The following is a 50,784-nucleotide window of genomic DNA, read 5'->3' on the forward strand; positions in this document are numbered from 1 at the left end:
TGTTGATGCTGTCATAAGCCCAGTGACCAGCAGGAACGTCAGAGAACGGGTTAGCAGCGTAAGCGGAAGCAGTTACGCCCAGAGCCATAGCCATAGCTAATACTAAAGATTTTTTCATTTTAATTTCCTCCTTTAGGAAAATACATTTGAAAAACTCTGCTATGCTTCTTCGCCTTGGCTTTGATACTCGGCTCGCCGCAGCTTTCAGTAAGAGTTGCCTTGTTTCCTCTACCATACTCTTTGCAGTCTGCGTTTTTCGCTGCCCTCAGCAGTTAGCATAAGCATTTTTTCATATGCTTATTGTACCACGTTTATAACTATACTACAAGGGTTTCACAAATTTTTCTTAAATTCGGCAAATAAAGAAGCTCTTCTTTTCTAATAATCATTTGTATGATATTTTTCCTTTGAAGCTATTTACTCGCAATACAAAAACCGCCTCTGCAAAATTTACAGAAGCGGCTTGGTGTTTAAACTAAAATTAAGCTATGAATTATTTAACACGCAGAGCACGGTCTACTTCGATGCGTACTGCACGGCCAAATTCTTCATGAGTCCAATCCCAACGGCTGGTCAGAGCTTCAGGAATGGTTTTATCGCTGTAAATGCGATGCTCATAAGCTTTACCGGTGAGCTTGTTGTAAGCAACTGCATAGCCTTGCAGGTCGATTTGCAGTTTACGCTCTTCGCTGGAATCGATAGCTTTGTCATCCAGCTTGTCCAATTGAACAGCGATAACGATGTCAACATCGCCATCTTTAGCAATTTTTTCCAGAGTTGCAGCACTGGGAACCTTGTTGCCAATCTTAGCATCATTAATAACAGCGGTCAGCTTGTCGTTTTCTACTACTACAAAGCCTTTTTTGCTGTTCAGTACAGCAAGAGCGTTTTTGTAGAAAACCTGATTTGCCAGTTCGTCTCCGCCTTCAACGTTGTTAATCAAAGGCAGCAGGGCAACGCTTGCAGCTTCAGCTGCACCAAAGCAGGGGATGCTGAAGCAGATAGCCATAACAGTCATCAATAAATAACGTAAAACCTTTTTCATTTTTATTCCTCCAGACGCATTAAAGTAATGCAGAATATAGGTATATTTTAACATAAATCTATAGAAAAATACAGTGTTTGCTAAAAATTTTCTGACTGGGGAGTCATTAGAGTAAATTCTTTTCTATATCCCAACATACCTCTTGAAAATTGCATTCCAACTGCTGGTTGGTATAACGCAATACCTTTAAGCCATATCCCTGTAAAACCTGCGTACGTTCCGTATCATAGGCTATTCCCTGTTCCGTATAATGCTGCTTGCCATCTATTTCTATAACAAGTTTGGCTGCGTGGCAGTAGAAGTCAACGATGAACCCACTTATGACTCGTTGTCTTTGCCAATGTAATCTATGCTTAGACAAATAGCAGTACCACAATTGTCTTTCTTGAGGTGTCATATTCTTCCTATTATTTTTAGCTACCGGCACAAGTTTAATATTACGTTCTCTATAATATGAATCCAATGTAACATCCCCCTTCCGTCTGCTTGCTTCGCTCGCAGACACCTTCCCCAAGGGGCAGGCAAGTCTTAAGCGCTTGCTTCATATTCTTTCGAGCTTTATTTGATTATAGCACACTTTCCTTTCGATAGCTTGGCTTATTAACCTAAGTCAGAACACTGCCATTCACGTTAATTCTTGGTTCTCCCTTGGGGGAACTGTCGCCGTAGGCGACTAAAGGGGGACACAGCCTTGTTTCCCCCCCTCCCCCCCCCCTCGCCCCTCTCCTCCCCCCCCCCCCTTATAGCACACTTTCCTTTCGATAGCTTGACTTATTAGCCTAAGTCAGAGCACTGCCATTCGCTTTAATTCTTGGTTCCCCCTTGGGGGAACTGTCGCCGTAGGCGACTAAAGGGGGTGACTGTTGCGCTTTGCGAACCTAAAAAGGAGGGCACTCACACATCAAAAAACGACCGCCCTTCCGGGCGGCCGTCTTCTTATACGCGCGTGTTAAATGTTAAGTTGTTGTGTATTACTTAAATTAGAAAGTGAATACAACTTGAGACCACAGAGTCTTGTCGTCAGCATTGGAATCGTCTTTAGCGTCCAGGTCAACATACTCAACGGTACCAACGATGTTCTTAGCGAAGGTGTAGTTTACGCCAGCTTTCCAGCCTTCGAAACCATCATGTTTTTTACGCAGGTCGTTAGCAAAACCGGTGTTCCAGCCGTTGGAGATCATGGTGGAAGCAGCCAGGTCATAGTAGCCTACATATGCGCCGAAGGAACCAACCTTAGCAGCTTTAGCGCCTTTGTAGTTCAGAGCTGCATACCAGCCGTCATCTTCACCTTTAGCGTTTTCAACATCACCCTTCAGGTAGCCAGCTTTCAGGCCAACATTCTTATCGAATGCATAGTTAGCGCCAACAGCCCAAATCTTGTTGTCAAGTTTATTGCCAGCAACGTCTTTCAGGTTTTCATCTTTATCAACGTCTACATAAACAGCTTCTAAGCCCAAAGCACCAACTTTACCGCTCAGAGAAATTGCATAGTAGTCATCAGCCAAGCAACCTTTATCAGTGCTGGACAGTTTACCAAATTCAGCAGCCAGTTTTACGTCTTTGCCATAAGTAGCTTTAACGCGGTCAGCACGGTGGGAAAGGATTTCACCGCCGAAAATAGCAGCATTGTTACGACCAGCTTCAACAGCCAGGCCACCCAGACGGCCGTTTACAAATGCACGTTGGAATTTAGTATCCTCATCGCCTTTGTTATCGCTGTTACCATCTTTTACAAATGTTTGCTCGTTTTGCAGCATTGCAGTGTAAGACCAATCATCGTTTACTTGGCCTTTAATCCAAATACGAGAACGCAGTTTGGAGTTATCTTTGTCAGCGGTATCTTTGTAGTCTTCGTAATGAGCACGGATTTCACCGGTAATCTTTACATTGTCAGCTTTTTTCTCCAGGTTAGCAACACGAACGCCCAGGTTATCCAGCTCGTCAGCGAATTCAGCAGCCAGCTTGTCAACGTTAGCGCCTTTTGCCATTGCTTTAGCAACGATTTGAGCCATTTCATAACGAGTCATCAGCTTGTCGCCACCGAAGGTGGAGTCGCCGTAGCCTTCGATTACGCCAGCAGCAGCCAGTTTGTTGATGCTGTCATAAGCCCAGTGACCAGCAGGAACGTCAGAGAACGGGTTAGCAGCGTAAGCAGATGCGGTTACACCAAGAGCCATTGCCATTGCGAGTACTAAGGATTTTTTCATTGTAATTTCCTCCTCTTATCTTAAGAGATTTTTATTTATTACAAAATCCTTCGCAAGTTCCCGCCTGCAAGTCCGGTAAGAGTTGCCTTGTTTCCTCTACCACGCACGAGCTTCGCCTGTTTCAAGGATTTCATAATCAAGGGGTGAAATCATAGATTGGAGTATTTCGTTTTTTGACTTACTCTAATCTAAATCATACTTATATTATAATGGCGGGTGACTACCTAGTCAAGAGTCTTTTTCAGAAAATTTTTAATAGAATAAGAATTATTCCTAGTAAGAATGTTTACAAAGACCAGACAGCGCCTTGCACAGGCCTGCCAGCGTTGTAGTAAAACACTTGCCAAAGTCATTTTTAACGCGTTTTAAAGTATACTTCCGAAAATTCTCGAAAAATTTAAAGTATACTTTCAGAAATTCGTCAAAAATCGTAAGTATACTTTCAATTTTGCTTGTGCTGTGTTTTTGAGTGGGTTATAATAGAATTGTAAGGCGGTGATATTATGGCTATTATTAAGCAAGAAAATATTTTAAAAGTCCTTGCAGGCTTCAACCCTTGGTGGAAAACTGGTGCAGTAGCCCCTGCATTTCTTAAAAGCTATAAACGAATTTCCTATTATGAAACACTGGAAAAAATTTCTCATACTACTATACGTCGCAACGTCATTCTTTCCGGTGCCAGACGTGTCGGTAAAACAACCATTATATATCAGGTTATCGATAATTTACTGAAGCAGGGTGTTGCGCCTGAGCAAATCGTTTTTATCTCCCTAGATCATCCTATTTTGAAATTAAGCAGCATGGATGCCATATTAGAATGCTATCACGAAAATATTCATCCTGACAAAGATGTTTATTACTTTTTTGATGAAATCCAATATGCTGCTGATTGGCCCGGTTGGTTAAAAATCATCTACGACACACAGCCTGAAAGCAAGGTTATCGCAACCGGTTCTGCAAGCCCGGCTCTGGTAAAGGGCAGCACAGAAAGCGGTGCTGGCCGCTGGTCTGTAATTCAGGTGCCAACGCTTTCTTTTTATGAGTATTGTTCACTCATCGGCATCAGTATCACAAATCTTCCCGAAAATCTGCTGCTTTCGCAGCTGCTGTCGATGACTCAAGCCGAGCGTACCAATATTATGCTCAAATTAGAAAGCCTCCGACTGCACTTTAACCGCTATCTTCTTGTTGGTGGCTTTCCTGAGCTTGCTTTAGCTGAGGACGATTTTTTTGCGCAGCAGATTATGCGTGAAGACATTGTAGACAAGGTTTTAAAGCGAGATTTACCAGCCCTGTATAATATCCGTAATCCCCTGGAATTGGAGCGCATCTTTCTCTACCTGTGCAACGTTTCCTCTGAAATCGTTTCCTATGACAGTATTGCCAAAGAGCTGAATGGTGTATCGCGCCCTACTGTGGAAAATTATGTCCGCTACCTGGAAAGTGCTAATTTAATCTACATCAGTAATCCTGTCCATATCGAAGGCAAAAAAATTCTTAAAAGCAAGCCAAAAATCTATATTGCTGATGCAGCTATACGTAATGCCGTGCTGATGAATGATGACCTGCTCACAAATGCTGCAGAAATGGGTAAAATTGTAGAAACAACTATTTATAAGCATGTTAAAACCTTCTGTTATCGCAAGGCTACTAGCGTAGGCTATTATCGTGCTGCCGGTTCGGAAAAAGAAATAGATGTCGTTGCTGAATATCCTGCTAATAAAGATATTTTGATTGAAGTAAAATATCGTGAGCAAGCACCCATCAGCAACAATGACGCTATCTGTACCCTTGCAGGCAAAGCCGAGCTTGGCATAATTATTACTAAGCGCCAGGACGATTATGGTGTACATGACACACCTGATGGCAAGCAGCTTTTGCGCATCCCTGCCTACGCCTTCTGCTACCTTTTAAGCTTGGCAGAAAAGAATAACATTGCCTCTTTTTAAAGTATACTTCCGAAAATTCCCGAAAAATTGAAAGTATACTTTCAGAAATTCGCCAAAAATCGTAAGTATACTTTCAATTTTGCTTGCGCTATGTTTTTCTCCGCATAAATAAAAAAAACAGCAGTGCCATGCGTTCGGCACTGCTGCTTTCAGAGGGTTGATGTTGTGAAAGGATGTATAAAAGAAAAGGGGTATTATGTATCAGTCAGTGGGATTGCTAACTGATGAGCTTATTATAAGGCGAACTGACTGATTAGTCAATGGATAATCTGTGAACTTTGCATCGTTTTGATGAACTCTAAAAAATCATCTTACTGCTGCCATCAGTGCGTAAAAAATCGGCGGCACGACAAGCGCCGGCAGCATATTAAGCGTTTTGCAATCACGCAGCTGCAAAATCCCCAGGCCACTGCTCATCAGAAAAATGCCTCCCAAAACGGAGATTTCGCCCATCAGCGCCGACGTCATATAGGGCGCAATTACTCCGGCGAAAAGATAAATGCTACCCTGCCACAACAGCAGCACCAAGGCCGCCGCCGTAATGCCAATGCCATAGGCCGAGCCAAGAATAATCGACGAAACAAAATCAAGCGTCGCGTTGGTATACAGATAGGTATTGTTGCCGTTGAGCCTGCTTTCAATCGGCCCCAAAATAGAAAGCGTGCCGATGCAGAACAGCAAAATAGCGGTTGAAAGTCCTTCCGCCAGCTTGCTGCCACTCTTAGCGCTTGCCAAAAGCTTGTGAAAACGGCCGTCTATATCCAGCCAGGTTCCTATCACCGTACCAATGGCGATGCTGGCGATAAATAATACCGGGTAGGTTGTTTTCGGCATATTGCTGACAAAGGCATTCGCTCCCAAGCCTACGGTTGCCAGACCAAGGCCGTCGAAAAGCGCTGTTTTATAGCGTTCGTTAACACCTCTGCTGAGAAAGCTGCCGATTACAGAGCCGGTTAAAATTGCACTTACATTAACGATTGTTCCTAACATTTTCAATATCCCCTCAAGTTTACAAATACTTCCTGCGCAGGCTACAAAGATTTTACACTTCCCCCGCTCAGGCATCTTTACAGATACCCTTTTATTTTATACTATATTAGTACCAAATACAATTCCTACAAAGGGGGAAATACGAATGAAAAAAACTCTTCTCACGTTATTCTTGGCGATGGCGGTAGCAGCAGGTGCGTCGGCTGCGCAGCAAACCGAAGTCGACAAGGGCGACCGCTTTGACTATAAATATCCTGTTTTCACGCAGGAAAATCCGCAGGCAGCACAGCGCATGAATCGCGATATCCAAAAAATGGTCAACAAATCGCGTAAAGATTTGCGCCATCCGGATATGCGTGCTGTCGGCAGCAATTATGAGGTGATTTACGAAAATGACCAGTTTGTCTGCCTCACCTTCAACACCTGGTACTATTATGATAAGGCTGCACATGGTATGTACTATACGCACGGCATCGTTTACGACAAGGCTACCGGCAAGCGTGTTCCCTACACACGCTTCATAGAAAAGCTGAACGCCGAGCAGCTGAAGCAGGATATCAAGGCTAAAAAGCTGCCCATTTACTGTGCAGATTTGAAGACCGTCAGCGAAGCGCCGTTTATTGATGACATCGACAACTTCAAAGTAAGCAAGGATTATATCATCACTGAGGACGGTCATCTTTATTTGATGTACCAGCCCTACGAGCTTGACTGCTACGCCGCAGGCGTTACCTATGTCAAAGTAAAATAAGCAACAAAAGCAAAGCACTGCTCTGCATTTCCCGTAAGGAAATGTGAGCAGTGCTTTTTTACAGCATATTTACTTCTTATCCAGTACGCAGATTTCAATTCCCGATGCAGCCATCATATCCTCCGCCAGCTTATCCGGATAAGGATTAGCATAAACAATGCGCTTAATGCCTGCGTTAATCAAAATCTTGGTGCAGACCACACAGGGCTGATGCGTACAATAAATCGTACCACCGTTGACAGACACACCATGATAGGCAGCCTGCACAACAGCATTCTGCTCTGCGTGAATACCGCGGCACAGCTCGTGCATCTGCCCGGAAGGCACATGCAGCTGCTCGCGCAGGCAGCCCGTAACCTCGCAGTGAGGCAAATCCTTAGGCGTACCGTTATAGCCTGTCGCTACAATCTGTTTATTTTTGACGATTACCGCGCCGACACTGCGGCGCATACAGGTTGAACGGCTGCTGACTACTCTGGCAATCTCCATAAAGTAATCATCCCAGCCGGGTCTTGTTTTGCGTTCCATAATTTTTTATACCGTACCAAAAATTCTGTCGCCTGCATCGCCTAAGCCCGGAACGATGTAGCCATGCTCATTGAGATGGTCATCAAGCACAACAGTGTAGATAGGCACATCAGGATGTGCTGCATTCAGCTTTTCTACACCTTCGGGAGCAGCAACGAGGCACATGAAGCGCAGGTTCTTCATGCCGCGCTTTTTGAGCTGGTCAATAGCAGCAATAGCACTGCCGCCGGTTGCCAGCATCGGGTCAACAACAATAGTATAAGCGTCCATATCCGCAGGCAGCTTGCAGTAATACTCCATCGGCAACAGAGTTTTTTCGTTACGGCTCATGCCGATATGACCAACATTAGCTTCGGGAATAACACTGAGTACGCCCTCCATAAAGCCCAGGCCTGCACGCAGGATAGGCACAACAGTGACACTGCCTTTAATACGGCAACCGGTGGTTTCGCACAGCGGAGTGGTAACCTTTACTTCTTCCACAGGTAAATCTCTGGTAGTTTCAAAGGTCAGCAGCGCTGCAACCTCACTGATGATGTGGCGGAAGGTTACGCTCTTGGTATCCTTGTCACGCAGGATAGTCATTTTTGCTTGCAGCAAAGGATGGTTTACTACATTGATTTGCATTGGATATATCGCTCCTTTTCTTATTAAGACGAAGCGGATAAAGCTTTATCGGTCGTCTTAATTATAAATTAGTATATAACGGATACTTAGCGCACAGTGCTGCAACGCGTTTGGCAGCCTCTGCATGCTTATCAGTATCTTCAGGGTTATTGAGCACCAGGCCCATGATAGCCGCAACCTCTTTGAAGTCCTCTTCTTTGAAGCCGCGGGTAGTAGCAGCCGGAGTACCCAGACGGATGCCGCTGGTTACAAACGGGCTGGCAGGATCAAACGGAATAGTATTTTTATTGCAGGTAATGCCAATATTATCCAGCAGCTTTTCTGCTTCCTTACCGGTCAGGTTTTTGTTGCGCACATCAACCAGAATCAGATGGTTGTCGGTACCGCCGGAAACAAGACGGAAGCCTTCAGCCTTCAAGCCTTCGGCAAAGGCCTTGGCATTCTTAACAATGTTTTCTGCGTACTCTCTGAATTCAGGCTTCAGAGCTTCGCCAAAAGCAACAGCCTTAGCAGCAATAACGTGCATCAGCGGGCCACCCTGGATGCCGGGGAAAATAGCCTTGTTGATTTTCTTGGCATATTCCTCATTGTTGGTCAGAATCAGACCGCCGCGAGGACCACGCAGAGTTTTGTGGGTGGTAGTAGTTACGATGTCCGCATACGGAACCGGAGACGGATGCAGGCCTGCTGCAACCAGACCGGCGATGTGTGCCATATCAACCAGCAGCAAAGCACCGTTAGCATGAGCAATATCAGCGATGCGTTTGAAATCGATAATACGCGGATAAGCGCTGGCACCGGCAACAATCAGCTTCGGATGATGCTCTTTAGCCAGCTTGTCCATTGCATCGTAATCAAGCAGCTCGGTTTCCGGATTAACGCCATAATGCACAACATTGAAATAAGTACCGGAAATATTTACCGGGGATCCATGGCTCAGGTGACCGCCTTGGGACAGGTCCATACCCATAATGGTATCGCCGGGTTTCAAGAAAGCAAAGTACACGGTCAGATTGGTGCTGGCACCGCAGTGAGCCTGTACGTTAGCATATTCAGCATGGAATAATTTTTTGGCACGTTCAATAGCCAAAGTTTCAACCTTATCAACATATTCACAGCCGCCATAATAACGGTGACCGGGATAGCCTTCAGCATACTTATTGGTCAGTACGCTGCCCATAGCCTCCATTACTGCGGGAGTAACGATGTTTTCGGATGCAATCAGTTCGATTTTGTCACGTTGGCGGTTAAGCTCCGCATCAATGTAACCTTTCAGCTCAGGATCAACTACGCTAAGTTTTTCCAGATTCATTTTAAGTCCCTCCTAAAAATAAAACATTAAATATCAACCAGTTTTATCCACAGGTTGTGGATAAGCGCTCAGAAATTCTGCTCTACTAAAAGACGCAGATGGTGCCTTATGGGCGATTTTCCAGATATTGGGCACGCGGTCCCCCAATTAACGGCGGACGGGTTTTAGCGGCAGTCAGCACTGCTTCGCCAATTTTTTTATATTGCAGGCGTACAGGTACAGCAACTCGTTTGAGATGCATGCCGATGAGCGTCTGGCCAATATCAATACCAAGATGGGCAGAAATTTTTTCTACCACTACAGGTTCAGCAAAATTTTCGTAGGCAGCAGTTGCCATAGCGCCGCCGGCATGAGCCACCGGACGCACGGTAACCTCCTCAAGATTGTAGCGTTCGGCTGTTTCTGCCTCCACTACTAAGGAACGGTTGAGATGCTCACAGCATTGTACGGCAAGATAAAGCTCGTGTGCATCGCACACTGCCTTCAGCGCCTTGAACATAGCAACAGCTGTTTCACTGCTGCCGCCGGTGCCGATTTTGTTGCCGAGCACTTCGCTGGTGCTGCAGCCAAGCACGAAAATCTGTCCCTTTTTAGGCTTTGCTATACTAATGAGCTCTTCAGCAGCTGCTGCCAGCTCCTTAGCTATTTGCATATTTGTTTCCATTGTTGCTTTACTTCTTTTCTGTTTATTTTCAGAAACGCAAAAATCGTTTAGGCTGCGACGCAAAGACGATTATTTTGCTTCCAAATCCATGATTTTATTTACACGGCGTTCATGACGACCACCGGCAAATTCGGTTTCCAGCCAAGCATCGGTAATCATTTCTGCCAGACCTACGCCCAGAACACGCTCGCCCATGCAGAGCACGTTGGCATTGTTATGCTCACGGCACATTTTAGCGGAGAAAACATCACCGCACAGAGCAGCGCGAATACCCTTGCATTTATTGGCAGCGATAGAAATGCCGATACCGGTACCGCAAATCAGGATGCCCTTTTGCGCACCGCTGGCACCGCTGGTAATATCCTCACACAGCTTAGCAGCATAATCGGGATAATCTACGGAATCTTCGCTGTAGGTGCCATGGTCAACAACCTCGATGCCTTTATCCTCTAAATATTTTTTGATATGCTCCTTTAAATGGAAGCCACCATGATCACAAGCCATTGCAATTTTCATAAATAATCTTCTCCTCTCCTGCTTTTTAATGCCGGGATTATCTTTAACCTTTATTGTAACATAAATGACGGTAAATTTATATTATTTTTTAAATGCAGGCTACCGTTTTCCAACGTTATGATCTGATAGCCCGCAGCCTTACGCAGGCGGTTCATGATTGCCAGTCCCAGGCCGTCCTCCTCTACGCCTTCGGCGAGGATGACATCCGGACAGGTACGGTCAAAATCGCGCAGCAGGTAGAATAAATCCGCCGCCAGCTGCTCGCGGCTGTCGCCCCAGCAGGAAAGCTGCAGCTGCTGCTTTTCGACAAGCTCTGCCAGCTCGCTTTCCAGCTCACGTCCGCACAGCACGCCGACGGTTTTGCCTTCAGCCAGAGCCTTGGCAATAACCTGCGGCAGACGCTCGCAGGCTGCACCCTCAAACAGGTAAACAGGTGCTTTCGGAGCATAATGACGGTACTTCATCCCCGGTGCCTTGGGCTTAAAGTTTTTATCTCCCTGCAGCGCCGGGTCGATTTCTACCGCACCCATAACCTCCGTCAGCATTTCATAGGTAATGCCGCCCGGTCGCAGGATAGTGGGAACAGCGCTCGTTGTATCCACCACGGTGGATTCCAGACCAATGCCGCAGTTGCCGCCATCAAGCATACCGGCAATTTTGCCCTGCATATCCTCCAGCACATCCTGCGCGTTCGTCGGGCTCGGGCGACCGGAAATATTAGCCGACGGCGCCGCGATTGGACAACCGCAGGCACGGATAAAATCCTGAGCGAATTTATTAGATGGGAAGCGTACAGCGACAGTTTCCAGTCCTGCGCTTACAGCGTCAGGCACAATAGCAGATTTATTGACAATCAGTGTCAGCGGTCCCGGCCAAAAATGCTCCATAAGCTTTTTGGCATTAGCATTCAAACCGGTAGTCAGCTGCGCAATATCTTCCTTTTTAGCGATATGCAGAATCAACGGATTATCGTTAGGTCTGCCCTTAGCAGCAAAAATCTTGGCTACAGCCTCAGGATTCAGACCATCCGCACCCAGGCCGTAAACTGTTTCCGTCGGAAACGATACAACCTCACCCGCACGGATCAGTGCCGCTGCCTCCTGCATAATCTCTTGATTATCAGAGTTCTTTTGTAATTTCCAGTAGGAGGTTTTCATATTTATCCTCACCCTCTTTTTCTTTTAAAGCAAAAACCATGCGCGGTATGCCTGCATAGTCCATACGCACGGCAGTTTTGGCAAAGCCATGCTCCAAGCACAGCTTTTGCACCGCTTCGCTTTGGTCAATGCCAATTTCAAACGCCAGCAAGCCATCTTCTGCCAGATGCTCCGCAGCTTCGGCACAGATGCGGCGGTAAAAATCAAGTCCGTCCGCACCGCCGTCAAGTGCAGTGCGTGGCTCCTGCTGTACATCCTGCGCCAGCGTCGCAATGTCGGCAGCAGGAATATACGGCGGATTCGAAACGATGATATCAAACTTTTTCTCCACAGGTACGTTGCTGAACAAATCGCTTTGGCGGAAGGCCACACGCTTATCCACGCCGATAGCGGCAGCGTTTTCTTTCGCTACTGCCAAAGCCTCGTTGCTGATATCCACGCCCACGCCAACGGCAGCAGGCAGATAATCAAGCAGCGAAACGATAATTGCACCGCTGCCGGTACCAATATCCAATGCCTTTACGGCACCGTCTGCGCGCAGCATCGGCGCAGCCTTCACCAGGCTTTCCACCAGCAGCTCCGTTTCCGGGCGCGGCACCAGGGTAGCAGGCGTAACCTTAAAGCTGTTGCGCATAAAAGCGCGCTCACCGATAATGTAGGCCAGCGGCTCATGCTTAGCGCGGCGCTCTACATAAGAGCGCATCTTGTCACGTTCCTCCTCGCTTAAAGGCTTATCAAACTCGGTATACAGCTTAATACGTTCACATTTCAAGACAGCACAAAGCAGCACTTCGGCGTCAAGGCGTGGATTTTCCACGCCTTTTGCTTCAAAGTGCTGCTTAGTCCAGTTTAAGATTTTCATAATCGTCCAAACCGGCTTATCCATTTTATTTCACCTGCCGTAATTGTTCGCTTTGCTTAGCAGTAATCAGCGCACCCAGCAGCTCGTCCAGATCACCGTTGACAATGCTGTCCAGCTTATGCAGTGTCAGACCGATGCGGTGGTCGGTAACGCGTCCCTGCGGATAATTGTAGGTGCGGATACGCTCGCTGCGGTCGCCGGTGCCTACCTGGCTTTTGCGGTCCTCGGCAGTAGCGGCACGCTGCTCCTCCTGCGCCTGCTCCAAAATACGCGCACGCAATACGCGCATACATTTTTCACGGTTCTTCAGCTGAGATTTTTCATCCTGGCACTGTGCTACAATGCCTGTCGGAATATGGGTAATACGAACTGCAGATTCGGTTTTGTTTACGTACTGGCCACCGGCACCGCCTGCACGATAGGTATCGACACGCAGGTCTGCAGGATTAATCTCTACGTCAACCTCTTCAGCCTCCGGCAGTACAGCCACGGTAACGGTAGAGGTGTGTACGCGTCCCTGAGATTCGGTTTCCGGCACGCGTTGTACACGGTGTACGCCGCTTTCGAATTTCATACGACTGTAAACGCTGTCGCCGCTGATCTGGAAAACGACCTCCTTAAAGCCGCCCAGCTCAGTCGGGTTGGAATCCATAACTTCAACACGCCAGCCGCGGGTTTCTGCATAACGCAGATACATACGGAAGAGAACACCGGCAAAAAGCGCAGCCTCATCACCGCCGGCACCGCCGCGGATTTCCACGATAACGTTTTTGTCATCGTTCGGGTCGGAAGGCAGCAAAAGAATCGTGAGCTTTTCCTCATATTCTTCAATCTGCGGTTTGAGCTCCTTCAGTTCCTCTTTAGCCATTTCCACCAGCTCTTCATCATCGCCTGCTGCCAGCAGCTCCTCTGCCTCATCGCGAGCCTTAATCATATCGCGGTATTCACGATAAGCGGTAACAATCGGCTCCAGTTTGGCATGCGCTTTGGTAGCCTTCAGCCAGTTGGTCTGGTCGGCAATAACCTCGGGGTCACTGATTTTTGCCTCTAAGTCTAAATATCTGTCTTCTAGTGCCTGCAATTTGTCGAGCATTAGAAATTCTCCTCTCAAGTGTTATGTTAGTCTTATAAATTTAATTCAAAGTGATTCGTTAAGAAAACATTCTCTCCTACAAGCGAAGTGTTCAATATAACGTTATTTTAAAAACAGAATAGTGCAGTCCCCTCTCAGTCGCCCTACGGGCGCCAGCTCTCCCCAAGGAGAGCCTCATAGATCAGCCTGCAAACCTATAAAATCACTTTTACTCTATAATTTCTTCAGGCGGCAGCACTGCCTTCAGCGAAGCAATTGCCACCTCAATCTGGCTGTCGTCAGGCTGACGTGTAGTCAGCTTCTGCAGCAAAAGTCCCGGCATAATTGCCATATGCACCAGCTTATTATCGTTATGCGCACCGGCAAAACGAATAATCTCATAGCTGACGCCCGCAATTACCGGCATCAGCACTACACGGGAAGCAATACGCTCCAGCAGGCTGGGCCAGCCCAGGAAGGTAAAAATAAACATGCTTATCAGCATGACAATCATCAGAAAGTTGGTACCGCAGCGCGGGTGCAGCGTACTGAACGGACGCACATTTTCTACACGCAGCGGTAAGCCTGCCTCATAGGTATAAATAGTTTTGTGCTCCGCACCGTGATACTGGAATACGCGCTGAATATCCTCCATCGAGGAAATAGCCGCAATATAGGCCAGAAAAATAGCCATACGCAACACGCCCTCAGCCAGGTTGAGCATCATCGGATCCTCAGTCAGCTCATGCAGAAAACGCATAGACCAGGTCGGGATAACGATAAACAGACCGACAGCCAGCAATACGGAGGTAGCAATAGTCATCGCCATCTCCTTGCCCGTCAGCTGCTCGTCCTCTTCGCCTGAAACCTGTGCCGAATAGGCCAAGGCCTTGATGCCGTCATATAATGATTCAAATAAAGCAATAACGCCGCGAAGCAACGGTTTTTTCAAAATAGGATATTTATCACGGATACTGTTGACAGGATTTACATCCACGGCAATTTCTCCGTCAGGTTGGCGCACGGCAACGGCCACCTTATGCGGTCCGCGCATCATAACGCCCTCAATTACGGCTTGTCCGCCTACAGATAATTTTTTCGTGCTCATAGATATACTCCGTAAAACTAAATAAAGCAGAACCCGCATGTGCAAGCTCTGCCTTATTGTATAGATTATTGTTCTTTGTTGTAACGTTTGTTGAACTTCTCGATACGACCACGAGCAGCTACGTTACGTTGTTGACCAGTGAAGAATGGATGGCATTTAGAGCAAACATCCACGCGTAATTCTTTTTTAGTGCTACCAGTTACGAAGCTTGCACCACATGCGCAGGTAGCAGTAACTTCACCGTAATTCGGATGAATCTTTTCTTTCATTCTTTACACCTCTCTTTGCTAAGAACATTATATTCATAATTTAGAAGCTGCCTTGCTTGGCAAAGCGGCTTGCATTAACACTAGATTAGTGTAACATATCCTACAAGTAAACGCAAGCTATTTTTTACTAAAATCGGCAACACCCTGCAGATAATTAATAAACTGCTGCGCCGTACGTCCGGAAATGCCACCGTGATGCAGCTCCCATTTCCGCGCTTCGGCACAAAGGAAGTCGTCAGCAAGCTCCAGTCCCTGCTTTTTCGCCAGCTCGCAGACAATTTTGTAGTATTCCTTCTGCGTAGGCTGTCCATAATAAATCGTGCAGCCGAAGCGGTTGAACAGAGAAAGCTTTTCCTGCATCGTATCCGACTTATAGATTCCGTCCTCCTGCGTTACATCGTTGCGGTCCTTCCACGTTTCATTAATCAGATGTCTGCGGTTAGAGGTAGCGTAAATCAAAATATTATCCGGACGCACCTCCAGACCGCCTTCGATGATAGCCTTCAGATATTTGTATTCGATTTCAAATTCCTCGAATGACAAATCATCCATATAAATAACAAAGCGGTAGTTGCGGTTTTTAATTTGGGCAATTACCTGCGATAAATCGCGGAACTGATGCTTGTAGATTTCTATCATCCGCAGGCCCTGATTATAATATTTGTTGATAAGCGCCTTAATACTGCTGGATTTGCCTGTACCACTGTCACCGAAAAGCAGCACGTTATTTGCCGGGTGACCTGCTACAAAAGCCTCCGTATTTTCCAACAAGCGCTTTTTCTGGTCCTCATAACCGATAAGGTCAGCAAAGGTAATCTGCTCCGTATTAGATATCGGCACCAGCTCCGGCTCGCCCTGCTGCGCCTGCGCTATGCGAAAGGCCTTGTTCAGACCAAGCTTGCCCACGCCGTAATCATGATAGAATTTGGTAACGCAGACGAAAAACTCATCAGCATCGGCAGCACCTTCCAAAGCAGTGCTGAGCGCCTGAACTTTCTCACTGATATTTTTGTTGTAACGACGCTCCTGCTTCACCACAGCCTGATAATTGCTGATTAGCGAAAAGCAGTTAATCCCCAGTGCACGCTCCAGCTTACTGAAATCATAGGCAAACAGCTGCCGAAAAATTTTAAAGTCATGCTTGGCAAACCGGTTGACACTGCCCTCGCAGGCACCAACCTTTTCACAGGTAATAGCAAAGGGATTTTCACAGCTTACCAGTAAAAAAGCCAGATAGTTATGCCAAAGATTTTTGTCAAAGCCATAAACAGTGCCGATATCAAGCAGTTTATGTATCTGCTCATAAATTTCCGCTGTCAGCTCCTCGCGGTTATAATCACCTGCTGCAAATTCAGCGCAGATTTCTGCCAACGGCTCCAGCAAATTGTCCGTCGGCAGATTGCGGTAAATAACTAATTGTGATACAAGCTTATGCATATCTTTCCCCTCAAATATCTCTATTTTATAAATTCAAATTTCTCTGTATCGAACATGCCCATATCTGTAATACGCAGCTTGGGAATAACAGGCAGCGCCATAAAGCTCAAGCTGATAAACGGATCGATGCCGTCTAAAACTCCCTGCACATGTGCTTTGGCCGCAATCTCATCAAGACTGCCGATAAGCTCTTCGGCAGGTGCGCTGCTCATCAGGCCGCAAATATTCAGCGGTAGTGTATCGACAACCTCGGTGCCCCTGACTAAGGTATAACCGCCCTGTACACGAACCAGCTCCTTAGCGGCAGCATTCATTGCTTCCGGACTTGTGCCGATAACAATCAGGTTGTGTGAATCGTGTGCCACCGTCGTCGCTACTGCGCCGTCCTTCAGCCCGTAACCACACAAGAGGCCTAAGCCTACATTACCGGTGCCGTGGTGTCTTTCCAGTACGGCAATCAGGTGCACATCTCCTTTTTCCAAAGCAGAGGCAATATCCTTGCCCATAATAGTACTCTTCTCTGTAAAGATTTCACCGGGAAGCATAGTGATAACAGGATATTCCCTGTCATCGGCAAAATGCGATAAAGCAAAGGTATCGGCACTAAAGGCTGCAGGCTTCACGCTGCCCTGCAGGCTGACATTGGGCGTAACAGGCGTAATCTTTTCGCAGGCCTTGAGTGCATCCATGCCCTTATGGAAAACAGCCTGCGGCGTAAGGCTTTGCAGGTTATCAAAAACTACCAAATCCGCCTGCCAGCCGGGAGCAACGGCACCCACGCGACGCAGGCCGTAAATACGCGCAGCATTGATGGTTGCCAGACGCAAAGCACGCACCGGCTCCATGCCCAATTCTATCGCCATTTGTACGCAGTGACGGATAGTGCCCTCGCGGCGGATATCGGCAAGATGCTTATCATCGGTGCAGAAAGCCAGACTGCTGACATCAATGCCCTCATCAATAACGCCGCGCAAAATTGCCGTCAGATTACGCGAAGCACTGCCCTCGCGCACCAGCACTGCCAGACCGTTACGCAGCTTTTCCTTCGCTTCTTCCCAGCTGATGCTCTCATGGTCGGTATCAATGCCGCTGGCAACGTAGGCAGCCAGCTCCTTGTCACGCACGCAGGGTGCGTGGCCGTCGATTACACGGCCCAAACTTTGGAACAGGTCCAGCTTTTTCTGTACCTCGGCGGAATTATAAATAACTCCCGGCACGTTCATCATCTCGCCCATGCCCAGTACACCCGGCTCATTGACTAGCTTAATCATATCGCGTGCGTCCATCACGCAGCCGCTGTGCTCAAAGCGTGTCGCAGGCACGCAGCTCGGCAGGTTCACATAATAGTTCAGCGGCATCTGTCCGCCGGCCTCCAGCATATAGTGAATGCCTGCCGCACCTGCTACGTTAGCAATTTCATGCGGGTCGGTAATCAGCGTGGTTACGCCCCAGCGCAGCTCCTCAGCGCAGTAATGCTCAGGCACAGCCATAGAGCTTTCAACATGGCAATGCGTATTAATCAGACCGGGGGCAACATAGGCGCCTTTCAGGTCAATGATTTTTCCTGCCTTGTCATAGCCGCCGACGCCGGCAATCACGCCCTCGGCAATAGCAACATCAGCTTCGTAAATTGTTTCGGTCAGCACGTCAACAACCCTGCCGTTCTTCAAGAGAATATCAGCAGGGCTGTTACCGAGTGCGACCGCTCTTACACGGTCCATCATATTTATTACCTCAATCCTTTTACACGTAAATATATTTCAGGATAAAGATTACTGCCAGCACATATACAATCCAGCTGGTTTTTTTGTTTTTGTATTCACCGCTGAGCAGGTTAATTGCCACATAGGAGATAACGCCCATGGAAATACCTTCGGAAATGGAATACATGAAAGGCATTGCTACTGCTGCGATAAAAGCAGGAATAGCTTCAGTCATATCGTCAAAGTCTACATTCAGCAGGCTGCTTACCATCAAAAAGCCTACAATTACCAGTGCCGGAGCGGTAGCGAAGGCAGGAATTGCCAGGAAGATAGGTGCGAAGAACAAGCTGAGGAAGAAGAGAACAGCTGCAGTAACAGAAGTAAGACCTGTACGGCCGCCGACAGCAACGCCGGCGCTGCTTTCTACGAAGGTAGTAACGGTGGAAGTACCCAGCAACGCACCACCGGTAGTAGCGATGGAGTCAGCCAGCAGAGCGCCTTCAATCTTCGGCAGCTTGCCGTCCTTGTCCAGCATTTTAGCTTTGGAAGCAACACCGATCAGAGTGCCGAGAGTATCAAACAAATCTACAAACATGAAGGAAAGCATGATTGTAATGAAATTAAAGGTGAAGATAGCACTAAAGTCCAGCTGCATGAATGTCGGTGCCAGGCTGGGAACGGAAATGCCGTTAGCAAAGCTGGGCATAACGGAGAACATGCCGAGCTTCGGATTCGGTACATAAATACCGGTCAGCTCGCAAATCATGCCTAAGCCCCAGGTAACCAGAATACCTACGAGGATACCGCCGGGAACCTTTTTCGTCATCATTACCGCAGTCAGCAGAATACCGATAAGTGCCAGCAAAGCACCGATACCGGTGGACCAGAAGGTGCCGTCTGCCAAAGCAGCCTTAAACGGATACAGGCCAACAAGAGTCGGTCCGGCAACAACGAGCTTGGAATTCTGCAGGCCGATAAAGGTGATGAACAGACCGATGCCGCTGGTAACACCAAACTTCAACGCAGGCGGAATGGAGTTGAACAATGCCTCGCGCACCTTAGTCAACGACAGGACGATGAACAGAACACCTTCAACAAAAACAGCAGCCAGCGCAACCTGCCAGCTGTAACCCATCTGTCCTACAACAGTATAAGCAAAGAAAGCGTTCAGGCCCATACCGGGAGCCAGGGCAAAGGGATAGTTAGAGAACAGCGCCATCAGCAGAGTACCAAGGCAGGCACCCAAAGCAGTAGCGGTAAATACAGCACCGGCATCCATCCCGGCAGCACTTAAAATGCCGGGGTTAACGGCTAAGATATAAGCCATCGTCATAAAGGTGGTGATACCGGCAAGAATTTCCGTGCGGACATCCGTCTGATGTTCCTTCAGGCGAAATGTTTTTTCCAAAAAGTCTGTCATTCGTTATAGCCTCCTATGCTATCTATTTGCCCAAGCTGCAGGACTCAGGCGCAATTTAAAGATTAAGGCTGCCTGCACAGCCGCCAAGCCATTAATAACTCAAAATCTCCGGACCGTTTTCGGTAATCAGAATCTGATGCTCCCATTGAGCGGAAAGACTGCCGTCACAGGTATAAACAGTCCAGTTGTTGGCTTCGTCAACAAAGATATCTCTGTGTCCCATGTTAATCATCGGCTCAATAGTAAAAATCATTCCCGGTACAAGCACCATACCGGTTTTGCGTTTGCCTACATGGCAGACGAACGGATCCTCATGGAACTCTACGCCAACGCCGTGGCCGCCGAATTCTTCGACAACGGAATAGCCGTGCTTATGTGCCAGCTTGGAAACAGCAGCGCCGATATCTCCCAGAAACCCCCAAGGCTGAGCTGCTTCAATACCGCGCAGCAGACATTGCTTGGTAATTGCAACAAGATCTGCAGCCGGTTTTGCTACCTTACCAATCATAAACATGCGGGATGCGTCAGAATAATAGCCCTTGTAGATAGTAGAAACGTCTACATTCACAATGTCACCGCTGCGCAGTACGTCATGCTCGCTGGGAATGCCATGGCAAACCTGGTCATTGATAGAGGTACACACGCTCTTCGGGAAGCCCTCATAACCCAACGGTGCAGGGATAGCGTTATGCGCTACTGTATATTCGTAAACGATTCTGTCGATATCAGCAGTAGTCATACCTGCCTTAATATATTTGGCAACCTCATCCAATACACCGGTATTGATTTTGCAGGCTGCACGGATACCGGCAATCTGCTCCGGGGTTTTAATCATATCGCGGTCAGGAACCTCGCAGCCCTGAGCCTGCAGCAACGCAATTTTGGCATCATTCATTTTGTGGCAATCTGCATATACTTTACCGCTGCCACACCAACATAATTCTTGGTCCAAAGAAAACACTCCTTATCTAAATAATTGTTACAACTTGTACATTACAACCTTATAGCTTCTATTTTACCACATATTTAAGGGAAAAATCACATTTTTGGCTTAAAATTCTCTTACAACGTTCGGTTTTTTGTGTTAAAATTATTTTATATGACTCAATATTAAGAAAGGAAATTTTTATGGAAGCATATGCAATGTATTTTATCGATTTAATTCTGCACCTGGACAAGCATCTGCCGGAAATTATGATGGCCTACGGTCATCTGATTTACGCCATCCTGTTCATGGTAGTGTTCTGCGAAACCGGTCTGGTAGTCACCCCGTTTTTACCTGGCGATTCGCTGCTTTTCGCCTGTGGCGCCCTTGCCGCTGCCGCACCCGAAGGCATGGATATAAAAATTATCGTGCCCATCTTTTTACTTTCGGCTGTGCTGGGCGACGCCTGCAATTATATGATAGGCGAGCATCTCGGTATACATATGATTAAGAAGAATATCATTAAGAAGGAGCATGTCGACAAGGCCAGCGCATTTTATGACAAGCATGGTCATAAGGCAATTTTTCTGGCTCGCTTTGTGCCGATTGTGCGCACCTTTGCCCCCTTCGTTGCCGGCATCAGCAAGATGCACTACCTGACCTTTGCTCATTACAATGTCATCGGTGCCGTAGTGTGGGTATTTCTCTTCGTCGGCGGTGGTTACTTCTTCGGCAACATCCCTGCCATCAAGCATAATTTTACGCTGGTAACTTTGGGCATCATCGTCTTTTCCCTGCTGCCTGTGTTATATGAATTCGTAGGCAAGAAAATTTTAGGCAAGAAATAAGAAGGTCTTGGAATTTTGGTAACAGGCTCTCCCCAAGGAGAGCCTTTACACAGTTAAACTCCAAAGTACATATATAAATTTTAAAAATTGAGGGTGATTTAAAATGACTTATCGTTTTAACAGTGATTACACCGAAGGCTGCCATCCTGCAGTCCTTGAAAAACTCGTGCAAACCAACATGGAGCAGACCGATGGCTACGGCCTTGATCCATACTGCGACGAAGCGCGCACTTTGATTAAAAAAGCCTTTGATTGCCCGAACGCTGACGTACATTTTCTCGTTGGCGGCACCCAAACCAACCTGACGGTTATCTGCGCCGCCTTGCGTCCGCATCAGGCTGTTTACGGCGCTGTTCCCAGCCATATTAATACGCATGAGGCCGGTGCTATTGAGCATGTAGGCCACCGCGTACTGCCACTTCCGAGCGAGGACGGCAAGCTAACCGCAGAGCAAATCCGCCACGAATGGAAAATGTACGATACTGATCCCAGCCGTGAGCATTGGGCACAGCCGAAAATGGTTTATATCTCCCAACCGACTGAAATCGGCAGCATGTACAGCAAAAAGGAGTTGCAGGATTTATACCAGGCCTGCAAGGACTGCGGTCTTTACCTCTTTGTTGACGGCGCACGCTTAGGCTATGTTCTCGGCGCTCCCGACAACGATATAACTGCTGCGGATTTGGCAGCAAACTGCGACGTGTTCTATATCGGCGGCACCAAATGCGGCCTGCTCTTTGGCGAAGCAGTTGTTATTTTGAACGATGCACTCAAGCCCGACTTCCGCACCATCGCTAAGCAATGCGGTTCCATCATGGCCAAAGGCCGCCTGCTCGGCGTACAGTTCGGCGCACTTATGAAAGATGATCTTTACAGCAAAATCTGCGGTAAAGGCACACTGCAGGCGCTGAAAATCCGTGATGCACTGTTAGCCAAAGGCTTTAAGTTCGTTACCGAATCCCCCACCAACCAGCAATTTGTGATTATGACTCCGGCACAATTTGAAAAGCTGAGCGAGGAATTTGCTCTCAGCCATATTGCTTACCTGGAGAACGGCAATTACAGCGTGCGCATCTGCACCAGCTGGGCAACCAAAGACGAAGAGGTTGACAGACTTATTGCTATGATTAATGAGCTGTAAGCTTGACAGAACACGTAAATTTGCTATAATAAAGACAAAGAGAGACTCTGACAGTCGCGTGTCAGCCCTCTCTGTTGATTGTTGTTATTTGACAAAAGGCTGACATTGACCTCTAATGTCGGTCTTTTGTTATATTGTAAGCAAAATTACTTACGTTTAGACGAAAATAAAAAGACGGTCGCTTGACCGTCTTTTTTATTTTGCTCTTTTTACTTCAACTTTTCTACAACGCTCTGCAGCTTTTCCTGCCAGTCGGCGCAATAATCCGCACCGCCCTGCGCGCAGTCGCTCTTGCCGCCGCCACGGCCGCCAAAGGCTTCGTTGAGCAGCTTAATAACACTACGGCAATCGCCTGCAGTATCAGCCCCCAAAGCAACTGCGTAGCTGATTCGCTCAGGCTGCACTGCTACCAGAAGGCTCAGCGTGTTTTTCAAGGCAGTAACCTTCGGCAGAAAGGCTTTGATATCCTTGGCATCGTGACCTTCCATAGGCAAAGCCAAAACCTTTACTCCATCAGCATTCACCGGTGCAGCAGCATACGTTTCCTGCAACTTTTCTTCTTCAATCTTCAGCAGCTTGCTCTTGGCAATGTCAAGCTGTGCAAGCAAATCAGCTTTCTGCTTATTTACGGCAGCAGGTACCTGCTCAGGCTTTACGGAAAGACTTGCAGCGACGCTAAGTAATGTGCTGTTCTTGGCGTCCGCATCAAGCAGTGCTCTGCGGCCGCAGACAAACTCTACGCGGCAACCGCCCTTGTGCTTTTCATGGCGGATAACCTTAACGCTGCCTAACATTCCTGTAAACGGAGGATGCGTACCGCAGCAGGTACAGATATCGGCATCCTCAACGGAAACGATACGCAGCGTGCCTGTCAGCTTGCTGTTGAACTTACGCATTTTATCCTTCAGCTTGACAGCCTCTGTGCTGTCCATATAGCTGATATGTACCGGGCGATTCTCCCAGATAATCTCATTCGTATATAATTCTGCCTGCAGCAGCTCCTCGTCCGTCAGCTCCTTATCAAGGTCAATGAAAACATCGTCCTCATTCATATGGAAGCCGATATTGTTGGCCTTAAACAGCTTCCAGCAGGCGTAGGACAAAAGATGCTCGCCCAAATGCTGCTGCATTCTGTCCAAACGCACAGGCCAGTCCAGCACAGCCTCTGCCTCGGCGCCAACCTCCAACGGCTTGTCGCACTCATGGTAAATGTGACCATCCTTTTCACTTACATGGCTTACGACCGCATCAGCCAGATTACCTCTGTCACTCAGCTGACCGCCGCCCTCCGGAAAGAAAACCGTCTGGTCAAGCTCAACCAGATATTTGCCATCCTTAGGCGTGCAGGCCGTAACCTTCGCCACGCACTGTTTGAGCAAAGAATTATTTTCAAAAAGCTTAATTGTCATTTTTTATTCCCCCTCATGAAATCTATCTGTCTCTAATAACCATTATTGTATCACTAATTTGCTAAAGTGTGTTATAATCAGTTATACAAGTCCAAAAAAATTCTATTGAAGCGAATAAGGAGCAATAAATGTTTCAAAATTTACTCTTTGATTTAGACGGTACCCTGACAAATTCCGCCGAGGGTATCACCAAATGCGTACAATACGCATTGCGCGCTCAAAATATTGAGGAGCCTGATTTAAAAAAGCTGGAGGTTTTCATCGGCCCGCCCCTTCGCGACAGCTTTATCAAATACTACGGCATGACCAGAGAGCAGGCTGAAATCGGTGTAGAAAAATATCGTGAACGCTACACTGATATAGGAATCTGGGAAAACAAGGTTTATCCCGGTATTATGGAGCTGTTGGCTGACCTGCAGCAGGATGGCCGCCGCCTCGGCATGGCTACCGCCAAGCCGGAGGTTTTTGCACTGCGAATTGCCGAACGCTTTGGCTTCAACCCCTATCTGGAAGATATAACAGGCTGCAGCCTGGACGGCAAAACAGACAAAAAAGCTTTGGTAGTTGCCGCCGCTTTGGAAAAATGGCAGCTCACTACGCCGGAAGCTAAAAATACTGTAGCACTTATCGGTGACCGCCGTGAAGACGTTCTTGCAGCTCACGCCAACGGCATCGCCTGCATCGGCGCAGGCTTCGGCTTCGGCAGCTACGAGGAGCTCTCGGAGGCAGGTGCCGATTACTATGTTGCCGATGTCCCGGCATTAGCACGCTTCCTGCTGAGCAAAGCGTAAGAACGAATTTAACACGCAAAGGTGATAATATTATGCATATTTACGCAATCGGTGACCTGCATTTATCAGGCGAACCGGCAAGCAAGCCAATGGAGATTTTCGGCGAGCATTGGCGCAACCATAAGGAAAAGATTGCCGCTAATTGGCAAAACACCGTAACCGCACAGGACACCGTTATTGTCTGTGGTGATATTTCCTGGGCCATGACACTTGAGGAAGCGGCACAGGATTTAGACTGGCTGGCGCAGCTTCCCGGACGCAAGCTGCTGCTGCGCGGCAACCATGATTACTGGTGGAGCAGCCTGAGCAAAATGCAGCAGCGTTACGGCGCTCATTTCGAATTCCTGCAAAATGACTGCATTATGGTAGAAGATATTGCTGTCTGCGGCACCCGCGGCTGGCTGCTGCCCTCAGCCGAAAGCTTCAGTGACGCCGACAGAAAAATCTATAACCGCGAAGCTATCCGTTTGGAGCTTTCCCTGCAGCAGGCACATAAAACGCAGGCGCAGCAGATAATTACGGCCTTTCACTATCCGCCGCTCTTTGCACGCACGGAGCACACCTGCTTTACTAATCTGATGCTGCGGTACGGCGTGCAGCACTGTGTCTACGGCCACATTCACGGTGAAAACCACATTCCAGTTTTTGAAGGATTGCGCGAAGGAATCAACTACAAGCTGGTTTCCTGCGATACACAAGGCTTTCAGCTTTACAAGGTAATATAACAGTGAAACTTCGCTGATAAACAGACAGGCTCCCCTGAATGAATCGTTCAGGGGAGCTTTTTGTATACAAAAACAAGCCCTCGAATTTCTTCGAGAGCTTGCCATTTACGTTCATTTAATTATTTAGGATAGTTGCTGTTGGAGTTTTCTTTCAGCATAACGTCATGTGCGCCGCCTTCAACCAGGCTGGTTGCGGAAACCAGAGTAAGCTTAGCCTTCTCCTGCAGCTCGCGGATGTTCAGAGCACCGCAGTTGCACATGGTGGAACGAACCTTAGCCAAGGTCAGGTTTACGTTATCCTTCAGGCTGCCTGCGTACGGAACGTAGGAGTCAACGCCTTCTTCGAAGGACAGCTTAGCTGCGCCGCCCATGTCATAGCGCTGCCAGTTACGTGCACGGCTGGAGCCTTCACCCCAATATTCCTTCATGTAGGTGCCGTTAATGTTAACCTTATTGGTCGGGCTTTCGTCGAAACGAGCGAAGTAACGGCCAAGCATCATGAAGTCAGCGCCCATAGCCAGAGCCAGAGTCATGTGGTAATCATAAACGATACCGCCGTCGGAGCATACAGGAATGTATACGCCGGTTTCTTCAAAGTATTCGTCACGAGCCTTGCAAACATCAATCAGAGCAGTTGCCTGGCCACGGCCGATACCTTTTTGCTCACGGGTGATGCAGATGGAACCGCCGCCGATACCAACTTTAATGAAGTCAGCGCCAGCCTCAGCCAGGAAGCGGAAGCCTTCAGCATCTACTACGTTGCCTGCGCCAACCTTAACGCTGTCACCGTAGTGCTCACGAATCCAGTCCAGGGTGATTTTCTGCCATGCGCTGTAGCCTTCGGAGGAGTCAATGCAGAGTACGTCAACACCTGCATCAATCAATGCGGGAACACGCTCAGCATAGTCGCGAGTGTTGATACCAGCGCCAACGATGTGGCGTTTTTTGCTATCCAGCAGCTCTAACGGATATTCCTTATGAGTTGCATAGTCTTTACGGAATACCATGTACAGCATACGACCGTCATCGTCAACGATAGGCAGAGTGTTGAGTTTTTTCTCCCAGATGATATCGTTAGCCTGTTGCAGAGTGGTATCCTTCGGAGCATAAACCATTTTATCAATCGGAGTCATGAAGTCACGAACCTTAGCATCCATAGACATACGGCTCGGACGATAGTCACGGCTGGTAACAATGCCTTCCAGCTTGCCGTTAGCGGTACCATCGCTGGTAACAGCAACAGTGGAGTGACCGGTGCGTTCCTTCAGTGCCAAGATGTCAGCCAGAGTGCTGTCCGGACGGATATTGGAGTCGCTGCTTACAAAGCCTGCGCGATAGCCTTTAACACGAGCAACCATAGCAGCTTCGTCCTCTACGGATTGAGAACCATAGATGAAAGAAACGCCGCCCTCTTTGGAAAGAGCTACAGCCAGCTTTTCGCCGGAAACAGCCTGCATGATAGCAGAAACCATCGGGATGTTCATAGTAATTGCCGGTTCTTCACCTTTTTTGTATTTAACCAGCGGCGTACGCAGGTCTACATTGGCGGGGATACATTTTTCGGAGGAATAACCGGGAACTAACAGGTACTCACTAAATGTGTGAGCAGGTTCATCATAATAAAAAGCCATTCTTTCATCATCCTTTTCTTAATAATTTTTTGTTTACCACAGCCAAAGCAATTGTTAATCATGTAACATAATTACTTGAAAAAATTGCTTTTCTGCGGTCCGAGTAGGTATTTTATCTATTTTACCTCTTTAAGGCTCTCCATGCAATATCTTTTCTGCAAAAAGCGCCATTAAAATTAATTTTTTCTACAGCAGCATAGGCACGGTCACGTGCAGCCTTGATATTTGCGTCTACGGCAGTTACACCCAATACACGTCCGCCGTTGGTAAGAACCTTAGCACCATCAGCCTTTGTACCTGCGTGGAATACAACAACGTCTTTATCTGCAGCAGCGTCAGCCAGACCAGTAATTTCCATGCCCTTAGCATAGCTTTCAGGATAACCGCCGGAAGCCATTACTACGCATACAGCAGCCTTGTCATACCAGCCGAAGTCTACCTGATTCAGAGTACCGGTAGCGCAGGCCAGCATAATTTCAGCCAAATCGCCGTCAAGCAGAGGCAATACTACCTGAGTTTCGGGGTCACCGAAGCGGCAGTTGAACTCTACAACCTTCACGCTGTCACCCTTGATCATCAGGCCAGCATAGAGGCAACCTTGATAAGGCATGCCTTCTGCTGCAATGGCAGCTATAACGGGTTTCAGAATCAGCTCAGTTGCTTTTAAACGCAATACGTCGGTCATAACCGGAGCGGGAGCATAGGTGCCCATACCGCCGGTATTAGGACCTTCGTCACCGTCAAATACGCGCTTGTGGTCCTGAGAAGCAATCATCGGCACAATGGTTTTGCCGTCGGTAAATGCCAGGAGAGAAGCCTCCTCGCCTTCCATGTATTCTTCCAGAACGAGGCGTGCGCCTGCATTGCCGAATTTATGGTCAGCCATCATTTCGTCGATAGCGTCAAGTGCCTCCTGCTTAGTCATAGCAACGACAACACCCTTGCCAGCTGCAAGACCATCAGCCTTAACTACGATAGGAGCACCCTTTTCTTCAACGTAAGCCTTAGCGGTTTCAATATCCTCGCAAATTTTGAAGAAAGCGGTAGGAATATTGTATTTTGCCATCAGCTCTTTGGAAAATGCCTTGGACCCTTCCAGCTGCGCTGCAGCCTTAGAAGGACCGAACACCGGCAGACCGCGGCGTTTGCAAACGTCCGCAAGACCTGCAACAAGCGGTGCTTCCGGACCTACAACAGTCAGGTCAATGCTTTTTTCCTCAGCGTAATCTGCTACGCCCTCCAGATTCTCAACATCCAGAGCAATGCATTCGCATTTAGGCAGCAGTGCCATGCCCGGGTTGCCGGGAGCAGCATAAATTTTTTCAACCTTAGGGCTTTGCGCCAGCTTCCACGCTAAAGCGTGTTCGCGGCCGCCGCCACCGATTAATAAAATATTCATGGTTATTTCTCCAGTTGCTTCTTCAGATATTCGCTGATCATTGCATCGTATTCAGCAGTATGAGTGAAGGCTTCCAATGCCAGCTCCTTACGGGTGCGTGCATCAACGTCGCCTTCTTTAGCGAGCATTTCCATTAAGCCTTCGTAACGGCTCGGATAAGTTACGATAACAACGTCCTTGAAGTTTTTAGCGCTGGCACGTACCATTGCCGGACCGCCGATATCAATGTTTTCAATTGCCTCAGCCTCGGTTACGCCGGGTTTGGCAACAGTTTCGCGAAAGGGATAGAGGTTAACTACAACCAGGTCAATCGGGGTGATGTCATGCTCAGCCAAAGCCTTCATATGCTCCGGATTGCTGCGTACAGCCAGGATTGCGCCATGAATTTTCGGATTCAGAGTTTTTACACGGCCATCCATGATTTCCGGGAAGCCGGTTACATCACTTACATATGTTACAGGAATGCCTGCTTCCTTAATAGCCTTCATGGTGCCGCCGGTAGAAATAATTTCTACGCCGTTGTCACTAAGGAATTTTGCCAGCTCTACAATGCCGGTTTTATCACTAACGCTTAATAATGCTCTTTTAATTTTCATGCTTTAACCTTTACCTTTCTGCCTTCGATTGTCAGCTTTCCTTCTGCCCAAAGCTTTAAAGCCTCCGGCATTGCGATATGCTCCTGTACCAGAATACGGTCAGCCAGAGTATCCTCGGTGTCGTCATCCATAACAGGAACAACCTTCTGCAGGATAATCGGGCCGCTGTCAGTGCCTGCATCGACAAAATGAACGGTGCAGCCGCTGAATTTTACACCGTAGTCCACAGCCTGCTTCTGGCCGTGCAAACCGGGGAAGCTCGGGAGCAGCGCCGGATGAATGTTAATAATCTTATGCTGCCATTTATTTACGAAATCAGCGCTCAGAATACGCATAAAGCCTGCGAGAACTACTAGCTCGCAGCCCTCTGCTTCTAAAGCAGCGTTGATTTTTGCTTCAAATTCTTCTTTGGAAGCGCAAGCCTTACGCTCTACGGCAACGGTTTTAATATCGGCCTTTTGCGCACGCTCCAAAGCAAAAGCATCAGGCTTATCGCTGATTACAACCGCAATTTCCAGCGGCAGATAGCCATCAGCGATACGGTCCATAATTGCCTGCAGATTGCTGCCGCGACCGCTTACAAGTACGCCGATTTTATGCACCGAAAACGCCGCCTTTCATAATCGTTTCTTTGTGTCCGGGAACAACCTTGCCCAGCTCATAGAAGGTTTCGCCCTCAGCCTTCAGGTGAGCGCGTACAGCGTCAACCTCAGACGGGTCAACAACCAATACCATGCCTACGCCCATGTTGAAGGTGCGGTACATTTCAGCCCAAGGTACATTGCCCCATTCCTGTAGCTTTTTGAAGACAACAGGAACTTCCCAAGCCTCGGCATTTACCTCAGCATCGCAATCTTCGGGCAGAATGCGGGGAATATTATCATAGAAGCCGCCGCCGGTGATATGTACCATACCGTGCAAATCGAAGTTTTCAATCAGCGGCAGGCAGGTTTTCGGATACAGACGAGTCGGAGTCAGCAGCTTTTCGCCCAAGGTGCAGCCAAATTCCGGTACTTCGGTATCCATAGTATAACCCATAGCCTCAAAGCAGATTTTGCGCACGAGGGAGAAGCCGTTGGAATGCACTCCGCTGGAGGGCAGGCCCAAAAGCACGTCGCCGGCCTTAACCTTGTCACCGGTAATCATTTTGCTCTTCTCAACTACGCCAACACAGAAGCCGGCGATATCGTATTCGCCTTTGGAGTAGAAGCCGGCCATTTCGGCAGTTTCGCCGCCGATAAGAGCACAGCCGCTTTCCTTGCAGGCATTGGCAACACCCTTAACGATGTTGGCAACCTTTTGGGAATCAACCTTATCTACTGCAATGTAATCCAGGAAGAACAAGGGCTCTGCGCCTTGTACCAGGATATCGTTGACGCACATTGCTACAGCATCCTGACCGATAGTATCATGCTTATCAGCCATGAAAGCCAGCTTCAGTTTAGTGCCTACGCCGTCAGTACCGCTGACGAGCACAGGCTCCTTGTATTTGCCGCTGTTTAAAGCAAACAGGCCGCCGAAACCGCCCAGGTCACCGATAACCTCAGGTCTGTAGGTAGCGCGTACGCTGTCCTTCATTAATTCTACTGCTTTATTACCAGCATCAATATCTACACCGGCATCAGCATAAGTAAGTTGTTTCTTTTCCTCGCTCATGAGCCTTCCTCCTGTTATTCAATAATGCTTTCAGGTTCTGCTTTGATTACACTATCTGCGTTATCGGGATATTTAGCGCTGAAGCAGGCACAGCACAAACCTTCGGGGTCAATTTTATCAATAGCACGTTTCATGCCATCCAGAGAAATATAATGCAGACTGTCTGCCCCAATATAACGGCAGATTTCATTTTCCGTGCAACGTGCCGCAATCAGCTCCTTGCGTTCGGAGGTATCAATACCATAGTAGCAGCTGTCTGTTACCGGGGGAGAAGAAATGCATACATGCACTTCACGTGCACCTGCCTCTTTCAGCAGTTTAACAATCTTGCCGCTGGTAGTGCCGCGAACGATGGAGTCATCGACCATGACAACAGATTTGCCTTCTACAACGCTGCGTACCGGGTTCAGCTTCAGACGTACGGCATTAGCACGTTGCTTTTGCGTCGGCTGAATAAAAGTACGGCCTACATAACGGTTTTTGGTAAGACCTTCCAGGAAGGGAACACCGGCCTCCATAGCATAGCCGATTGCCGCCGGAGTACCGCTGTCAGGAACGGAAATAACGATATCCGGATGAATATCAGGAGTTTCCTTAGCCAGCTCGCGTCCCATCTGGATACGTGCATCATATACAGATTGGTTGTCGATGATACTGTCATTACGAGCAAAGTAAACATATTCAAAAATACAGTGCGCAGGCTTTGCCGGTTTGTTTTCAGCCCACATCATGCTGCGCGGTTCGGAGTTATCGCTGTCGATAATAATCATTTCGCCGGGCTTAACATCGCGTACCAGCTCTGCACCAACCAAGTCAAAAGCGCAGGATTCGGAAGCAACGCACCAGCCGTTTTCCATCTTGCCGAGTACCAGCGGACGGAAGCCGTAGGGATCGCGTACTGCGATAATTTTGTTATCAGTCATCAGCAGAATAGCAAAAGCACCCTTAATCTGGTTAACAGCCTCTGCTACACGCTCTTCAATAGTCGGACGTGCACTGTAGGCAATCAAGTTCAATACAACCTCACTGTCAACAGTAGTGTTGAACACAGCGCCTTCCTTAGCCAGGTTAGCACGCAGCTGACCGGCATTAGTCAGGTTACCGTTATGGCTCAGAGCCAGGTTACCACCGTCAAAATAAACCTTCAGCGGCTGAATGTTATACGGCATGCTGGCACCGGTGGTGGAATAACGTACGTGGCCGATAGCCGCATAGCCCTGCAAATCAGCAACTCCATCTTTGAAGACATCGGCAACCAGACCCATGCCCTTTTTAATTTTCATACGCTCGCCATCAGTTACAACAATACCGGTACTTTCCTGGCCACGATGCTGCAGCGCATACAGGCCCCAATAGGTGTTGAGTGCTACATCCTCATTATGGCTGAAGATACCAAAGACACCGCACTCCTCATGCAGCTTGTCTTCGCTAAAATTTTGCTCCTCGAAAATCTGCTCCACAATTTTTCTCCTTAATTTTAGTTTTTAGTTGTCAATTGTCAGTTATTAGTGGTTAGTTATAAGTGATCAGTGATCAGTAATCAGTAATTAGTTATTAATGTTTAGCAGTCAGTTTCTATTCACTATCCACTACTCACTATTCACTATTACAGGTGTAAGTCCTTGAACTCCTGCGCAGGAACGCCACGCATGGAAGCCAGCTTTTCACCCTTAGCTCTTACTTCTTCACGCATTGTTGCACGATGCTCTGCCAGTTTTTCTACCAGCTCCGGATATTTGACTGAAAGAATCTGAATCGCGAACAATGCAGCATTCTTAGCACCATTGATAGCCATCGTTGCAACAGGTACACCGGAAGGCATCTGTACAAAGCTCAGCAGTGCATCCATACCAGCCAACGGTGTTGCATTAATAGGAATACCGATGACAGGAACGGTAGTAAAGGCAGCGATGAAACCACCCAGATGAGCAGCTGCGCCGGCTGCGGCAATAATTACCTCTACGCCACGGTCACGGGCACCCTTAGCAAAGTTCTGTACTACGTCCGGAGTACGGTGAGCGGAAGCAACTACTACTTCAGTTTCAACGCCAAACTCCTTCAGAGTTTTTTCTGCAGCCTCAAGTACAGGCCAGTCAGAATTACTACCCATGATAATTGCAACTTTCATTGAAATCTACCTCCCAAAAATTACTTGTAGAAACAATAAAACCCAAGCAGAAAGCTGTTCAGTTTCGAAATCCTGTGCAAAATCTAACCCGGGTTCTCAATCACTTAAATAATTCACTTTAATTATACCAATCCAACGCGTAAACGTCAAATAAACTGTGAACTTTTTAACAGTTTTTTAGAAAATCGTTCGGGAAACTTCGGGGTGAAGAAAAAAGCGCCCTCTGCTGCCGCTTTCACGGCAGCAGAGGTCGCTTAAACCCAAAGCTGTTTTATTTTACGACAACGTCAATTGCATCGTTTACCAACACAACCTCAACCTTATCGCCATTTTTAATTTCGCCTGCAACAATCTTCTTGCCCAGGATGTTTTCAACAGTGTGGACAATCAGACGTTTCAACGGACGAGCACCGAAGGCAGGATCAAAGCCGGCCTTTGCCAGGAAAGCAACAGCCTCGTCAGTATAAGTAAGCGTCAGCTCAAGCTGCTTGTTCAGACGGTCGCCCAGTTCATGCAGTACCAGTTTAACGATTTCCTTAATCTGTTCTGCCTGCAGCGGTTTAAACACAACGATGTCATCAACACGGTTCAGGAATTCCGGACGGAAGAAGTTCATCAGCATCTGCTGAATCTTTTCTCTATCCATAGAGCCCTGTGCTTTCATAATCTCGTTGCTGCCAAGGTTACTGGTCATGATAATCAAAGTATTCTTGAAGTCAACGATACGGCCTTTACCATCAGTCAGACGGCCATCGTCCAGAACCTGCAGCAATACGTTAAAGACATCTGCATGTGCCTTTTCGATTTCGTCCAACAGGATTACGCTGTACGGATGACGGCGTACAGCCTCGGTCAGCTGACCGCCTTCGTCATAGCCGACGTATCCGGGAGGCGCACCGATCAGACGAGATACGGTATGCTTCTCCATGTATTCGCTCATATCAATACGAACCATGTTGCGTTCATCATCAAAGAGCACCTCGGCCAAGGTCTTAGCCAGTTCGGTCTTGCCGACACCGGTAGGACCAAGGAAGATAAAGGAACCAATCGGACGATTAGGATCCTTGATACCGGCACGCGCACGGATAACAGCCTCGCTGACAGCCTTGACTGCTTCATCCTGACCGATAACATGCTCGTGCAGGATTTCCTCCAGATGAACCAGTTTAGCACGTTCACCGGTGCCTAAGCGAGCAACAGGAATGCTTCACCGATGCCTAAGCGAGCAACAGGAATGCCGGTCCAGGTGCTGACAACTTTGGCGATATCCTCTTCGTCAACCTCTTCCTTGAGCATAACATTGTCATTGCCGTTTTCATCCTTCTTGGACAAAGCAGCCAATTCCTTCTGCAGCTCAGGCAGACGGCCGTATTTCAATTCAGCCATCTTGTTCAGGTCATAGTCGCGCTCAGCCTGCTCCATCTGGTTTTTCACAGCATCAATTTCTTTCTTTACCTCACGTACGCGGGCAATAGAAGCCTTTTCTGCATCCCAGCGTTTAACAAGCTCGTCATTTTCCTTACGCAGCTTTGCCAGCTCCTCATTCAGCTTAGCCAAACGCTCCTTGGACTGAGCATCTTCCTCTTTGCCCAAAGCCTGAGCTTCAATTTCCAGCTGCAGGATACGACGTTTGCTTTCATCAAGCTCGGTCGGCAGCGAATCAATTTCGGTACGCAGACGGGCAGCAGCCTCATCTACCAGGTCAATAGCCTTATCAGGTAAGAAACGGTCATTGATATAACGGTTAGAAAGCACAGCAGCAGCCACCAGAGCAGCGTCTTTAATGCGCACGCCATGATGTACCTCATAGCGCTCACGCAGGCCGCGCAGGATGGAAATTGTATCTTCAACGCTCGGCTCCTTAACCATTACCGGCTGGAAACGACGCTCCAGCGCACTGTCCTTTTCAATATACTTACGGTATTCGTTCAGCGTAGTTGCACCGATGCAGCGCAGCTCGCCACGTGCCAGCATCGGCTTCAGGATATTGCCTGCATCCATAGCACCTTCAGCAGCACCGGCACCGACAACGGTATGCAGCTCATCAATAAACATGATAATCTGACCGGCGCTTTCGCTGACAGCCTTCAATACTTTTTTCAGACGCTCTTCGAATTCACCACGGTATTTGGCACCGGCAACCAAAGCCGCCAGGTCCAGAGCATACAGGGTTTTATTCTTCAAGCTTTCCGGTACATCACCGGCAACAATACGTCTTGCCAGACCTTCAACGATGGCAGTTTTACCAACGCCTGGCTCACCGATAAGCACCGGATTATTTTTCTTACGACGCGAAAGGATTTCAATCGTACGACGGATTTCCTCATCACGGCCGATTACCGGATCCAGTTTGCCTTCTTTAGCTTTTGCCGTCAAATCCTGGCCGTATTTTTCCAGCGTCTTTTTAGTTTCATCATTTGCTTCGCTATTTTGATACTGCATAAATGCCGCCTCAACTTTTTTCTTGTCTATACCATATTTACGGAAGAGCGATACTACATCGCTGTCACCGTCACTTGCCATAGCCGCAACCAGCTGGCCGATGCCGATTTCTTCCTTACTTTGTCCCAGAATAGCCATTACTCTGGCAAAGCCGGTACCCATCATCAGCTGACGGTCCTGACCTTTTACTCCGGGGATTTTTTGTACTAAAGCCTTAGCATCCTTGCTGAAAGCATTTTCATCAATGTGCAGGCTCTGCAGCAAATATTTAAAGAAGCCGTCGCTGCCGCACAATGCTGCCAGAACATGTGCCGTTGTCAGCTCCTGGTGATAGTTCATAACTGCCTGCTGCTGAGCAGCCTCCAATATAGCCTTTACCTCTTCACTGTAGCGTTCATTCATCACGCTGCACCTCCTTCTATCAGGTTCAATAGCGGTCAATAACAGAATGGAGTTGACTCTTTTCCATTTCCGGACCACTATTCACTTTCTAATTGCTATTATATCAGTAAAAGTCAAAAAGTCAAATAGTTTTCTGTGTTAATTCAGTGAAAAATCACCGTCATTTTGTTGACATATTGTTATGTTTGTGGCAATATTAATAACATGTCGTTCTGTCGGCCAAGTACTCTTTACCCCAAAGACCAGCGGCACACCCCGGCCGTTTTGACCTTTATGCGTACTTCCACCAACAGGTCTATAATTATATTATTTGTCATGTTTTTACGAGGAGGAACCAAAATGTCACCTACCAGCTTATTGCGCGGTATTGCCTTTTTGCTGCTTTTGCAATGGGTATCCACGCTTATCATCAACGCCCTCGGCGTACCCTTTCCGCCCGCTCTTTTGGGAATGCTGATTTTAACGGCACTTCTCTGCGGCAACGTTATTCCGGCAAGTTCCATCGAGGGCATCTGCGATATCCTGATTTCCAAAATGGGTATGCTGTTTTTACCGGCAGGCGTCAGCGTTATATTATATGTAGATGTTATCAAAGCTGAGCTGCTGCCTATCACAGTTACCATTATCGTCTGCAGCATTGTTGTTTTGGCTGTCACAGCTTTCTTTATTGAAGCAATGCTTAAAGGAAAGGAGAGTCAATGATGCTTTTTCCCGACGCTTTACTTAATTCACCGCTCTTTGGCATCGGTCTGACGGTTATCCTGTACGCTATCAGCGAAATCATCATCGACCGCTTCAGTCTGAACATCATTCCGCCCTTCGTTATCGCCTGCCCTCTGGTCATCGCCGTCATCGTTCTGGCGCCAGGCGTAGAGTACAAGCAGTACGAAGCAGGTGCGGAATTCATTAACTTTCTTTTAGGACCGGCAACCATCGCTCTGGCCCTGCCCCTGTACAAGAACCGTGAAATTATCATGGCCAAGGCCGGTGCTATTACCGGCGGCGTTACATTGGCAACGCTTTCGGCTATCATCGTCGTTTACTTCTGCGGCAAGGCCATGGGTACCAGCGAGCAGGTTCTGCTTTCGCTCATTCCCAAATCCATTACGACACCAATCGCCATTGATGTTTCCAAAACCATCGGCGGTATTCCGGCGTTGACTACTGCTGCTGTTATCTTCACCGGCATGCTGGGTGCAACCTTCAATCACAAGCTGCTGCGTCTTTTGGGAATCAAAAACCATTTGGCTGCCGGTCTTGCTATCGGCGCCTCCAGCCACGGCCTCGGAACCAGCGTCTGCGCCAATGTCAGCCCCGTTCAGCTGGCTATCGGCGGTGTAGCGATTGCCCTTACCGGCATCAGCACCTCTATATTGGCACCGATTTTACTGCCGATTTTAAAAAGCATCTGGTAAGCAGATAAAGCAAAAGCCCAAATTCTCACATACATTTCATGTGGGGATTCGGGCTTTTTTGTTTTTAGAGATGCGGAATAATCCCGCGCAGCTCGGAAAAGATTACTGCCGCCTTATCTGCAGGATAGACACTGCACGGCAGCTGCCGCAGATCCTCCGTGCGCCAGCCTTTGTTTTCTTCCGCCAGCTTGGTCAGTGCTTCTTCCAAATCATGTGCCAGCACAACAGCAATCGCATCAAGATAAAATTCGCTGTTGACGCAGGGCTCATCAATCATACTGTGGCTGTGATATGTTTTGTTGTGTCGCCAAACGTAAATGTTCATGCAGCATCCCTCCGTTCATAGTGATATTTGTTTAATTCTTGGGAGGGAGCGGTTTTTCCTGCTTAAAGACCCCAAAGTCGAAATAACGTAAAAAAGGACTACCACGCTAAGCATGATAGTCCTCAAATTATCTGCATATAAATTATTTGCCCAGTATTTCGTTGACGTAGTTTACCGCACTGACAGCGTTCGGTGCATAATGCTCGGCACCGATGGTATCAGCGTATTCCTGCGTGAGCACCGCGCCGCCAACAACAACCTGACAGTCACATTCATTATGCAACGCAGCAATAGTTTCTTCCATCGCACCTACTGTTGTGGTCATCAGAGCAGATAAGCCTACAACCTTGGCATCTGTCTTTTTAGCAGCCTCTACAACTGCTTCCACAGGCACGTCCTTGCCCAAGTCAAGCACGCGATAACCATAGTTTTCCAGCAGTACCTTAACGATGTTTTTGCCGATATCGTGGATATCACCGTGGACGGTAGCAATAATCACTGTTTCTCCCTGAGTTTCGCCCACGCCGACAGCCTCGCGGATAACTTCAAAGGCAGCCTTCGCCGCATCTGCGCTCATCAGCAGCTGCGGCAGGAAGAGAGTTTTCTTTTCAAAGCCATGGCCAACAAAATCAAGCGCCGGAATCATATACTTGTTGATGATATCCAAAGGCTTTTCGCTTTCCAGAGCCTTGGCTGCTGCCTGACGCGCAGGTCCCTGCAGTCCTTTGACAATGGCATCGTAAAGACCCATTTCGCTTACTGTTGTTGCCGCAGCCTTCGGTGCATCTGCATAATGCTGTACGTATTCCTTGCAGCCCTCGTCATAGCCTGCTAGCGCACGATAACCGTAATAAGCATCCATCATCGGCTTGCTCTGCGGATTGATGATGCCGCAAGAAAGGCCTTCTGCCATCGCCATGCTGAAGAAGGTGCTGTTGACAGCATCACGGCCTGGCAGACCGAAGGAAATATTGGAAACACCCATGACTGTATTGATGCCGCGCGCTTTCATGGTGCGGATAACCTCACAGGCAATCGCCGCATTTTCGGCACCGGTGGAAATCGTCAGTGCCAGCGGGTCTACAACTATATTGCGGCTTTCAATGCCATATTCGGCCGCACGGGCGATAATTTTTTCGGCCACGGCAATACGTCCTGCGGCAGTAGCGGGAATACCGCTGTCATCAAGGCACAGTGCAACCAGCACAGCACCGTATTTTTTAGCCAGCGGCAGCACATGCTGCAGGCTGTCCTCCTTGCCGTTGACGGAATTAAGCATCGGCTTGCCGTTATAAAGGCGCAGTGCTTTTTCCATTGCTTCGTAATTAGATGTATCAATCTGCAGCGGGGTATCGGTAATCGCCTGCAGCGCCGGCACAGCCTTTGCGGCCATTGCCGCTTCGTCAATGCCCGGCGTTCCAACGTTAACGTCCAGAATCTGCGCGCCTACGCCAATCTGCTCCAGACCGAGGCGGCACACATAATCAAGGTCGCTATTGACCAATGCTTCCTTCAAACGCTTTTTGCCTGTAGGATTGATGCGTTCACCGATAATTATAGGACCTTCGCCCAAATGCACGGCCTTGCCGTAGGAGGATACCGCTGTCAGACGGCAATCGCGCTTACCTCCGGGTTGCAGAGTTTTGCATTTGGCAATCATCTGCGCAATATGCTCCGGCGTTGTACCGCAGCAGCCGCCGACGATGCTTGCTCCCTTGCCTGCCAGCTCGTACATCAGCTCCGCATATTCCTCGGGGCCGACATCAAAGCAGGTTTTACCGTCACGCTGCACCGGCAGACCGGCATTCGGATTGATAATCAGCGGCAGGCTGGTTGCCGCCAGCATCTGCGGAAATAATTTACCCACCTGCACCGGTCCCAAACCGCAGTTAAAGCCGATGGCATCTACACCCAGGCCTTCGCACATCAGAGCGGCAGCCTCAACCGTAGCACCGGTCAACAGCTTGCCATCCTCATCAAAGGTCATGGTCACACAAATCGGCAAATCACAGTTTTCCTTAGACGCCAGAACCGCAGCCTTGATTTCATAGGTGTCGCTCATCGTTTCGATAAGAATCAGATCCGCACCGGCAGCAGCGCCGTAACGTACCATTTCGCCGTAGGCTTCTACTGCCTTTTCAAAAGGCAAATCGCCATAAGGAGCCAACAGCTTGCCTGTCGGTCCCAAATTCAGCGCAACAAATTTATTTTCCCTGCCACCGCAGGCCTTCTTGGCAATCGCCACAGCCGCTTCGATGGTTTCCTTGCAATCCAGGCCGGAGCCTGCCAGCTTCAACGGATTAGCGCCGAAGGTATTGGATTTTACGATATTGGAGCCTACATCAAGATAACTGCGATGCACAGCCTCTACAATATCGGGGTGTGTAAAATTCCAGCTTTCGGGCAGCTCACCCGGCTGCAGACCGCGTGCCTGCAGCTGTGTGCCGGTGGCACCATCAAAGAACAGCATTTTCTTGCCTAACAATTCCTTAAAATTCATAAATTAAATCTTCTCCTCAAACTTTCTTAATATCAGTATCTCTGTAAGGACAGTTTATATTACTGCAGGTCATACATTTATTCTGCACGCAGGCAGCATCTTCCGATAAGCCAATGATTGCCGTCACCGACTTGGACGGAGCCATCATCAGTCCGTCCGTCAGCGTCAGGCCGATGCGTTTGGCACAGTTCAGCACTGCGAACAGCTTACGTTGCTCCTCCAGCGGCCAATCTCCGTAACCAGGCGAAAAGCGCGGACGCTGCAGCAGACCGCCGGTTTCAGCCTGCGCCTGCACTTCATCGCAATAGCTTTCAATCAGCGCCGCTGCCACAGCCTGAGCCGCCGCACCTTCAGCAACGCTGATGAGCGCGAGGCGTCGTATAGCTGCGTCCACCCTGCTGCCGAGTGTTGCACCCATAAGCAGCACTGTGTCGCAGCCCTTTAAATGACGCGCCAACGCACGCGAATGAAAGCGTACGCCGCAATCCAGCGTTACGCCTGCCTCATCTGCCGTTATCGCATGCTTTTGCAGGATATAACGCGCCTGCACCTCATTGCGCAGCTTCAGATAAACCGTATCCACTAAAATTTCTGCTGCCTTATCTCCTGGCTTGGCCCGCAGATAGCGCAGCGCTTCCTTTTGCTTAAATTCCATAACAACAACCTGACTTTTGCGCCATAGCGCAGGACTATTTATCTACAATCTCTCCGAGATTATTCATAATACCGGCAAAAATTTCCGGTTTGTTCATCGTATAGATGTGTACATTGTCAAAACCATTGGCAATCAAATCAATAATTTGACCGGTAGCATAGGCGATACCTGCCTGCTTCAGTGCCTCCGGCTTATCGGCAAATTTTTCTACCATCGCACGAAACTGCGGCGGCAGCTTAGTACCGCTCAGCTGGCAGATACGGATAATCTGCTTGGCATTCGTCACCGGCATAATACCCGGCACTACCGGCACATTGATGCCCGCACGCAGCAGGCGGAACATATAGTTATATAAAATCGTATTATCAAAAAACATCTGCGTCACTAAAAAGTCAACGCCTGCATCTACCTTATACTTGGTGTTTTCGATATCCTGTTCCAAGGAACCGGATTCGGGATGGCCTTCGGGATAAGCAGCACCGCCGACGCAGAAATCGCCTTGCTGCTTCACAAAACGCATCAGCTCACTGGCATGGGCAAAGCTGCCGATTTCCTCACCATGCATATCTGCCGGGATATCGCCGCGCAGTGCCAGAATATTTTTTACGCCAAAGCCCTGCAGCTGTCCAAGTACCTCTGCCAGCTTTGCTTCATCAGCCTTTACACAAGTCAGATGAGCCAGAGCCGGCATGCCGTTATCCTCTACTTTTTTGGCCAGTGCTGCCGAATAGCCTACCGTGCTTCCGCCTGCGCCATAGGTGACGCTCATATAGGACGGCTTGCTGGCTGCAATTTTGTTGACAATCTCCAGACTGTTTTGCAGCTCTGCGCCCTGCTTAGGCGGAAACAGCTCGCACGACAGATGAATTTTACCGTTTTTTAAGATATCAATTATTTTTTCCGATCTCATAATAATCCCCCAAAATCAAAAGCATTCGTATGACATTTTAACAGTTAGCGACATCTTTGGCAAACAAAAGCAGAAGAAATTAACTAATAGGCGATAAAACCTACCAAAATGATAAATATGTTACACACTAAAAATCCCGCAACCAAATAAGCTGCGGGAAGGAAATTCGTTGGCGGAGACGGTGGGATTCGAACCCACGTGCCGCGCAAACGGCAAACTGATTTCGAGTCAGCCGCGTTATGACCACTTCGCTACGTCTCCTTTATTCTGTTAGTGCGAATAAATTCGCATCAGGTTAACATTAATATTATATAAGAAAAATCCCGTCTTGGCAACCGCATACTGAAATTATTCCTGCGACACACCAACTTCACTCTTGCGCTTCGCCTTGTTCTCCTGACGGCGACGGTGGAAAAAGTCGCGCATCACCTGCGCGCATTCCTCCTCACAGATGCCGCTGACAACCTCTGCGCAGTGATTAAGATTTGGATTCGTAATAATATTGAAAATTGATTCCGCACCGCCGGCCTTCACATCAGGACAGCCGTAAACAACGCGGTCGACACGGCTGTTGACAATGGCACCGCTGCACATCGGGCAGGGCTCAACGGTAACATAAAGCGCACAGCCGCTCAGACGCCAGCGCCCCAGGCGCTCGCAGGCCTTGCGGATGACGATGACCTCAGCGTGCGCCGTTGCGTCATGCCACGTTTCACGCATATTGTGCGCAGCGGCGATAACCTCGCCCGTCGTCATATCCGCCAGCACCGCACCGATAGGAATTTCACCAAGCTCTGCGGCCTTGCGTGCTTCAGCCAGCGCCAGCTGCATATACTTTTTATCGTCCATCAGGCATCCTCCGCCGCTTCCATCAGCAGCTCCCATTTTTCCATCAGCTCGTCAATGGTTTGCTCGTATTCCTCATGCTCTGCTGCCATAGCTGCGCTATGCTCAGGACTGGTGTGATTTGCCGGGTCCGCCATCTGCTTTTCCGAAAGGCCCATCATAGCCTCCTGCTCACGAATCTGCAGCTCTACCTTGGGCAACAGTCGTGCAGCCTCATCCGGGCTGTAACGGCGCTTTTTATCCTCCTGCTTTTTCGCTTTCACAGGGGTTGCGGCAGTCTGTTGCTGCTTTTTAGCCTGTGCCTCCGCATAGGCCGCAGCCTTTTCCGCTTCCTCCTGTGCCTGCGCCAGAGCAGCAGCCTTTTTCTGCTTCTCTTCAAGGTAAAAATCGTAGTTGCCCTTATAGTCCTTAACCTCTAAATCCTCAATCTCCCAGATGCGGTCCGCAACCTCGTTGACGAAATAACGGTCATGACTGACTACCAGTACGGTGCCGTCAAAGGCCTCCAACGCTGCTTCTACCGCTTCACGCGCCATAATATCCAGATGGTTTGTCGGTTCGTCAAGCACCAGACAGTTGGCACCGTCCAGCACCAGCTTCAGCAGTACCAGGCGTGCCTTCTGACCACCGCTCAGCTCACCGATTTTCTTAAAGACATCATCACCGTGGAACAGCATACCGCCAAGCATCGAGCGTGTATGCTCTTCCGTAAAGCCGTATTCGACAACAAAGTTTTCCAGCAGCGTCTGCTCCGGGTTTAATCGCTCATAGCTCTGTGAAAAATAACCTATCTGCACTCTGCTGCCAATCTTGGCCTTGCCCTTCAGCGGTGCAATTTCACCCAAGATAGTACGCAGCAGCGTCGTCTTACCGGTACCATTGGCACCCAAAAGTGCAGCCTTTTCGCCGCGGCGCAACGTCAGGTTAATGCCCTTGGCCAGCACCTTCTCGCCGTAGCCTATGGTGAGGTCCTCCATAATCAGCACTCTGTCCGCACATTCGGCAGCCGGCGGCAAACGCAGCTCAAACTCCTCGTGCTGCACCGGTGCATCAATACGCTCCAAACGGTCGAGCTGTGACTGACGGCCACGCGCCATTTTGCTCTTGATGCCAGCCTTGAAGCGACGGATATAAGCCTCCGTGCGCGCAATATAATCCTGCTGCGCATTATAGGCAGCAGTCAGCGTACTGCTCTGAATCGCCTTCTGCTCCACGTAACGGCTGTAATTGCCCTTAAAGGATTGCAGCTTTCCGCCCTCCATCTCCAGAATGCGCATAGCAACATTATCAAGGAAGGCACGGTCATGGCTGACAACGAGCAGACCGCCCTTAAATTCCTGCAGATACTTTTCCAGCCACTGCGTCATTACAATATCCAGATGGTTTGTCGGTTCGTCCAGAATCATGAAGTCGGGATTACGCACCAGTGCTGCTGCCAGCATCAGGCGTGTCTTTTGACCGCCGCTCAGTGTTGCCGCATCATGCTGCCACCAGTCCTCGGTATAGCCAAGGCCGATAAGCACACGCTTAATGCGGTTTTCGTAATTATAACCGTCGATAAACTCATAGCGTTTGAGTACGCGGCCGTATTCCTCCAGGCAGCTGTCGAGCTTTTCGCCCTGCAGCTTGCCGGAATCAGCCTCCAGTTGTGCCAGCTTTTGGCGCAGACTGCTGATTTCCGGACAGGCTGTCTGCATAAACTGCCAGATAGTACCTCTGATATCGGTAAAGCCCTGCTGTACATAGCCGACGCTGATACCGGGTTCAAACTTCACTGCGCCGCTGTCAACCCATTCAGGCTGCAGCAGGCAGCGCAGCAGCGTAGTCTTGCCGCTGCCGTTGACGCCGACGAGGCCGACATGCTCGCCCTGCTCTACCATGAAGCTGACGTCTTTAAATATTTCATGAATGCCAAATGCTTTGGCGATTTTATCTACTACTAATTGCATAACCATTCTCCTTTTAACAACTATTATAACACCTTCCGGCATTATACTCAAAAGGCTCTGTTATATTCTTATATTTTCGTGCATTACATAAAAAGAGGCTGCCGCATCAGCGGCAACCTCCATATACTTTTAAGATTTATGAGCCATAGCAACCTGAGTTTTGGTCTGAACCAAGCTCTTGTGATGCTTGCGCCAACGATAGCACAGCATCGGCACCACCAACATCGGTACGCCGGCGTACAGCGTCTGGCGTAAATCCGGTGTCAAAGCAATTACTGCCAGACAGAAAACCTGCGACCAGATACCGAAATGCGTAACATACGGGAAGAACGGTGTTTTATATTTCAGAGTATCCTCCTTGCCTTCGGCAATCAGACGGCGGCGGAAATTATATTGGCTCCAGCAAATGGAAATCCAAGCCATTGCTCCGGTAAAGCCGGATACTGCCAGCAAATAAGTATACAGTGTAGAATCAGGATTAAAGGTGTAGAAAACGATAACTGCCCAGCAGGCGCACACAGAAACGATAATAGAATTCTGCGGCATACCGTTTTTATTGAGCTTGCCCAAAAACGCCGGTGCCATATCCATACGAGCCAGTGCATGCAGCGCACGAGCACCGCCGTACAGGCCGGAGTTAGCGCAGGAAACACCTGCAACCAGCACTACAAAGGCAATCGCGGAAGCTAAGCCGTCAAAGCCGTATTCCGCCAAAGCAGCAGCAAACACGCTCTCCTTCAGGCTGGCCTTATCCCACGGCATAATGGACAGCAATAACGTAATAGGAATGATATATAAAGCAATGACACGCCAGGAAACATTACGAACCGCAATAGGAATGCTTTTAGCAGGATCCTTGCATTCGCCCGCAGCCAGACCGATGATTTCGGTACCCTGGAAGTTAACCAGAATAATAACCATGGTCAGCACAATCGGCCAATATCCCCGGGGAGCAAAACCGCCCTGGCCAAGCAACACCTTAGCGCCTAAATATCCCTGGTCACCGACAAGACCACAGACTATTAAACCGGCAACGCCGCAAAAGCCCACAAGGGCAGCAATTTTGATAATAGAAAGCCAAAATTCGCTTTCGCCAAAATTATCAACATGAAAAAGGTTAATTACAGTCACCAGCAGGCCAAAAAGAATTGCCCACCACAGTTGACTGACGGCAGGTACAAAATTATTCATAATGATACCCGCAGCAATCATTTCAGACGGCACGTAAGCCATCCAGTTCAGCCAATAGGCCCAGCCAACGCCGCAAGCCCAGGTTGAGGATATATTCTCACGTGCGTAGGTAACAAAGGAACCGGAAATAGGCTTAGCTACAGCCAGCTCCGCAAGACACAGCATAACGCATAAGACGATTGCACCGCCAAAAAGATAAGAAAGGATAATAGCAGGTCCGGCCTGCTCAATCGCATATCCGGCACCTAAAAAATAACAGCTGCCGATGATGCCACCTAAAGAAATCATCTGTAAGTGTCTGTTCTTTAAACTTCTATTCATGGATTGCTCGTTCATTACCTTAATAACACAACCTTTCTTGAGCATATGTGTGGAACCTTACGTTCCGCCAAAATTCTTGTGATATGATTTTACTACAAAAAACCGCGTTTGTATAGCAAAAAATGCACTAAAATCAGCGATTTTACAAAAAAAATCTATTTTCCTCATATTTCCGCTATTTTGCATCATTTTCAAGCGTACTTCTTCGCAATTCTATGCAAAAAATACTCCCCCGTCATCCCGGCAATGACAAGGGAGTAAACAACGAAGGCTTTATTAAAGATGGCTGAACAGGCTCCAGAAATGCATGCAGATACAGCCAAGCGCACTTACGAGCAGCATGCAGATTATTGAGAGCTTGAGGCCGTTTTTCAGTAAATCATCAGGGTTCAGACCATAGGTTACACCCACGGCACGTGTGCTGACCGGCAGAATAAAGGCACAGTTAACGGCAACAATCGAGGTCAGGATATAAGGAATGGGGTTCAGCCCCAGCTGCTGCGAAATGCTTTGTACTACCGGAATTGAGATAGAAGCCGCCGCGGTATTACTGCTGATTTCCGTCAGGAAGGTAGCAAAGAGCGTCAAGCTGAACATCGTTTCCCAGCCTCCGCTCAACGGCAGCAGCGTGATTACCTTGGCAATCTGCGTTGCCGCACCGGTTTTCGTAATCAGCTGTCCCAACGCCAGCCCACCGGAAAAGAGAAAAATCATACCCCACATGATGCCCTTTTCAGCTTCACGCCAGGTCAGAAGCAGCTGGCCTGTTTCGTTACGAAGCATAAAAGTGAGCATGCCGAAGGTGAAGAAAACATAGGCAGGCTTCATCAGAGGCAGATACTGCACGTAAAGTGGACGTACGAAGGCCAGGCCTGTTGCGAGAATAAAAAGCCACAGGCCTAATTTTTCGCCGCGGCTCATCGGCCCGAGCTTATCATAAGCAGCACGGAAGTATTCCTTGCCTCCGTCAAGACGCTTAACAGGCAGCGGAAGATGCAGCAGATAAGCCAGAATAAGCAGCATGATGATGAATAGCAGCGGCAGAAAGCGGATAACCCAATCAACATACATGAATTCGTGTCCTGTGAGCTTTTCCAAATAGCTGATTGCTACCAGGTTAGAGCTGCTTCCTAAGGGTGAACCAAAACCGCCGAAGCCTGCGCCCCAAACGATGGCCAGCAGAATCGGTGTTGCTACGGGATTATCGGTAATCTGCTGCTGCCCTAAAAAGCGCAGCATACTTACAGCCACCGGCAACAGAATCATAACAACGACGACGTTTGGCAGAAAGATGGACAGCAGCGTTGAAGCCACCAGCCAGACGCATATCTGCTCGCGCATCGATGTTCCCAAGCCGCAAAGACTTTTTATCGCCAAACGCTTATCAAGATGTGTTTTTTCCCACACCAGGCTGATAAGATCACTGCCGACAAGTAGCACGACGATTTCCGAAAAGTATTTGCTGATAATCCCCTCCATCGGCACCATGCCGAAGATAGCGTTCAGCGGAATCGGCAGCAACGAGGTTACGGCAATATTTACCGGACGCAGCACCCACCACAGGCCCATCCAGAAAATTGTAGCAATGGCAGCTGCCTGCTTAAATTCAATCACAGGCGCTAATACAAGCAGCACGGCCAGGAAAAGTAAGGGACCCGATAAAACGTTCAACGAGCGGTGTTTTTTCATAAATAACAGCTTCCTCTCCGAGTTCAATAGTAGCTTTCCTTCTATTTTTGCATTTACTTAATTCTACTCCCGTTCTATAATTAAGTAAAAGACTTTATTTTGATTAATATAATCATATTTTTTGATATTTTAAGGAGATGCTGCTATGGATTTCGCTTTTTACAGAAACTTTATCACTGTTGCCGAAACAGGTAATCTCAGCGCCGCGGCCAAACGTCTGGGCATTGTACAGCCGGCGCTAAGTGCGCAGATGAAGGCTATCGAAAGAAACTACGGCGTGCAGCTTTTCAAAATGCAGCGTGGCAAGCGTCACATTGAACTGACGGAGGCTGGGGAAACCTTTTTGCAGCAGGCACGCCAGCTGTGCAATACAGAAGATGATATCAGCCTGCGCATGCAGGCCTTCGGCAGACGTGCCGTCGGTACGCTGCGCTTCAGCGTGTCACATGTGCGCACAGACTATTTTCTGCGCAGCTATCTTATTCCCTTTGCCAAGGAAAATCCCGGCATCAGCTATCAGTTTCACGATGCTACGGTAGAGCAGCAGCAGCAGCAGTTGGAGGCAGGCAGTATTGACTTTGCTTTTGCCAATGCGCCACTGCCTGCAGCGCACAATTTTGCTACTATCAAGGTGCAGCGGGAGAGTTTTTATGCTTTCTATAATACTGAATTTTCGGTTCCGTGGGCAAATAAAAGCATGCTTTCACCGGAGGATTTGGCAGGTGTGCCTTTGTGCTGTAATTATGGCAGCTATGCGCTTTTGCGCAGTGTGTTTAAGGATTATGCGGTTAAGCCTAATGTCGCCTTTATTGCTACTACTGCAGAGAGTGCGCTTACCTTTGCGACGAGCGGACTTGGGGTTGCTGTTGTCGCAGCGTTGGAGAGTGATGCTGTGCCGCAGGGGATGGTGCGGCGGCAACTTGTTGATGAGAAGCTGCATTTTGATCAGACGTTGTATTGGAGTAAGGAGCATAAATTATCGCCTGCAGCGGAGAGATTCCTGGAGTTTTTCCGAAATTTTAACTAAACGCAAAAAACGCCCGCGTTCTTTCGAACGCGAGCGTTAATTTTTTGCTGTTATTCTTTGGGTGCTTCTTCGTCTGCATTTGCAGCAGCTTCAGATACACCTGCTTCAGCAGCAGGAGCTTCAGCTTTTGCATCAGCTTCGGCAACGGGAGCAGCAGCAGTTTCCTCATCCACAACAGATTGCTGTACTAATTGCAGCTTTTCTTCTGCAGTAAGGATATGACCATATTTTACCAGCTGATTGATTTCTTCCTCTTCCAGAGTTTCCTTCTCCATCAGAGCCTTTGCAATCACATGCAGCTTGTCAATATTGTCAGACAGCAGCTTTTCGGTAGCAGCATAGGCATCTTCCATAAAGGAGCGTACCTCTTTATCAATCTCGGCTGCCACTTCTTCACTGTAATCCTTGTCGCGGGCAATGTCGCGTCCCAGGAATACCTGGTCCTGACGATGACCAAAGGTTACAGGTCCGATGTTTTCGCTCATGCCGTATTCGCAAATCATCTGGCGAGCCAGTTGAGTTGCACGCTGCAGATCATTGCTGGCGCCGCTGGAAATTTCCTTCAGCACCAGAGCTTCGGCAACACGGCCACCCAGCAGCACCTTCAGCTCATCGAGCATTTCGCTGCGGGTTGCATAATACTTATCTTCCTTAGGCAGGCTCAGGGTATAACCACCGGCACGGCCACGCGGAATGATGGTAACCTTATGTACAGGGTCAGTGTGCTCAAGCAGCATACCAACGATAGTATGGCCGCCTTCATGGTAAGCAGTCAGGCGTTTTTCCTTATCACTGATGACACGGCTCTTGCGCTCCGGTCCCATGATAACACGCTCGGCAGCCTCTTCCATTTCCGACATATTGATAGCCTTCTTGTCCTTGCGGGCAGTCAGCAGTGCAGCTTCATTAACCAGGTTAGATAAATCAGCACCGGTAAAGCCGGGAGTACGCTGAGCGATTACGTCCAGATTTACATCCGGTCCCATCGGCTTGCCCTTAACATGTACCTTCAGGATTTCGGTACGTCCCTTGATATCAGGACGGTCTACTACGATTTGGCGGTCGAAACGGCCGGGACGCAGCAGTGCCGGGTCCAGAATATCCGGACGGTTAGTTGCAGCAATCATAATGATGCCTTCGTTAGCACTGAAGCCGTCCATCTCAACCAGCAATTGGTTCAGAGTCTGCTCGCGCTCATCATGGCCACCGCCAAGACCGGCACCGCGCTGACGGCCTACAGCATCAATCTCATCGATGAATACGATGCAGGGTGCACTTTTCTTTGCTTGGTCGAACAGGTCGCGTACACGTGAAGCGCCGACACCGACAAACATTTCTACGAAGTCAGAACCGGAAATGCTGAAGAACGGAACGCCCGCTTCACCGGCAACTGCTTTCGCCAACAAGGTTTTGCCTGTACCCGGAGGGCCATAGAGCAAAACACCTTTAGGAATCTTAGCTCCCAAGTCATTATACTTCTGCGGATGCTTCAGGAATTCGACAACCTCTTCCAGCTCCTGCTTGGCTTCCTCGGCACCGGCAACATCCTTAAAGGTTATCTTCAGTTTTTCCTCATCGTAGCGACGCGCACGGCTCTTGCCAAAGTTCATCACCTTGCCGCCACCGGCACCGCCCTGATTCATCAGCATGAACCACAGGCCTACGATAATCAGCATCGGCAAAATAGAGCTGAGAATGCTCATCCACCAAGGTGGTTGCGGCGGCAGCTCTGCCTTAATGTCTACTTTCTTTGCTTCCAGCTTTTCTACCAGCTTGCTGTCATTAGGCGCAACGGTAGAAAATTCCTTGCCATCCTTTAATTTACCGCTGATAACATTATCAACAATAGTTACCTGTTTGATTTCATCCTGCTGCACATGCTGCATAAAGCTGGTATAGCTTATATCAGCAGGCTTAGAATTCTTTTCACCGTAAAGGTCAAACATCCAGATAATTACCATGATAATCAGCAGATAAAAAAGTACGTTCTTAAAAAATTTATTCAAGCACGTAGCCTCCTTCCACTTAGCTCATAATATTTTATTATATTATAGATAGGAAAAACTAGCAACTGTTTTATGCAATTTACAGGCTTTTATTTGCGTGCGTATACAGCAGGCTTCAGGATACCGATAAACGGCAGATTGCGGTAATCCCCTGCGTAATCCAAACCGTAGCCTACAACGAATTCGTCAGGAATTTTAAAACCTACATAATCAGCCTCCAGACCGTTTACACGACGCTCG

At 48.4% G+C, this 50,784-nt stretch carries 44 protein-coding genes, 1 tRNA gene and 2 pseudogenes; 9 read left to right on the forward strand and 38 right to left on the reverse strand.

Annotation, left to right across the window (positions count from 1 at the left end; all coding sequences use genetic code 11):
- Window positions 1-493: 493 nt before the first annotated feature.
- From BN587_RS06100 to BN587_RS06110, 3 genes are all read right to left on the reverse strand, one after another.
- On the reverse strand, window positions 494-1,045 hold the full coding sequence (locus tag BN587_RS06100) for a hypothetical protein (protein ID WP_021720261.1): 552 nt from the start codon (window positions 1,043-1,045) through the stop codon (window positions 494-496).
- 106 nt (window positions 1,046-1,151) lie between these two features.
- Window positions 1,152-1,508, reverse strand: a complete 357-nt coding sequence (locus tag BN587_RS06105) for an endonuclease domain-containing protein (protein WP_044484412.1) — start codon at window positions 1,506-1,508, stop codon at window positions 1,152-1,154.
- Between the two features lie 517 nt (window positions 1,509-2,025).
- Complete coding sequence (locus BN587_RS06110) at window positions 2,026-3,252, reverse strand: S-layer homology domain-containing protein (protein WP_021720263.1); 1,227 nt, start codon at window positions 3,250-3,252, stop codon at window positions 2,026-2,028.
- Window positions 3,253-3,755: 503 nt separating this feature from the next.
- Here BN587_RS06110 and BN587_RS06115 point away from each other — a divergent pair.
- Window positions 3,756-5,201 carry an ATP-binding protein gene (locus tag BN587_RS06115; protein WP_021720264.1) on the forward strand — a complete coding sequence of 482 codons (1,446 nt, stop codon included), beginning with the start codon at window positions 3,756-3,758 and terminating at the stop codon, window positions 5,199-5,201.
- A 306-nt stretch (window positions 5,202-5,507) separates the two neighbouring features.
- Here BN587_RS06115 and BN587_RS06120 read toward each other — a convergent pair whose 3' ends face one another.
- A complete protein-coding gene (locus BN587_RS06120) occupies window positions 5,508-6,191 on the reverse strand; it encodes a DUF554 domain-containing protein (protein ID WP_044484414.1) in 684 nt (227 codons plus the stop codon).
- A 145-nt stretch (window positions 6,192-6,336) separates the two neighbouring features.
- Here BN587_RS06120 and BN587_RS06125 point away from each other — a divergent pair, with 145 nt between their 5' ends.
- On the forward strand, window positions 6,337-6,942 hold the full coding sequence (locus BN587_RS06125) for a DUF3298 and DUF4163 domain-containing protein (RefSeq protein WP_021720266.1): 606 nt from the start codon (window positions 6,337-6,339) through the stop codon (window positions 6,940-6,942).
- A gap of 69 nt (window positions 6,943-7,011) precedes the next feature.
- Here the strand turns inward: BN587_RS06125 and BN587_RS06130 are convergent, their stop codons facing one another.
- The 14 genes from BN587_RS06130 to BN587_RS06195 all read right to left on the reverse strand — a co-directional run bounded on the left by BN587_RS06130 (window position 7,012) and on the right by BN587_RS06195 (window position 20,569).
- Window positions 7,012-7,470, reverse strand: a complete 459-nt coding sequence (locus tag BN587_RS06130; protein ID WP_021720267.1) for a deoxycytidylate deaminase — start codon at window positions 7,468-7,470, stop codon at window positions 7,012-7,014.
- A 6-nt stretch (window positions 7,471-7,476) separates the two neighbouring features.
- Window positions 7,477-8,097, reverse strand: a complete 621-nt coding sequence (gene upp / locus BN587_RS06135; RefSeq protein WP_021720268.1) for a uracil phosphoribosyltransferase — start codon at window positions 8,095-8,097, stop codon at window positions 7,477-7,479.
- 61 nt (window positions 8,098-8,158) lie between these two features.
- Window positions 8,159-9,409 carry a serine hydroxymethyltransferase gene (glyA, locus tag BN587_RS06140; protein ID WP_021720269.1) on the reverse strand — a complete coding sequence of 417 codons (1,251 nt, stop codon included), beginning with the start codon at window positions 9,407-9,409 and terminating at the stop codon, window positions 8,159-8,161.
- A gap of 106 nt (window positions 9,410-9,515) precedes the next feature.
- Window positions 9,516-10,073, reverse strand: a complete 558-nt coding sequence (locus BN587_RS06145; RefSeq protein WP_044484417.1) for a TIGR01440 family protein — start codon at window positions 10,071-10,073, stop codon at window positions 9,516-9,518.
- A gap of 69 nt (window positions 10,074-10,142) precedes the next feature.
- A complete protein-coding gene (rpiB, locus tag BN587_RS06150; protein ID WP_021720271.1) occupies window positions 10,143-10,589 on the reverse strand; it encodes a ribose 5-phosphate isomerase B in 447 nt (148 codons plus the stop codon).
- A gap of 50 nt (window positions 10,590-10,639) precedes the next feature.
- Window positions 10,640-11,746 carry an L-threonylcarbamoyladenylate synthase gene (locus BN587_RS06155; protein WP_021720272.1) on the reverse strand — a complete coding sequence of 369 codons (1,107 nt, stop codon included), beginning with the start codon at window positions 11,744-11,746 and terminating at the stop codon, window positions 10,640-10,642.
- A complete protein-coding gene (gene prmC, locus BN587_RS06160; protein ID WP_021720273.1) occupies window positions 11,709-12,632 on the reverse strand; it encodes a peptide chain release factor N(5)-glutamine methyltransferase in 924 nt (307 codons plus the stop codon). Before prmC ends, BN587_RS06155 begins: the two co-directional genes overlap by 38 nt.
- A 1-nt stretch (window position 12,633) precedes the next feature.
- Complete coding sequence (gene prfA / locus BN587_RS06165; protein ID WP_009146079.1) at window positions 12,634-13,701, reverse strand: peptide chain release factor 1; 1,068 nt, start codon at window positions 13,699-13,701, stop codon at window positions 12,634-12,636.
- A gap of 208 nt (window positions 13,702-13,909) precedes the next feature.
- On the reverse strand, window positions 13,910-14,788 hold the full coding sequence (locus tag BN587_RS06170) for a DUF1385 domain-containing protein (RefSeq protein ID WP_021720274.1): 879 nt from the start codon (window positions 14,786-14,788) through the stop codon (window positions 13,910-13,912).
- Between the two features lie 65 nt (window positions 14,789-14,853).
- Window positions 14,854-15,057: a 50S ribosomal protein L31 gene (gene rpmE / locus BN587_RS06175; protein ID WP_021720275.1), complete on the reverse strand. Its 204-nt coding sequence runs from the start codon at window positions 15,055-15,057 to the stop codon at window positions 14,854-14,856.
- Window positions 15,058-15,174: 117 nt separating this feature from the next.
- On the reverse strand, window positions 15,175-16,494 hold the full coding sequence (locus BN587_RS06180; RefSeq protein WP_021720276.1) for an ATP-binding protein: 1,320 nt from the start codon (window positions 16,492-16,494) through the stop codon (window positions 15,175-15,177).
- A 20-nt stretch (window positions 16,495-16,514) separates the two neighbouring features.
- The gene (gene ade, locus BN587_RS06185) at window positions 16,515-18,218 is read right to left on the reverse strand and encodes an adenine deaminase (protein ID WP_021720277.1); all 1,704 of its coding nucleotides are present in this window, start codon (window positions 18,216-18,218) and stop codon (window positions 16,515-16,517) included.
- A 19-nt stretch (window positions 18,219-18,237) separates the two neighbouring features.
- On the reverse strand, window positions 18,238-19,617 hold the full coding sequence (locus BN587_RS06190) for an NCS2 family permease (protein WP_021720278.1): 1,380 nt from the start codon (window positions 19,615-19,617) through the stop codon (window positions 18,238-18,240).
- 91 nt (window positions 19,618-19,708) lie between these two features.
- Window positions 19,709-20,569 (reverse strand): methionyl aminopeptidase, encoded by an 861-nt coding sequence (locus BN587_RS06195; protein ID WP_021720279.1) that lies wholly within the window; start codon window positions 20,567-20,569, stop codon window positions 19,709-19,711.
- A 176-nt stretch (window positions 20,570-20,745) separates the two neighbouring features.
- Here BN587_RS06195 and BN587_RS06200 point away from each other — a divergent pair, with 176 nt between their 5' ends.
- Window positions 20,746-21,390, forward strand: a complete 645-nt coding sequence (locus BN587_RS06200; RefSeq protein WP_021720280.1) for a DedA family protein — start codon at window positions 20,746-20,748, stop codon at window positions 21,388-21,390.
- Window positions 21,391-21,493: 103 nt separating this feature from the next.
- Window positions 21,494-22,531 (forward strand): threonine aldolase family protein, encoded by a 1,038-nt coding sequence (locus tag BN587_RS06205; protein WP_021720281.1) that lies wholly within the window; start codon window positions 21,494-21,496, stop codon window positions 22,529-22,531.
- A gap of 209 nt (window positions 22,532-22,740) precedes the next feature.
- On the opposite strand, the gene BN587_RS06210 is transcribed toward BN587_RS06205, so the two are convergent.
- Entirely contained in the window at window positions 22,741-23,940 is a 1,200-nt protein-coding gene (locus BN587_RS06210) for an alanyl-tRNA editing protein (protein WP_021720282.1), read from the reverse strand.
- 128 nt (window positions 23,941-24,068) lie between these two features.
- Here BN587_RS06210 and BN587_RS06215 point away from each other — a divergent pair, with 128 nt between their 5' ends.
- Together BN587_RS06215 and BN587_RS06220 are read left to right on the forward strand one after the other, a co-directional pair.
- On the forward strand, window positions 24,069-24,731 hold the full coding sequence (locus BN587_RS06215; RefSeq protein ID WP_021720283.1) for an HAD hydrolase-like protein: 663 nt from the start codon (window positions 24,069-24,071) through the stop codon (window positions 24,729-24,731).
- 32 nt (window positions 24,732-24,763) lie between these two features.
- Window positions 24,764-25,456 (forward strand): metallophosphoesterase, encoded by a 693-nt coding sequence (locus BN587_RS06220; RefSeq protein WP_021720284.1) that lies wholly within the window; start codon window positions 24,764-24,766, stop codon window positions 25,454-25,456.
- 119 nt (window positions 25,457-25,575) lie between these two features.
- Here BN587_RS06220 and BN587_RS06225 read toward each other — a convergent pair whose 3' ends face one another.
- The 8 genes and pseudogenes from BN587_RS06225 to clpB all read right to left on the reverse strand — a co-directional run bounded on the left by BN587_RS06225 (window position 25,576) and on the right by clpB (window position 35,710).
- Window positions 25,576-27,087: an IMP dehydrogenase gene (locus BN587_RS06225; RefSeq protein WP_009146068.1), complete on the reverse strand. Its 1,512-nt coding sequence runs from the start codon at window positions 27,085-27,087 to the stop codon at window positions 25,576-25,578.
- A gap of 121 nt (window positions 27,088-27,208) precedes the next feature.
- Complete coding sequence (gene purD / locus BN587_RS06230) at window positions 27,209-28,486, reverse strand: phosphoribosylamine--glycine ligase (protein ID WP_021720285.1); 1,278 nt, start codon at window positions 28,484-28,486, stop codon at window positions 27,209-27,211.
- A 2-nt stretch (window positions 28,487-28,488) separates the two neighbouring features.
- Window positions 28,489-29,082 carry an mGS-like domain protein gene (locus tag BN587_RS06235; protein ID WP_021720286.1) on the reverse strand — a complete coding sequence of 198 codons (594 nt, stop codon included), beginning with the start codon at window positions 29,080-29,082 and terminating at the stop codon, window positions 28,489-28,491.
- Window positions 29,079-29,684, reverse strand: coding sequence for a phosphoribosylglycinamide formyltransferase (gene purN / locus BN587_RS06240; protein WP_009146065.1), 606 nt, complete (start codon window positions 29,682-29,684; stop codon window positions 29,079-29,081). Before purN ends, BN587_RS06235 begins: the two co-directional genes overlap by 4 nt.
- Window positions 29,677-30,738, reverse strand: coding sequence for a phosphoribosylformylglycinamidine cyclo-ligase (purM, locus tag BN587_RS06245; protein WP_021720287.1), 1,062 nt, complete (start codon window positions 30,736-30,738; stop codon window positions 29,677-29,679). The genes purN and purM overlap by 8 nt, the downstream gene beginning before the upstream one ends.
- 14 nt (window positions 30,739-30,752) lie before the next feature.
- Complete coding sequence (purF, locus tag BN587_RS06250; protein ID WP_021720288.1) at window positions 30,753-32,198, reverse strand: amidophosphoribosyltransferase; 1,446 nt, start codon at window positions 32,196-32,198, stop codon at window positions 30,753-30,755.
- 146 nt (window positions 32,199-32,344) lie between these two features.
- Window positions 32,345-32,866 carry a 5-(carboxyamino)imidazole ribonucleotide mutase gene (gene purE, locus BN587_RS06255; protein WP_009146062.1) on the reverse strand — a complete coding sequence of 174 codons (522 nt, stop codon included), beginning with the start codon at window positions 32,864-32,866 and terminating at the stop codon, window positions 32,345-32,347.
- Window positions 32,867-33,137: 271 nt separating this feature from the next.
- Window positions 33,138-35,710 (reverse strand): annotated as a pseudogene (clpB, locus tag BN587_RS06260) (ATP-dependent chaperone ClpB).
- A 339-nt stretch (window positions 35,711-36,049) separates the two neighbouring features.
- Between clpB and BN587_RS06265 the strand changes: the two are divergent.
- Together BN587_RS06265 and BN587_RS06270 are read left to right on the forward strand one after the other, a co-directional pair.
- Window positions 36,050-36,412 (forward strand): CidA/LrgA family protein, encoded by a 363-nt coding sequence (locus BN587_RS06265; RefSeq protein WP_021720291.1) that lies wholly within the window; start codon window positions 36,050-36,052, stop codon window positions 36,410-36,412.
- Window positions 36,409-37,125 carry an LrgB family protein gene (locus tag BN587_RS06270; RefSeq protein WP_021720292.1) on the forward strand — a complete coding sequence of 239 codons (717 nt, stop codon included), beginning with the start codon at window positions 36,409-36,411 and terminating at the stop codon, window positions 37,123-37,125. Before BN587_RS06265 ends, BN587_RS06270 begins: the two co-directional genes overlap by 4 nt.
- A 64-nt stretch (window positions 37,126-37,189) precedes the next feature.
- Here the strand turns inward: BN587_RS06270 and BN587_RS06275 are convergent, their stop codons facing one another.
- The 9 genes from BN587_RS06275 to BN587_RS06315 form a co-directional block, all read right to left on the reverse strand.
- On the reverse strand, window positions 37,190-37,450 hold the full coding sequence (locus tag BN587_RS06275; protein WP_021720293.1) for a hypothetical protein: 261 nt from the start codon (window positions 37,448-37,450) through the stop codon (window positions 37,190-37,192).
- 142 nt (window positions 37,451-37,592) lie between these two features.
- Window positions 37,593-39,950 carry a homocysteine S-methyltransferase family protein gene (locus BN587_RS06280; RefSeq protein WP_021720294.1) on the reverse strand — a complete coding sequence of 786 codons (2,358 nt, stop codon included), beginning with the start codon at window positions 39,948-39,950 and terminating at the stop codon, window positions 37,593-37,595.
- 16 nt (window positions 39,951-39,966) lie between these two features.
- The gene (locus tag BN587_RS06285) at window positions 39,967-40,605 is read right to left on the reverse strand and encodes a vitamin B12 dependent-methionine synthase activation domain-containing protein (protein ID WP_021720295.1); all 639 of its coding nucleotides are present in this window, start codon (window positions 40,603-40,605) and stop codon (window positions 39,967-39,969) included.
- Window positions 40,606-40,639: 34 nt separating this feature from the next.
- Complete coding sequence (locus BN587_RS06290) at window positions 40,640-41,515, reverse strand: methylenetetrahydrofolate reductase (protein ID WP_021720296.1); 876 nt, start codon at window positions 41,513-41,515, stop codon at window positions 40,640-40,642.
- Window positions 41,516-41,685: 170 nt separating this feature from the next.
- Window positions 41,686-41,776 (reverse strand) — tRNA-Ser (locus tag BN587_RS06295).
- A gap of 87 nt (window positions 41,777-41,863) precedes the next feature.
- Window positions 41,864-42,364 carry a tRNA adenosine(34) deaminase TadA gene (tadA, locus tag BN587_RS06300; RefSeq protein WP_021720297.1) on the reverse strand — a complete coding sequence of 167 codons (501 nt, stop codon included), beginning with the start codon at window positions 42,362-42,364 and terminating at the stop codon, window positions 41,864-41,866.
- The gene (locus BN587_RS06305) at window positions 42,364-44,310 is read right to left on the reverse strand and encodes an ABC-F family ATP-binding cassette domain-containing protein (RefSeq protein ID WP_021720298.1); all 1,947 of its coding nucleotides are present in this window, start codon (window positions 44,308-44,310) and stop codon (window positions 42,364-42,366) included. The genes tadA and BN587_RS06305 overlap by 1 nt, the downstream gene beginning before the upstream one ends.
- A gap of 129 nt (window positions 44,311-44,439) precedes the next feature.
- Window positions 44,440-45,822, reverse strand: coding sequence for an amino acid permease (locus BN587_RS06310; RefSeq protein WP_044484444.1), 1,383 nt, complete (start codon window positions 45,820-45,822; stop codon window positions 44,440-44,442).
- Window positions 45,823-46,098: 276 nt separating this feature from the next.
- Window positions 46,099-47,511, reverse strand: coding sequence for an SLC13 family permease (locus BN587_RS06315; protein ID WP_021720300.1), 1,413 nt, complete (start codon window positions 47,509-47,511; stop codon window positions 46,099-46,101).
- 145 nt (window positions 47,512-47,656) lie between these two features.
- Between BN587_RS06315 and BN587_RS06320 the strand changes: the two genes are divergently transcribed.
- Window positions 47,657-48,538: a LysR family transcriptional regulator gene (locus tag BN587_RS06320; RefSeq protein ID WP_021720301.1), complete on the forward strand. Its 882-nt coding sequence runs from the start codon at window positions 47,657-47,659 to the stop codon at window positions 48,536-48,538.
- A gap of 50 nt (window positions 48,539-48,588) precedes the next feature.
- Here the strand turns inward: BN587_RS06320 and ftsH are convergent, their stop codons facing one another.
- Window positions 48,589-50,544 (reverse strand): ATP-dependent zinc metalloprotease FtsH, encoded by a 1,956-nt coding sequence (gene ftsH / locus BN587_RS06325; RefSeq protein WP_021720302.1) that lies wholly within the window; start codon window positions 50,542-50,544, stop codon window positions 48,589-48,591.
- Window positions 50,545-50,633: 89 nt separating this feature from the next.
- A pseudogene (locus BN587_RS12205) lies at window positions 50,634-50,784 on the reverse strand (hypoxanthine phosphoribosyltransferase); the annotation flags it as partial.

The organism is Phascolarctobacterium succinatutens CAG:287, from assembly GCF_000434895.1.
In the GTDB taxonomy this organism is placed as follows: domain Bacteria; phylum Bacillota; class Negativicutes; order Acidaminococcales; family Acidaminococcaceae; genus Phascolarctobacterium_A; species Phascolarctobacterium_A succinatutens_A.

Coding starts and splice junctions, on each gene's coding strand:
- BN587_RS06100 (WP_021720261.1), bottom strand. CDS start 1,045: ATGAAAAAGGTTTTACGTTATTTATTGATGACTGTTATGGCTATCTGC.
- prmC (WP_021720273.1), bottom strand. CDS start 12,632: ATGGATAAGCCGGTTTGGACGATTATGAAAATCTTAAACTGGACTAAG.
- BN587_RS06290 (WP_021720296.1), bottom strand. CDS start 41,515: ATGAGATCGGAAAAAATAATTGATATCTTAAAAAACGGTAAAATTCAT.
- BN587_RS06220 (WP_021720284.1), top strand. CDS start 24,764: ATGCATATTTACGCAATCGGTGACCTGCATTTATCAGGCGAACCGGCA.
- BN587_RS06115 (WP_021720264.1), top strand. CDS start 3,756: ATGGCTATTATTAAGCAAGAAAATATTTTAAAAGTCCTTGCAGGCTTC.
- BN587_RS06170 (WP_021720274.1), bottom strand. CDS start 14,788: ATGAGCACGAAAAAATTATCTGTAGGCGGACAAGCCGTAATTGAGGGC.
- BN587_RS06225 (WP_009146068.1), bottom strand. CDS start 27,087: ATGGCTTTTTATTATGATGAACCTGCTCACACATTTAGTGAGTACCTG.
- BN587_RS06145 (WP_044484417.1), bottom strand. CDS start 10,073: ATGGAAACAAATATGCAAATAGCTAAGGAGCTGGCAGCAGCTGCTGAA.
- BN587_RS06265 (WP_021720291.1), top strand. CDS start 36,050: ATGTCACCTACCAGCTTATTGCGCGGTATTGCCTTTTTGCTGCTTTTG.
- ade (WP_021720277.1), bottom strand. CDS start 18,218: ATGATGGACCGTGTAAGAGCGGTCGCACTCGGTAACAGCCCTGCTGAT.
- BN587_RS06125 (WP_021720266.1), top strand. CDS start 6,337: ATGAAAAAAACTCTTCTCACGTTATTCTTGGCGATGGCGGTAGCAGCA.
- BN587_RS06305 (WP_021720298.1), bottom strand. CDS start 44,310: ATGCAATTAGTAGTAGATAAAATCGCCAAAGCATTTGGCATTCATGAA.
- BN587_RS06180 (WP_021720276.1), bottom strand. CDS start 16,494: ATGCATAAGCTTGTATCACAATTAGTTATTTACCGCAATCTGCCGACG.
- tadA (WP_021720297.1), bottom strand. CDS start 42,364: ATGGACGATAAAAAGTATATGCAGCTGGCGCTGGCTGAAGCACGCAAG.
- BN587_RS06210 (WP_021720282.1), bottom strand. CDS start 23,940: ATGACAATTAAGCTTTTTGAAAATAATTCTTTGCTCAAACAGTGCGTG.
- rpmE (WP_021720275.1), bottom strand. CDS start 15,057: ATGAAAGAAAAGATTCATCCGAATTACGGTGAAGTTACTGCTACCTGC.
- BN587_RS06205 (WP_021720281.1), top strand. CDS start 21,494: ATGACTTATCGTTTTAACAGTGATTACACCGAAGGCTGCCATCCTGCA.
- purM (WP_021720287.1), bottom strand. CDS start 30,738: ATGAGCGAGGAAAAGAAACAACTTACTTATGCTGATGCCGGTGTAGAT.
- BN587_RS06280 (WP_021720294.1), bottom strand. CDS start 39,950: ATGAATTTTAAGGAATTGTTAGGCAAGAAAATGCTGTTCTTTGATGGT.
- BN587_RS06110 (WP_021720263.1), bottom strand. CDS start 3,252: ATGAAAAAATCCTTAGTACTCGCAATGGCAATGGCTCTTGGTGTAACC.
- rpiB (WP_021720271.1), bottom strand. CDS start 10,589: ATGAAAATTGCAATGGCTTGTGATCATGGTGGCTTCCATTTAAAGGAG.
- BN587_RS06130 (WP_021720267.1), bottom strand. CDS start 7,470: ATGGAACGCAAAACAAGACCCGGCTGGGATGATTACTTTATGGAGATT.
- BN587_RS06200 (WP_021720280.1), top strand. CDS start 20,746: ATGGAAGCATATGCAATGTATTTTATCGATTTAATTCTGCACCTGGAC.
- BN587_RS06215 (WP_021720283.1), top strand. CDS start 24,069: ATGTTTCAAAATTTACTCTTTGATTTAGACGGTACCCTGACAAATTCC.
- upp (WP_021720268.1), bottom strand. CDS start 8,097: ATGCAAATCAATGTAGTAAACCATCCTTTGCTGCAAGCAAAAATGACT.
- BN587_RS06235 (WP_021720286.1), bottom strand. CDS start 29,082: ATGAAAATTAAAAGAGCATTATTAAGCGTTAGTGATAAAACCGGCATT.
- purE (WP_009146062.1), bottom strand. CDS start 32,866: ATGAAAGTTGCAATTATCATGGGTAGTAATTCTGACTGGCCTGTACTT.
- BN587_RS06320 (WP_021720301.1), top strand. CDS start 47,657: ATGGATTTCGCTTTTTACAGAAACTTTATCACTGTTGCCGAAACAGGT.
- BN587_RS06315 (WP_021720300.1), bottom strand. CDS start 47,511: ATGAAAAAACACCGCTCGTTGAACGTTTTATCGGGTCCCTTACTTTTC.
- BN587_RS06120 (WP_044484414.1), bottom strand. CDS start 6,191: ATGTTAGGAACAATCGTTAATGTAAGTGCAATTTTAACCGGCTCTGTA.
- prfA (WP_009146079.1), bottom strand. CDS start 13,701: ATGCTCGACAAATTGCAGGCACTAGAAGACAGATATTTAGACTTAGAG.
- glyA (WP_021720269.1), bottom strand. CDS start 9,409: ATGAATCTGGAAAAACTTAGCGTAGTTGATCCTGAGCTGAAAGGTTAC.
- BN587_RS06270 (WP_021720292.1), top strand. CDS start 36,409: ATGATGCTTTTTCCCGACGCTTTACTTAATTCACCGCTCTTTGGCATC.
- BN587_RS06275 (WP_021720293.1), bottom strand. CDS start 37,450: ATGAACATTTACGTTTGGCGACACAACAAAACATATCACAGCCACAGT.
- BN587_RS06285 (WP_021720295.1), bottom strand. CDS start 40,605: ATGGAATTTAAGCAAAAGGAAGCGCTGCGCTATCTGCGGGCCAAGCCA.
- purD (WP_021720285.1), bottom strand. CDS start 28,486: ATGAATATTTTATTAATCGGTGGCGGCGGCCGCGAACACGCTTTAGCG.
- BN587_RS06310 (WP_044484444.1), bottom strand. CDS start 45,822: ATGAATAGAAGTTTAAAGAACAGACACTTACAGATGATTTCTTTAGGT.
- BN587_RS06155 (WP_021720272.1), bottom strand. CDS start 11,746: ATGAAAACCTCCTACTGGAAATTACAAAAGAACTCTGATAATCAAGAG.
- BN587_RS06190 (WP_021720278.1), bottom strand. CDS start 19,617: ATGACAGACTTTTTGGAAAAAACATTTCGCCTGAAGGAACATCAGACG.